The 57042-nt window shown below is 66.2% G+C and carries 57 protein-coding genes and 1 tRNA gene (2 of these 58 cut by a window edge); 37 read left to right on the top strand and 21 right to left on the bottom strand.

All coding sequences use genetic code 11. From position 1 onward, the window contains the following. Positions 1-87 carry the beginning of a hypothetical protein gene (locus EGT50_RS09850; RefSeq protein ID WP_127953637.1) on the bottom strand. Its footprint begins 588 nt before the window's first position, so the window shows 87 of its 675 coding nt (coding positions 1-87); its start codon is at positions 85-87; the stop codon falls past the left edge of the window. A 165-nt stretch (positions 88-252) separates the two neighbouring features. Between EGT50_RS09850 and EGT50_RS09845 the strand changes: the two genes are divergently transcribed. The 25 genes from EGT50_RS09845 to EGT50_RS09715 all read left to right on the top strand — a co-directional run bounded on the left by EGT50_RS09845 (position 253) and on the right by EGT50_RS09715 (position 21129). Continuing rightward, complete coding sequence (locus tag EGT50_RS09845; RefSeq protein WP_127953634.1) at positions 253-456, top strand: hypothetical protein; 204 nt, start codon at positions 253-255, stop codon at positions 454-456. Positions 457-921: 465 nt separating this feature from the next. Next, positions 922-1389: a hypothetical protein gene (locus EGT50_RS09835; RefSeq protein WP_127953628.1), complete on the top strand. Its 468-nt coding sequence runs from the start codon at positions 922-924 to the stop codon at positions 1387-1389. Beyond that, complete coding sequence (locus tag EGT50_RS09830; RefSeq protein WP_127953625.1) at positions 1376-2458, top strand: terminase; 1083 nt, start codon at positions 1376-1378, stop codon at positions 2456-2458. Before EGT50_RS09835 ends, EGT50_RS09830 begins: the two co-directional genes overlap by 14 nt. A gap of 61 nt (positions 2459-2519) precedes the next feature. Beyond that, the gene (locus EGT50_RS09825; protein WP_235870665.1) at positions 2520-3041 is read left to right on the top strand and encodes a phage terminase family protein; all 522 of its coding nucleotides are present in this window, start codon (positions 2520-2522) and stop codon (positions 3039-3041) included. Between the two features lie 16 nt (positions 3042-3057). Next, positions 3058-4476, top strand: a complete 1419-nt coding sequence (locus tag EGT50_RS09820; RefSeq protein ID WP_235870664.1) for a phage portal protein — start codon at positions 3058-3060, stop codon at positions 4474-4476. Beyond that, the gene (locus EGT50_RS09815) at positions 4473-4865 is read left to right on the top strand and encodes a hypothetical protein (RefSeq protein ID WP_127953618.1); all 393 of its coding nucleotides are present in this window, start codon (positions 4473-4475) and stop codon (positions 4863-4865) included. Before EGT50_RS09820 ends, EGT50_RS09815 begins: the two co-directional genes overlap by 4 nt. Beyond that, complete coding sequence (locus EGT50_RS09810) at positions 4865-5236, top strand: hypothetical protein (RefSeq protein WP_127953614.1); 372 nt, start codon at positions 4865-4867, stop codon at positions 5234-5236. The genes EGT50_RS09815 and EGT50_RS09810 overlap by 1 nt, the downstream gene beginning before the upstream one ends. A 5-nt stretch (positions 5237-5241) precedes the next feature. Further along, positions 5242-5424 (top strand): hypothetical protein, encoded by a 183-nt coding sequence (locus EGT50_RS09805; protein WP_127953611.1) that lies wholly within the window; start codon positions 5242-5244, stop codon positions 5422-5424. A 2-nt stretch (positions 5425-5426) separates the two neighbouring features. Continuing rightward, complete coding sequence (locus tag EGT50_RS09800; RefSeq protein ID WP_127953608.1) at positions 5427-5738, top strand: HK97 gp10 family phage protein; 312 nt, start codon at positions 5427-5429, stop codon at positions 5736-5738. Positions 5739-5741: 3 nt separating this feature from the next. Beyond that, a complete protein-coding gene (locus EGT50_RS09795; RefSeq protein WP_235870663.1) occupies positions 5742-6200 on the top strand; it encodes a hypothetical protein in 459 nt (152 codons plus the stop codon). A 109-nt stretch (positions 6201-6309) separates the two neighbouring features. Next, positions 6310-6870 carry a hypothetical protein gene (locus tag EGT50_RS09790; RefSeq protein WP_127953604.1) on the top strand — a complete coding sequence of 187 codons (561 nt, stop codon included), beginning with the start codon at positions 6310-6312 and terminating at the stop codon, positions 6868-6870. 31 nt (positions 6871-6901) lie between these two features. Next, positions 6902-7357 (top strand): hypothetical protein, encoded by a 456-nt coding sequence (locus EGT50_RS09785; RefSeq protein WP_127953601.1) that lies wholly within the window; start codon positions 6902-6904, stop codon positions 7355-7357. 65 nt (positions 7358-7422) lie between these two features. Further along, positions 7423-7776 (top strand): hypothetical protein, encoded by a 354-nt coding sequence (locus EGT50_RS09780; RefSeq protein WP_127953597.1) that lies wholly within the window; start codon positions 7423-7425, stop codon positions 7774-7776. A gap of 83 nt (positions 7777-7859) precedes the next feature. Beyond that, positions 7860-12167, top strand: coding sequence for a phage tail tape measure protein (locus EGT50_RS09775; RefSeq protein WP_127953594.1), 4308 nt, complete (start codon positions 7860-7862; stop codon positions 12165-12167). Positions 12168-12169: 2 nt separating this feature from the next. Next, positions 12170-13138 carry a hypothetical protein gene (locus EGT50_RS09770; protein ID WP_127953591.1) on the top strand — a complete coding sequence of 323 codons (969 nt, stop codon included), beginning with the start codon at positions 12170-12172 and terminating at the stop codon, positions 13136-13138. A gap of 4 nt (positions 13139-13142) precedes the next feature. Further along, positions 13143-14849, top strand: a complete 1707-nt coding sequence (locus tag EGT50_RS09765) for a Gp37-like protein (RefSeq protein WP_127953588.1) — start codon at positions 13143-13145, stop codon at positions 14847-14849. 22 nt (positions 14850-14871) lie between these two features. Further along, complete coding sequence (locus EGT50_RS09760; protein ID WP_127953585.1) at positions 14872-15480, top strand: translation initiation factor IF-2 N-terminal domain-containing protein; 609 nt, start codon at positions 14872-14874, stop codon at positions 15478-15480. Next, positions 15477-16556 (top strand): glycine-rich domain-containing protein, encoded by a 1080-nt coding sequence (locus tag EGT50_RS17010; RefSeq protein WP_164873374.1) that lies wholly within the window; start codon positions 15477-15479, stop codon positions 16554-16556. Before EGT50_RS09760 ends, EGT50_RS17010 begins: the two co-directional genes overlap by 4 nt. 3 nt (positions 16557-16559) lie before the next feature. Beyond that, the gene (locus EGT50_RS09745) at positions 16560-17324 is read left to right on the top strand and encodes a glycine-rich domain-containing protein (protein ID WP_127953575.1); all 765 of its coding nucleotides are present in this window, start codon (positions 16560-16562) and stop codon (positions 17322-17324) included. A gap of 15 nt (positions 17325-17339) precedes the next feature. Beyond that, entirely contained in the window at positions 17340-17690 is a 351-nt protein-coding gene (locus EGT50_RS09740) for a hypothetical protein (protein ID WP_127953572.1), read from the top strand. Positions 17691-17782: 92 nt separating this feature from the next. Next, a complete protein-coding gene (locus EGT50_RS09735; protein ID WP_127953569.1) occupies positions 17783-18457 on the top strand; it encodes a M15 family metallopeptidase in 675 nt (224 codons plus the stop codon). Position 18458: 1 nt separating this feature from the next. Beyond that, positions 18459-18680 (top strand): holin, encoded by a 222-nt coding sequence (locus tag EGT50_RS09730; protein ID WP_127953566.1) that lies wholly within the window; start codon positions 18459-18461, stop codon positions 18678-18680. Between the two features lie 2 nt (positions 18681-18682). Continuing rightward, on the top strand, positions 18683-19015 hold the full coding sequence (locus EGT50_RS09725) for a hypothetical protein (RefSeq protein ID WP_127953563.1): 333 nt from the start codon (positions 18683-18685) through the stop codon (positions 19013-19015). Positions 19016-19096: 81 nt separating this feature from the next. Beyond that, positions 19097-20602 (top strand): hypothetical protein, encoded by a 1506-nt coding sequence (locus tag EGT50_RS17005; protein ID WP_164873373.1) that lies wholly within the window; start codon positions 19097-19099, stop codon positions 20600-20602. A gap of 5 nt (positions 20603-20607) precedes the next feature. Further along, on the top strand, positions 20608-21129 hold the full coding sequence (locus EGT50_RS09715) for a hypothetical protein (RefSeq protein WP_127953559.1): 522 nt from the start codon (positions 20608-20610) through the stop codon (positions 21127-21129). 268 nt (positions 21130-21397) lie between these two features. On the opposite strand, the gene EGT50_RS09710 is transcribed toward EGT50_RS09715, so the two are convergent. The 6 genes from EGT50_RS09710 to EGT50_RS09685 form a co-directional block, all read right to left on the bottom strand. Next, the gene (locus tag EGT50_RS09710) at positions 21398-21808 is read right to left on the bottom strand and encodes a DUF2510 domain-containing protein (protein WP_127953557.1); all 411 of its coding nucleotides are present in this window, start codon (positions 21806-21808) and stop codon (positions 21398-21400) included. Positions 21809-22318: 510 nt separating this feature from the next. Further along, positions 22319-22391: transfer RNA gene (locus EGT50_RS09705), tRNA-Arg, on the bottom strand. Positions 22392-22553: 162 nt separating this feature from the next. After that, on the bottom strand, positions 22554-23351 hold the full coding sequence (locus tag EGT50_RS09700; RefSeq protein ID WP_127953554.1) for a family 1 encapsulin nanocompartment shell protein: 798 nt from the start codon (positions 23349-23351) through the stop codon (positions 22554-22556). Further along, positions 23348-24370 (bottom strand): Dyp-type peroxidase, encoded by a 1023-nt coding sequence (locus EGT50_RS09695; protein ID WP_127953551.1) that lies wholly within the window; start codon positions 24368-24370, stop codon positions 23348-23350. The genes EGT50_RS09700 and EGT50_RS09695 overlap by 4 nt, the downstream gene beginning before the upstream one ends. An 86-nt stretch (positions 24371-24456) precedes the next feature. After that, positions 24457-25680 (bottom strand): globin domain-containing protein, encoded by a 1224-nt coding sequence (locus tag EGT50_RS09690; RefSeq protein ID WP_127953548.1) that lies wholly within the window; start codon positions 25678-25680, stop codon positions 24457-24459. A 41-nt stretch (positions 25681-25721) separates the two neighbouring features. Beyond that, positions 25722-26186 carry an RrF2 family transcriptional regulator gene (locus EGT50_RS09685; RefSeq protein ID WP_127953545.1) on the bottom strand — a complete coding sequence of 155 codons (465 nt, stop codon included), beginning with the start codon at positions 26184-26186 and terminating at the stop codon, positions 25722-25724. A 247-nt stretch (positions 26187-26433) separates the two neighbouring features. Here EGT50_RS09685 and EGT50_RS09680 point away from each other — a divergent pair, with 247 nt between their 5' ends. From EGT50_RS09680 to EGT50_RS09660, 5 genes are all read left to right on the top strand, one after another. Next, positions 26434-27360, top strand: a complete 927-nt coding sequence (locus tag EGT50_RS09680) for a universal stress protein (RefSeq protein WP_127953542.1) — start codon at positions 26434-26436, stop codon at positions 27358-27360. 53 nt (positions 27361-27413) lie between these two features. Next, complete coding sequence (locus EGT50_RS09675; RefSeq protein ID WP_127953538.1) at positions 27414-28454, top strand: LLM class F420-dependent oxidoreductase; 1041 nt, start codon at positions 27414-27416, stop codon at positions 28452-28454. A 36-nt stretch (positions 28455-28490) separates the two neighbouring features. Then, a complete protein-coding gene (locus EGT50_RS09670) occupies positions 28491-29387 on the top strand; it encodes a universal stress protein (RefSeq protein ID WP_127953535.1) in 897 nt (298 codons plus the stop codon). Between the two features lie 386 nt (positions 29388-29773). After that, positions 29774-30991 (top strand): hypothetical protein, encoded by a 1218-nt coding sequence (locus EGT50_RS09665; protein ID WP_127953531.1) that lies wholly within the window; start codon positions 29774-29776, stop codon positions 30989-30991. Further along, on the top strand, positions 30991-33846 hold the full coding sequence (locus EGT50_RS09660; RefSeq protein WP_127953528.1) for an FtsW/RodA/SpoVE family cell cycle protein: 2856 nt from the start codon (positions 30991-30993) through the stop codon (positions 33844-33846). Before EGT50_RS09665 ends, EGT50_RS09660 begins: the two co-directional genes overlap by 1 nt. A 104-nt stretch (positions 33847-33950) precedes the next feature. Here EGT50_RS09660 and mreB read toward each other — a convergent pair whose 3' ends face one another. The 3 genes from mreB to EGT50_RS09645 form a co-directional block, all read right to left on the bottom strand. After that, the gene (gene mreB / locus EGT50_RS09655; RefSeq protein WP_127953525.1) at positions 33951-34940 is read right to left on the bottom strand and encodes a rod shape-determining protein; all 990 of its coding nucleotides are present in this window, start codon (positions 34938-34940) and stop codon (positions 33951-33953) included. 331 nt (positions 34941-35271) lie between these two features. After that, entirely contained in the window at positions 35272-36423 is a 1152-nt protein-coding gene (locus EGT50_RS09650) for a sensor histidine kinase (protein WP_127953522.1), read from the bottom strand. After that, a complete protein-coding gene (locus EGT50_RS09645; protein ID WP_127953957.1) occupies positions 36420-37199 on the bottom strand; it encodes a response regulator transcription factor in 780 nt (259 codons plus the stop codon). Before EGT50_RS09645 ends, EGT50_RS09650 begins: the two co-directional genes overlap by 4 nt. 161 nt (positions 37200-37360) lie before the next feature. On the opposite strand from EGT50_RS09645, the gene EGT50_RS09640 reads away from it, so the two are divergent. Next, entirely contained in the window at positions 37361-37633 is a 273-nt protein-coding gene (locus tag EGT50_RS09640; RefSeq protein WP_127953519.1) for an SHOCT domain-containing protein, read from the top strand. Between the two features lie 422 nt (positions 37634-38055). On the opposite strand, the gene htpG is transcribed toward EGT50_RS09640, so the two are convergent. Then, positions 38056-40002, bottom strand: coding sequence for a molecular chaperone HtpG (htpG, locus tag EGT50_RS09635; RefSeq protein WP_127953516.1), 1947 nt, complete (start codon positions 40000-40002; stop codon positions 38056-38058). A gap of 157 nt (positions 40003-40159) precedes the next feature. Here htpG and EGT50_RS09630 point away from each other — a divergent pair, with 157 nt between their 5' ends. Beyond that, positions 40160-40798, top strand: coding sequence for a response regulator (locus EGT50_RS09630; RefSeq protein ID WP_127953514.1), 639 nt, complete (start codon positions 40160-40162; stop codon positions 40796-40798). Between the two features lie 3 nt (positions 40799-40801). On the opposite strand, the gene EGT50_RS09625 is transcribed toward EGT50_RS09630, so the two are convergent. From EGT50_RS09625 to EGT50_RS09610, 4 genes are all read right to left on the bottom strand, one after another. Then, entirely contained in the window at positions 40802-42484 is a 1683-nt protein-coding gene (locus tag EGT50_RS09625; protein ID WP_127953511.1) for a GAF domain-containing sensor histidine kinase, read from the bottom strand. A 30-nt stretch (positions 42485-42514) separates the two neighbouring features. Next, positions 42515-42841 (bottom strand): cupin domain-containing protein, encoded by a 327-nt coding sequence (locus EGT50_RS09620; protein ID WP_127953508.1) that lies wholly within the window; start codon positions 42839-42841, stop codon positions 42515-42517. Positions 42842-42959: 118 nt separating this feature from the next. Next, on the bottom strand, positions 42960-43442 hold the full coding sequence (locus tag EGT50_RS09615; RefSeq protein ID WP_127953505.1) for a dihydrofolate reductase: 483 nt from the start codon (positions 43440-43442) through the stop codon (positions 42960-42962). Continuing rightward, positions 43442-44200 (bottom strand): thymidylate synthase, encoded by a 759-nt coding sequence (locus EGT50_RS09610; protein ID WP_235870683.1) that lies wholly within the window; start codon positions 44198-44200, stop codon positions 43442-43444. Before EGT50_RS09610 ends, EGT50_RS09615 begins: the two co-directional genes overlap by 1 nt. 107 nt (positions 44201-44307) lie before the next feature. Between EGT50_RS09610 and cobF the strand changes: the two genes are divergently transcribed. Together cobF and EGT50_RS09600 are read left to right on the top strand one after the other, a co-directional pair. Continuing rightward, positions 44308-45048: a precorrin-6A synthase (deacetylating) gene (gene cobF / locus EGT50_RS09605; protein ID WP_127953500.1), complete on the top strand. Its 741-nt coding sequence runs from the start codon at positions 44308-44310 to the stop codon at positions 45046-45048. A 40-nt stretch (positions 45049-45088) separates the two neighbouring features. Then, positions 45089-45955 carry an Fpg/Nei family DNA glycosylase gene (locus EGT50_RS09600; protein WP_127953497.1) on the top strand — a complete coding sequence of 289 codons (867 nt, stop codon included), beginning with the start codon at positions 45089-45091 and terminating at the stop codon, positions 45953-45955. A gap of 68 nt (positions 45956-46023) precedes the next feature. Here the strand turns inward: EGT50_RS09600 and EGT50_RS09595 are convergent, their stop codons facing one another. The 5 genes from EGT50_RS09595 to EGT50_RS09575 all read right to left on the bottom strand — a co-directional run bounded on the left by EGT50_RS09595 (position 46024) and on the right by EGT50_RS09575 (position 52784). Next, positions 46024-47502: a carboxylesterase/lipase family protein gene (locus tag EGT50_RS09595; RefSeq protein WP_127953494.1), complete on the bottom strand. Its 1479-nt coding sequence runs from the start codon at positions 47500-47502 to the stop codon at positions 46024-46026. Continuing rightward, positions 47499-49046, bottom strand: a complete 1548-nt coding sequence (locus EGT50_RS09590) for a carboxylesterase/lipase family protein (RefSeq protein WP_127953491.1) — start codon at positions 49044-49046, stop codon at positions 47499-47501. Before EGT50_RS09590 ends, EGT50_RS09595 begins: the two co-directional genes overlap by 4 nt. A 68-nt stretch (positions 49047-49114) precedes the next feature. Then, positions 49115-50569, bottom strand: coding sequence for a dihydrolipoyl dehydrogenase family protein (locus EGT50_RS09585; RefSeq protein WP_127953488.1), 1455 nt, complete (start codon positions 50567-50569; stop codon positions 49115-49117). A gap of 131 nt (positions 50570-50700) precedes the next feature. Then, a complete protein-coding gene (locus EGT50_RS09580) occupies positions 50701-51999 on the bottom strand; it encodes a hypothetical protein (RefSeq protein ID WP_127953485.1) in 1299 nt (432 codons plus the stop codon). A 20-nt stretch (positions 52000-52019) separates the two neighbouring features. Beyond that, positions 52020-52784 carry a crotonase/enoyl-CoA hydratase family protein gene (locus tag EGT50_RS09575; RefSeq protein ID WP_127953482.1) on the bottom strand — a complete coding sequence of 255 codons (765 nt, stop codon included), beginning with the start codon at positions 52782-52784 and terminating at the stop codon, positions 52020-52022. 78 nt (positions 52785-52862) lie between these two features. On the opposite strand from EGT50_RS09575, the gene EGT50_RS09570 reads away from it, so the two are divergent. Then, positions 52863-53465 (top strand): TetR/AcrR family transcriptional regulator, encoded by a 603-nt coding sequence (locus EGT50_RS09570; RefSeq protein WP_127953478.1) that lies wholly within the window; start codon positions 52863-52865, stop codon positions 53463-53465. A gap of 66 nt (positions 53466-53531) precedes the next feature. Then, positions 53532-54332 carry an FAD:protein FMN transferase gene (locus EGT50_RS09565; protein WP_127953476.1) on the top strand — a complete coding sequence of 267 codons (801 nt, stop codon included), beginning with the start codon at positions 53532-53534 and terminating at the stop codon, positions 54330-54332. 31 nt (positions 54333-54363) lie between these two features. Here the strand turns inward: EGT50_RS09565 and pgi are convergent, their stop codons facing one another. Further along, positions 54364-56013 (bottom strand): glucose-6-phosphate isomerase, encoded by a 1650-nt coding sequence (gene pgi / locus EGT50_RS09560; protein ID WP_127953473.1) that lies wholly within the window; start codon positions 56011-56013, stop codon positions 54364-54366. 67 nt (positions 56014-56080) lie between these two features. Here pgi and EGT50_RS09555 point away from each other — a divergent pair, with 67 nt between their 5' ends. Further along, positions 56081-57042: the 5' portion of an NAD-dependent succinate-semialdehyde dehydrogenase gene (locus EGT50_RS09555; protein ID WP_127953470.1), read on the top strand. Its footprint extends 502 nt past the window's final position; only the first 962 of its 1464 coding nucleotides appear in the window; its start codon is at positions 56081-56083; the stop codon falls past the right edge of the window.

Genomic DNA, 57042 nt, shown 5'->3' with positions numbered 1-57042 from the left:
GACAGTCGCTGAGTCTTCGGTGGACGGGCTCCCGCACGCGGTGGCAACCACGCCTGCTGCCACAAGAACTACAACACGTTTCATCATGCGCATACCGTAGTCGGTAGACCCTGTCAGGTATCGACCTGGTTCCGGCACAAGTGAGGCTGCACACTCGAGGGCTTTCGCGCATTCGGTGTCGAATGCGAACCCGAGTATCGGCCGTTGATCGAAGCCACATCGCCCGCAACAACCGACCGCCGAGGAGGCGCCGTGAATCCCGTCGACGCGATCACCGGCATTACCGGTCACGTCCTCATCCGCATCGGTAGCGCAATCTTGGGCAACCAGCCCGGCAGCGACTTAGCTGCGCCCTTCCACATCGGCGAACTCCACATCCACTGCGCGCAGCCAGCAGACACCGACAGGCAGGAAGCCAAGCCCCGGACTTGGATGCGCAGAGCCAGGGAAGATTGATGCCGCGCTCAGGCAAGCGCGTCTGCCGGATACCCGGATGCCCAGCCATCCAGGGCGACTCCCTGTGCGGAGACCACAGACGCGAACACGACAGACACCAACACGCCACTACCCCTACCAAGACCACCCGCGACTGGCAAGAACGGCAACGCCGGGCACGTGCCGTCCGTGACCATGTCGCCCAGCACGGCAACTGGTGCCCAGGCGTCGGCCGGCCACCTCACGCCGCCGCGGACTTGACCGCTAACCACGTGGTACCGATCGCTCGCGGAGGCGACCCGCGTGGTCCGCTCACTGTGGTCTGTCGGCCGTGCAACTCCCGTCAGGCCGACCGATTCTGACTCCCGCAGTTCGGGGAGGGCGGAAGACCGCGCGGAGGGTTCAGAACCTCCGAAGATCCACGCTGCCGGCGCATTGCCGAGGGCCTGTCTGCGGTGGCGTAACGCTGTTCGAGGAGTGATGGAAATGGCGCGTGGAGGTTCGCGCAATCGTTCCGGTCCGCAGGCTGACCCGAACTCGGGCCGATCGGATCTGCGGGGGCTGAGTTTCACCGATCTGCCAAGCGAGGGGTACGCCGGGAAGCCACCGGCGTGGCCGTTCCCGAAGGGCTCGACCCGGGAGCGCGCTGTGTGGCGGAAGGTGTGGACGTACCCGCAGGCCGCGCAGTGGATCAGGGAGCCGTGGCGGTGGGAGACGATCGCGATGTGGGTGCGGCGGAAGGTACTCGCCGAGATCCCTGAGGCGACAGCTGCCGATGTCACCGCGCTGCATCGCCTCGCTGACCAGATCGGTCTGACCCCGGCTGGTCTGCGGGAGAACGGTTGGCAGATCGCAGCCGACGAGGTCACGTCGAAGCGCGCGGAGAAGCCGGTGCAGCCTTCGAAGTCGGCTCCGGCACGTAGGCTTCGGGCGGTGTCCGATGGCGGCAGCTGATGGGTTCGTTGTCGATTTTCCCACCCTCGGAGACATCGGTGACGCCTGGGTTCGGCAGCATTGCCGTATCCCCGACGGCTACCGGCGCGGCGCGGAGTTCGTGTGGTCGGACTGGCAGTTCTGGTGTGCCGCTAAGTACTACCAAGTCCGCCCAGGTGTGCGGTGGCAGATCGGCGAGTCCGGTTCCCCGGAGCCATTGTTCAACCAGGCGTTCGTGTATCGGCGAGCGCAGATCGTGGCTCCGCAGAAGACGGGCAAAGGCCCGTGGGCTGCGTCGATGGCCTGCCTAGAGGCGGTGGGGCCCTCGCAGTTCTACGGTTGGGCCGACTCTGGTGACGGGTACGCGTGCTCGGACTGGAGTTGCGGCTGCGGTTGGGAATACGAGTATCAGCCGGGTGAGCCCATGGGGATGCGTCATGCGTCGCCGGTGATCCAGTTGACGGCGAACAACGAGGACCAGGTCGGCAACGTGTACCGGCCGCTGACGGCGATGATCAAGCTCGGTCCGCTGTCGGATCTGTTGTTCCCTCGCGAGGGGTTCATTCGCGTCGCCGGCGAAACCGGTGGTGACGATTTCGATCGGATCGACGCCGTCACCTCGAGTGCGCGAGGCCGTCTCGGTAACCCGATCTCGTGGGCGTTGCAGGACGAGTCGGGGCTGTACACCAAAGGGAACAAGATGGTGGCTGTCGCCGAAACGCAGCGCCGCGGTGCCGCAGGTATGAATGGACGCACGATCGAAACCACGAATGCGTGGGACCCTTCCGAGAACTCGACTGCACAGCGGACCTGGGAGTCGCAAGCCCCGGACATCTTCAAGTTCTTTCGGATTCCCCCGAAGGGCCTGTCGTGGGGCAGCAAGCGAGACCGGCGCAAGATCCTCGAGTACGTCTACGACGGATCCCCTTGGGTGAACCTCGATTCGATCGAGGCCGAGGCGACGGAGCTGAACGAGACCGATCCCGCGCAGGCCGAACGCTTCTTCGGAAACCGCCTGGTCTACGGGCGAGGTTCGTGGCTGCGGGATGGGTTGTGGGAGGACCGCTATGCCGCCGATCTGGCTTCCTAGCCCCGACCCGGGCACCAGAGTTTGCCTCGGGTTCGACGGGTCGGAGAACAACGACTGGACCGTGATTCGTGCCGAAACCCTGGACGGGCAACAGTTCACGCCCCGCTACGGGCCGGATCGACGGCCGACGATCTGGAACCCTGCCGAGTGGGGTGGCCAGATCCCGCGTGGGGAGGTAGACGCGGCCGTCGACGAGCTCTTCTCGACGTTCGCTGTCGCTCGCATGTACTGCGATCCGCAAGACTGGTACTCGGAAATCGGCGACTGGTCGCTCAGGCACGGCGACGAGCACGTGCTCGAGTGGCCCACGAACCGGATCGGATCGATGTACGACGCGATCAGACGATTCGAGATGGACCTGGCGACGGGCCGCATCAGCCAGGACGGCTGCCCGCTGACCGCAACGGCAATGGCGAACTGCCGGAAGGTCGCCAAGCCGGGACAGAAGTACATCCTCGGCAAGCCGGCCGATCACCAGAAGATCGACCCGGCGATGGCATCGATCCTCGCCCACGAGGCCGCTGCCGACGCCCGAGAGTCCGGCTGGATCGAAGACTCCGACACCCGCATGTTCTGCTTCTGAAAAGGAGGGGCACCTGTTGACTGCTCCACTGTTGCGTTCCGCCCTGTCCGACGACGAGCGGGACATGATCGCCCAGATGAGCGCGAAGCTGCGCCGGAGCGCCCCACTCGACAAGCTGAACGACGCCTATTTCGAGGGCGATCAGCGGCTCGAGCACATCGGCATCGCGGTCCCGCCCGAGTTGCAAGTATTCGAGACGGTGGTGAACTGGCCCCGCACCTACGTCACCGAGGTGGCACGGCGGCAGAAGCCGAAATCGATCATCATGCGCGGACAGTCGTCGAAGAAGAAGGCACTCGAGGCTGCCGCGGCGCTGCAGGAGGGGTTCGATGCGAACAACCTCACCTCGGAGATCCGGCTGCTGAACACCGAGAAGATGGTGTACGGGCGTTGCTTCATGACCGTGGGGGCCAACGAGGACGACGATGAGCATCCGCTGATGTCGGTGGAATCGCCCACCCAGATGTCGTGTCTGATCGACCAGCGCCGTCGGCGGATGGATGCCGCGTTCCGGCAGTACCACACCGAGGACGGGACCCGAGTCGGCACACTTTTTTTGCCGGACAAGACTGTTCAGGTCGTCGCGGGACGCAAGGGCTGGGAGGTCGACACAGTCGGGGGAGACAACGGCGTCGACGAGCACGGTCTCGGTCGGGTTCCGGTTGTGCTGTTCCTGAACCGTCGCCGCCTCGCCCGATGGGATGGCGTGTCCGAACTCAAGGACCTGATTCCGCTGACGGATGCGGCCGCCCGCGCGCTGACGAACCTACAGGTTGCGCTGGAAACCCATTCGGTGCCACAGAAGTGGGTTCTGGGCATGTCCCGGGGTGACTTCGTCGACAAGGACGGCAGCCCGATCCCCGTGTGGCAGTCCTACTACACAGCGATCTGGGCGAACCAGGCCTCACCGGACAAGGTGAAGGTCGGCCAGTTCACCCCCTCGGATCTGAAGAACTTCCACGACACCACGAACCACTATGCGACGCTCGCCTCGTCGGTGACCGGGCTGCCGTTCCGCTACTTCGGCCAGAACACCGCGAACCCGGCCGCCGAGGGTGCGATCCGCGCGGACGAGTCACGGCTGATCGAGAACGCCGAAGAGAAGAACGACGAGGTCGGGGTCGGGCTCGGCTGGGTGCTCGCCCTGTATGAGCGGGTGCGGACCGGGCAGTGGCCGGAGGCCGGCAAGGCCATCGCGTTCGAGTGGCGCGACCCGGCGACCCCGACGAAGGCCGAGGAGGCCGACGCGATCGTCAAACTCAACGGCAACACCCCGGTCCTCTCTCGAGAGGGCTCGTGGGATGAGCTCGGCTGGGACGAAGCTCGAAAGGACCGTGAGCGTAGGTACTTCGAGCAAGAGTCTGTAGATCCGATGCTCTCGTCTGCGGCCGAGGAGCTTCGCGAAGGCGTCGATCTGAAGGGAGACCAGGAATGAGCGCACTGTTGCCGCTTGTCGAGATCGACGACATCGAAGCGATCTCCGGGGAGACCTACAGCGTCGCGGAGACCGACCAGATCCAGCGGTTCATCGGCATCGCGCAAGCGAAACTGCGCAACAAGGTGCCGCGTCTGGACGAGCGCGTGGACTCGCAGGAGTTGTCGAAGGAACTGGTGGTCGGGACGGCCGCGTTCGCGGTCATTCGCGCCTTGGATACGTTCCGGACCGGGATCAGGGTACGGCGGCAGCAGTATCCGGAGGTCTCGACGGACTATGAGGCCGCGGCGAGCCCGTCCCTGGTCTACTTCACCGACGACGAGATCGACGAGTTGATCGATCGCACAGATGTGGCCTCGTCGGACGCGTTCACGATCAGGATCGGATGATGAAGCCGCTTCCAGAGGCGTGGACGCTGCTGGTCGAGAACGAAACGGTGCAAGACCCGTCGACCGGCAACTTGTTTCCCTCCCCTCCGACGGAGGTTCCGTGGACGGGACTGCTGCAGCAGCGTCAACTGTCACCGGCTTCGGCTGTCGGCAACACCGAGTTCACCGCGGGTCACGTCGTCAGCTCCTACGTACTGCTGCTCGATCCCGGCATCGAACCGTTGCCCACATCGAAGGATGCTTTCCGGGACGCCGACGGGGCGATCTACCGGATCCAGGGCCGACCCAGGCAGCGGCGCATGGCCAGTGGCTCTCGTCGTCCCGCCTATATCGCCGCAAACGTGCGGATGGTTTCCGACATGAAGGAGTAACCAACATGGCTAGGAAAGCCGGCCACGACAACGATGGCGTCGAGTACACCGAAGGCGGGCGCAACCATTGGGCTGCACGCGGATCCCGCGCCTACCAGAACCACAAGCAGGACAAGCCCACGGCAGGCAGGGCGGTCCCGGCGGGTGGTGGCATCGCCCGTGCGAAGACCGCCACCCTGAAGGACTGACCGTGCCGGCACGGGCACGGGTCTTCCGTGACATCGCTGCCCGTGAAGCCCGCCGTGCCTCCGCCAAGGCGCGACGGGAGATCGCCGAGCAGATCGCCGAGGGCGCGCGCGCCGCGGCCCTCGTCCACGCGGGTGACGACCGGGACGGGATCGCGGTCGAAGTGGACCATGATCGGGTGTTCGTCGTCGACGGCGACCCGGACGCAATGGTCAACGAATTCGGCACCAGCGAGACATCAGCCCACGCGGCCCTGACCGACGCTGCGCGTCAGTACGGTCGCTACGACGGGCGGCGATCGAAAGGCAGGAGATAGCGGATGACTTCGTCGATGACAACGTCGATCCCGTTCGCGCCGGGCGCTGTTCGGCAGTTCCTGCTGTCGAGACCGGAGTTCACCGATCTGGTTCCCGGCACATCGATCTCGACGCGGAACGTGCCGGACCCGATCAGCGGGCCTTACGTGACCCTCGCGGCTCCCGGCAATGTCGGTGTCGATCCGATGCTCCGTAAACCCCTCGTCCAGATCAACGCCTGGGCACCGAAGATCGAGATCCTGGGCGGCACAACCGATCCGGAAGAACTCGCCTGGGATATCGCGGCGATGGCGGGTCAACTCGTCGGCCGCGCCCGAGCGATCGAGTTCCGCGGGTCGGCTTGGTCGGGCCGGTGGGTGGACGGGCCGATCACGATGGTCGACACCCAGCGCGGTATTGACTTCCCCTTGTTCCGCGCGGTCGCTCGCGTGGAGTTGAAGATGCGCGCCCCCCGCCAATAGGAGCAGCGCGCCCCAGAATGTCCCACCCCGGGTGCCTGCCTGGCGTGCCCGGGGTGGGGCTCCCCATGCGCTCACTACTTTCGTGAGCCCAGATCAGGAGGAACTAATTGTGAGCACTCACGCAGATCCCAACAAGGCCTACGTCTGGCTCGACGGCGACGTCTACCGCGCGGCGGCCGGCACGGCGATGCCCGAGGACCCTTTCGCCATCGCACCGGTAACCGGCTCCGATCCTGTGGTCGCCTGGGATGCGTTCGGCGGCATCGAGGCCGGATTCGAGGTCAACCCCAGCCGTGATCTGAAGACATTGCCGGTGTGGAACCGGCGTGCGGCCCCGTACAAGGCGGTCAAGGGCACCCTCGAGGAGCGGATCAAGCTGCGCGCCACTGACTACTCGAAGGCCACCGTGCTGACCGCCCTGCAGGGCGGTGACATCGCCGAAACGGCCACCGGCGTCTTCCAGTGGAACCCGGGCGACGACGAGGACTTCGCAGCGATGTTCATCCTCCGTGACGACGAGGGCTCCGCAGGCTTCTACTGCAGCAGGGTCACCCTGACGACCCCGCCGCCGCGTGTTTTCGGCGGGGAATCTCTCGACGGCTTCGAGTTCGAACTCCTCGCCCTCGACAAGGTCATCCCGCTGACCAGCTTCGACCCCCTCGCCAACTAACCCGATCCGCATACGAACGGAGTAGCACCACATGCCAGGCACCCGAAAGACGGCGGCGAAGAAGGCCGCCCCGCGAAAGGCCGCCTCCCGCACGGCTCATCCGGCCCCGGATGCGCCTGCGGGGGGTCCGGCCGCCACCCCCGAGGCCGAGGCCAACCGATTCGACCTACTGTCCGTGCTCGATACCGAGAGTCTCGAGCCGATCCAGGCGACCTTCCGCGGGATCGACGTCGATATCCGGCGCTCGTTCACCGGCGAGGAGGCGGTCCGCTTCATGGCGCACGTCGCTGCGACCCGGTTGGACGCCGCTCTCGAGATCATCGTCGGTGAAGTCGCTTCGGAGTTGTTGCAGGCCTTGGCCGAACTCTCGGTCACCCACTGCTCTGCGCTGCTCAACAAGGTGTTCGAAATGAGCGGTCTCACCGAGGGGGAAATTGTCGCGCCCTTGCCTGCCTCCTACACCGGGATGGCTGGGGCGCAGCCCTGACCGGCTTCCGCCGGTACTACCAGCTGGACTTGCGCGTCGCGCTACGGGAACTTCCCTGGCGCGATGTGGCGCAGCTCGCCGCAGGGGTAGTCGAGTACGACGCACGCGATGTTCGGGGTGCCGAGAACCTGGCCATGCTGGTCGATCGTGACGACTACTGGCTCGGCTCCGAGTACCGGCAGTGGACTACGGACCCGGACGACCCCGAGGTCAAGGCCGCGCGGGCACGGTGGAAGGCGTCCGGCCGCAAGCCGCCGCCCCACCCACTGCTCGCACCCGTTGCGCTCCGTCCGCCCCAGACGCACGCGAAGCTGGTCGAGAAGTACCTCGCCGATGTCGCCAAGCATTCCACCCCACCCTCACTGCAGGCGGGGCTGAGCCCCTCGCGCAAGCTCGCCGCACTTCTCGGCCGGGACTGATCGGTCGTTCGCCCGAACCGAGACCGACCGTCCGACCGCACGCCCTCACCGCTCCTTGCGGCACACACACCTTGGAGGCCCTGATGGCCGGTGGCCAGATTGACATCGAGGTCGTCCCCGACACTCGCCGCTTCTTGTCGACGATGGAAGGCGGCCTGCGCGGTGCCGTGGACAAGGCCGCGCAGCTAGGTGACGCCTTCGGTGTCGAATTCAGCGTCGCCGCCGGCGCGAAGGCCGTAATCGATATCGGCAACGAGTTCACCAACAGCATGAACTCGATGCAGGCCGTCTCCGGCGCGACGGCCGAGGAGTTGGCCCGGGCTTCCAAGCTGAGCAAGGAACTCGGCAAGGACATCCAGCTGCCTGGAGTGTCCGCCAAGGGGGCGGCCGACGCCATGACCGCCCTGGTCAAGGCGGGGTTCACGGTCGACGAGGCGATGTCCGCTGCCAAGGGGACGCTGCAGCTGGCCACGGCCGCTCAGATCGATGCCGCCGACGCCGCGCAGTACCAGTCCGCCGCACTGCAGGCGTTTGGCCTGGATGCTGGGAACGCCGCAGAGGTGTCCGACATCCTTGCTAGCGCGGCGAACTCCAGCTCGGCTTCGATTCCTGATGTGGCAGAAGCGCTTCAGCAGGTAGGTACCGTAGCGAACCAGTTCGGCGTGGACGTCGCCGACACCACCACGGCGTTGGCCATGTTCGCCAACGCGGGCATCGTCGGTTCCGACTCCGGAGCCCTGCTCGAGAGCGCCCTGCTCGCGCTCGCCGACCAGGGCAAGCCGGCCAAGGCGGCGATCGAAGAACTCGGTCTGACGGTCTACGACGCCGAAGAGAAATTCGTCGGCCTGCCCTCGCTGTTCGCGCAGCTCGAGACAGCTTCCAAGAGAATGTCTCCGGAGATGTATCAGGCCGCCGCGGCGACCTTGTTCGGCTCCGAGGCCATGCTCCTGGCCGAGTTGGCTGCCGAGCAAGCCCTATCCGGGTTTGACGCCATGTCGACCGCAATCGACAAGGAAGGCACCGCTGCCGAGGTGGCAGCCGCCAGGTGGCAGGGTCTGCCGGGCGCCATGGAAGCGGTCTCCAACTCCGCCGAAACTCTCGGGCTCGAGATCTACCAACTCGTCGACGGCCCGCTCGAGTTCTTCGCCCGCGGTGCTGCGGAGGTAATCTCCGGTGTGAGTGAGGTCGTCGACCTCTTCCAGGATCTACCCGCCCCGGTCCAGATCGCGACCGCCGCACTGGTCGCCCTCCGGGTGACCGGATTCAGTTCCGCGCTCACTACATCGATCTCCAGTGCCGGCGGGGCATTTCAGCGGCTCGGCCAACAGATGGCCGTTCAGTCGACCCTGGCTGCCGCGAGTGGTCAGTCGATCTCCCGACTCGGGGCCTCTGTCGCCGTGCTCGAGGCGCGCTCACCGGCGATCGGTCAAATGGGCTCGGCCTTCCGCACCACGTCCGATCGGATGAAGGCCTTTGCCGCCAACCAGCGGAGCCTCGCCACCACATCCAGTGGCCTTGTTGCGCCCCTGCGGAACGCCACCTCGAGCGCGGCCAACTTCGGCGCGGTCGCCGGTGGCACGGCCGCCGCAGGCATCTCCGGGATGAAGCTCGCAGCCGGTGGTCTACTGACCGCGCTCGGCGGGCCCTGGATGATCGGCATCGCAGCCGCCGCGGTTGCGGTGACCAGCATCATAGGTGCCGCTAACTCCGTCAAGGAGGCCGAGGAGGCCGCGCGAAAGACGGCTCTCGAATTCGCTGCCGCGCAACGTGATGTCGGTGCTGCCTTCCAGGAATCCGGGGGCCAGATCGACGGCGACGTGATGACCGCCCAGGTCGCCGCCCTCGACGTGGCTCTCAACGGCCTGAAATCGACCGCCGAGAACGCCCCCTCATGGTGGGACGAGCAGTGGGCTTTCCGCTGGGACAAAGAGGAGGTCCGGAACGCGCGCGAGATGGGCGAGGCGGCCGAGCGCACCTCGACGGCGCTCGAGCATCTCAAGGTCGACTCCGAGGTGCTCGCCGAGGCTGTGGCCGGTTCGGACGCCGAGTTCGCCAAGTTCCTGGAAACTCTGGAAACCGCCCCCGAGGGCGGGGAAGACGCCATCGCCTTCGCCAGGGAGCAGCGTGAAGAATTCGATCGGATGCGGGAGTCGGCGAAGAACCTGACGCCCGGCATCTTTGACATCGTCGAGTCCATCGAAACCCTGGCCGACTCCTCTTCCAACGCGGAGTCGAAGGCTTCGGCCCTGCTGACCGTGCTCGACACGATCGCCGGCCGCGACGTCTCGCTCGCCGAGGCGGTGGCCGACTACGAGGAGAAGATCGACGAGCTGTCCGAGGTCCCCACAGAGGAGAACCCGATCAACCAGTCTCTGGGTTACGGCACGGAGGGCCCGAACTCGCTGGTCGTAGGTGACAACAACGCCCTCAACCTGGACCTCGAGAACGGTCGCAGGTTGCAGGAGGACCTCCTCGCTCTACGTGAGGCGATGGTTACCGCGGCCCTCAAGGGCGAGGACATTGACCGGCTGTTCGCGAAGAACGAGGAAGCATTCGCGGCACGAGCCCTTACGTACGGCGTCGATACAGGTCAGGTCCGCGAGTGGGCTACCGGGCTCGGGTTCGACAAAGAGGCGATCAAGCTCCATGTCGCGCTCGAAGGCGGCGACAAGGTGGCCCAGGATCTGGTCGCGGTAAAGAACGCGTTCGATTCCCAGCCTGGAAAGAAAGAGATCGAGGTCCTCGCCATCGACGAGCAGGCCGAGAACATGCTCCGCGCAGTCGGCTTCGAGGTGGAAGACATCCCCGACAGCAAGGATGTGAAGATCACTGCCGACAACAGCCTGTCGATGGCCAGCATGGATGCCGTGCTGGCCCGGATCACAGAACTCGACCTCCAGGACGCGACACCGGAGATCTCGGCGGACGACACCAAGTTTCGGCTGACGAACCAGGAAGCCATCGACGCACTCAAGAGCATCGACGAATCCAAGATCACCCCGGAGATCGAACTGATCCTTAACAAGCTGAAAGAAGGCACGGAGGTCAGCCTCAAGGAGCTGCAGGAGATCGACGAAGCCAAGGTCCACCCTGACGTCAAGGTTGCCATCCAGGATGCCCTCGGCGATGCCGAGCTGCTCAGCGAGAAGCTTGACAAGGCTGCCGAACAGAGGACCGCGGAAGTCAAGGTCGTGGTTACCGGCGACACGAACGGCTCCGGCGACACGAACGGCTCCGGCGACAGCCGATCCAGCGGGAGCACCGTCGGGAGGGACGGCAGGGGGTATGTACCCGGCGGCAAGGCCGCGGGCGGCAGGTTGCCGACGACCGGGCCGGGGACGGCCACCGTCGACGGCATCCTGGGTGTCGCCGCGAGCGGCATGCCCATCGCCCGCGTCGATGCCGGGGAGTGGATCATCAATCGCGGCTCCTCGGAGCGCTACGACCGGGAGCTCGCCGCGATCAACGCGGGCACGTTCCCGAAGCTTCCGGGCTACGCCGAGGGCGGCCGGGTCAACCGCACCCAGTCGTTCCCGGGTGCGGAATCGGACCGGGAATGCCCGTTCTGCTGCGATGGCGACCGGTCATGCGATTGCTCAGGGTCTGCCTCTGCCGCGAACGCGATGCCCCAGGGGCAAGCGAAGAGGGATCTCACCGAGTCCCAGGCAAAGTTCGACAAGAGCAAGCCAGAGAGTCCGGCGCCGCAGGCCCCCAGTCTCACAATGAGTTACACCGAAGAGGAACTCGATCAGCGCAAGCTCGAACGTGCGGTAGAGAGGGCGAACCTGCGCCGCAACGAGGTGTATGCAGATCCCGAGTCGACCCAGCTCGATCGAGACGATGCCGACGATGCGCTGCAGATCGCTCACAACAACCTGACCGAGCCGAGGGGTAAGGGTTCGTCCGACTCGATGTTCACGGCGGCTGATCCGGTGGACCTCGTGGGAAACGTGGCGAAGTCGTTCGTCACCGGCTACCTCGATGACACCCTCGGTGTCATCGGGCTGGACTCGGGGCTCGGCGCGGTCGGCGCCGCCATCACCAGCGGTGCCAGTCTGGCCCGGTACATGCAGGAGCAGCAGCAGAAGCCGGCCACGCCGGGCAGCCCCTTCCAGCCTGGGATGGCGGCACAGCACCCCTTTGGTGACGTCGAACAGGTCTGGGCGGCAGCTAAAGAGGCGGACTACCGGCGGGTGATGGCCGGCAGCGGTTCAGGCCCCGGTGGCGCCTCGGCCTGGCCAGCCTTCGACGAGCTCGCCGAAGAGGTTCGCCGGCTCGCCTCACGCCCGAGTGCCACCTACGTGTTCCACACCCGGGACGTCGAAGAGAACGAGCGCCGCGTGCGCCAGATCAACAACCTGAATGCACTCGGTGCGGGATCGAGGTTCTGACAGTGGCGGACACCAATGGCGCGAAGGTCGAGATCTTCGGGGCCGACGGCAGCTACTTCTGCATTTCTGGTGAAGGGCAGGGCGAGGAGGGTGTCCTGCTCGGCACCGACATGCAGGGCTTCTACGACGCGCCGACGAAGGTGATTATCAAAGAGGGTGCGTTCCAGATCGGAGGGAGCCTGCAGGGCACGAAACACCCGGTGCGCAGTGTGCAGTTCGGGTTGCACGTGTTCGGGGAGAAGACCAGCCCGTGGGAGGTTCGGGACTCGGCGATCCGCAAAGCGTTCAGCTACCAACGCGACCCATGGAATGCGGCCGCCGAGCTGGCGAAGATGCAGATCACGACGGAGCTGTCCGGGTCACGGAGCCTGCGGCTGATCCTCGGCGAATCCATCGGATTCCAACCGGAATTCGACCCGATCTCTGAAGGCAACGGGCTCATCCCGATGTCCACGGTCGCACTCGACCCGATGTGGTTCGAGGACGACTTTCTCGGCAATGAACAGTTCCCGTCGCATTGGGAGTTGACCTCGGGCACTTCGGGTGAGGGCAAGGTGTGGATTTCGAATCCCACCGATCAGCCGATGATGCACACCTGGGTTGTCAACGGTCCCGCGGGCGCCGTCTTCGGTCTTCCGGATTTCTCTTGGACCGGTCCGGAGTACGCGCGTGTTCCCGGCGTCGATTTCGCTACCGGCCGCGATGATTCCGAACGCATCTACACCCTGCCCGCACTCGTCCCGGAAGACGGCGGCGGTGCCACGGTCGAGGTGGACCGGATGAAACTTCCTGTTCGTGCGTTCGCGGACACGAACATGGTGGGCCGCACCAACGGTAGACGACTGCTGTACAAGGTGCCGCCGTACACGCCGCCCACCGAGGTACCCGTCTACGTCACCAACGCGGCACCCGGTGCCGGTGTCCTGCTTCGTCAACCGCGACGGTGGTCGCGGCCATGGGGATTGGAGTAAACGCATGACGACACCCGTCCTCGAGGGTGACACCCTCCTCGAACGGTGCGAGGCCATCTGGCAGGAGACCCGCGAACACGAGAAACGCGAGGCCCTGCGCCGCCTCGAGCCGCCCCTGACTCGTCTGTGGGACGGCGAAGGGAACTGGCAGGGCGAGGTCGCCGCCGAATACCTAGGCCGGTTCGAGTGGGTCAGTAACGACACCGGCTCGGGCCTGCTCGAGATCCCGTTCGACCACTACACCGCACGGTGGATCTGGGACGAGCAGGGACGCATGGATCGCGGCGAGAAGCGCACCGTCCTCGTCACCGTCGATAAGGACGGCGCCCGCTGGTCCGGACTGATGGAGGACGCCTCGGTCGAGAAACGCGAGGACGGCACGGTCGTGCTGGTGGTGCGGTTTCTCCATGACTACGAGTTCGTCAAGTGGTACACGGTCTGGTCCAATCCGTTCCTTCCTGCCGCGCTGCAGTTTCCGCGGATCTTCATGCTTGCCGGCGGTGCCCGGTGGGCGCTGCTGCTGACTTTGTTCCTGCAGGTCATGCGGGAGCAAACGTCCCTGTGGTCGCTGCCCGACGATCCCCTCGATCCGGCGTCGTGGACCTCGGGACTGGACATGTCGAACTGGTCGGTCGTCGTCGCCCCGCACAGCTTCATGTCCGATCTCGAGGACGGGATTCTGTGGGGGTTTGTCGCCTCCCGGTGGCAGAACTGGCACGACGTCGCCAAACCCATCCTCGAAGACGCCGAACTGTCCGTGGTGTGCCGCAGGTGGCTCGACGGCGACGACCCCCCGTGGGAGGGCGCGAACCTGCGTAACGGCTGTCTGGTCATCGACATCGTCGATAAGTCGGGCTACTACACGGGTACCGCGAAGGGGGGCACCCTGTGGGACGGCCTGGCCCGGACGATCGCGAACTTCACCGACGGTGGCCCCGACGGTCACGACCACATCGACACGGTCGAATCGCCGATCGACGACACCGACATGCCGTCGGACTATTCGGTACCCGGCAAGAAGAGCACCGACAAGCGCGCCCCCTACGTCTTCTTCCCGGAGGGTGAGGAAACCGGGGTGCAGACAGCGAGATTCACTCGTATCCAGGGCAAGGGCGTCCAGGTCAACTGCGGTGGACACTCGATGCCCGGGGTGAACGAGGCGATTCGCGCCACGATCCAGATGGTCGGTGACCTGTCGGCGATGGTCCCCCTCGTACCCCCGCTCGGCGGGGTCGCCGACGCGGTCATCTCACCGATGTTCATGGACACCGTCGGCGCCTGGGTCTCGGCCAAGAGCGCCCGGCGAGCACAGGAATCGGGGTGGATCCGATACTTCGAGTCCTTCCAGGACGGCGCAGACCGCGCATACACGCTCAGCTCGCTCATGGTGCTGCGGGCCGGCTTCTGGGCCACACGACCCCGGTTCACGCACGAACTCTCGATCGCGGACGCCAGTCCTTGGCTCGTTGGCGACCAGGGTCTTGGCCACTTCTTCCTCGACGACCGCATCAGTGCGCAGGCGCCCGGTGATTGGACTGGAACGGTGCACGTCGACCGCGTGAGATCGCTGACGCTCGCGTGGGACCGCGACAGCCCGGCCGAGTGGATGCCGATCATCGGCGACAGCTCCGCACTGAAAGACCCCGCCCAGCGCGCCATGGAGAAGCTCGAGGGCGTGCTCGCGTCCATCCACGCCCTCGGTGTGTTCTGACCTCCCAAAGGAGAACCTGCACATGGCCCTACGTGAGGGGGAGTTTCCCACCTCGGAGAACTGCGATATCACCGTCCCCGAAGAGGCGTGGCTCCCGGCGTTGATGGCCATCCCCGGCATCAAGGGTGCGCCGATGCCGTTTCCGGTCGAATACCTCAAGGTCCTGTCGAAGCGCTTGTACGAGTACGGCGGGCCGCCGAATGTCGAGGTACGGACGACGTGGTACCACCCACCGCGGTCCGGTGACCTGTCCCCGATGTTCGCCGCAGGGGAGTGGAAGGACCACCCGCCGGACCCGAACGAGGCACAGGGGATCGACCTCAAGTCTCTGTCGAAAGTGATGCAGGACGAGGTGCGGCGTCAGGCACTCGAACTCGACGGAGAATCGACGCCACCTAGGGAACCGGCACCGGCGACGGTGACCGAGCCACCGAAGTGGCCCGAGAAGATCCGTGTCCATTTCCTCGCGAAGAAGGTCGGTCACACCAGCAGTGAGGTACTCGCCATCTGCCGTGAGATGGGCGTCCCCGCCAAGTCGGCGCAGTCGTCCATCCCCGGAAGTCGGTGTGCGGCCATCCGCGACCAACTGCGCATCAAGGCCGCGCTCGCACGCCGAGGAGGTGCATCGTGACCGCACCCGACGGCGGGTCCCATGACGACGCGCTGGCCCCCGGCGGCTTCGCGGCCTGGCAGGCGATGACCGAGGACGACGTTCGCGCGAAACAACGCGAACTGTTGGACGGATACATCGGTGCCCAGGACAACTTGATGGGGCAAGGCGGGATCCTGCGCGGCTTCGAGAACATCCGCGCAGCCATCGAGAACCTTGTCTCCAGCGACTACGTCGGAGACCTGTCGATCATCAGGGACCACTCCGGCCGTGTCGAGAATATGGAGGCGCTGATCGACCAGATGATCCTGCAAGGCAACGCCACCAAGTATGAGGGCAATAACGAGTTCACCCCCTCGCCCGGGGTGGTCTCCCTCGAGCTGATCCTCATCGGTGGGGGCGGAGGCGGCGGGGCGGGAAAGGGGGCCACACTTGGGCCCGGCCGTGTCGGCGGTGGTGGCGGCGGTGGCGGCGGTGAGGTGCACGCCACGATCCCCGCCGTGCTGCTCGAAAAGAACGCCGATGGTGTGTACGACCCGATCCGCGTGGAAATAGGTGTGGGAGGCGAGGGCGGCCAGTCCGCAGGAGACCACGGCCACGGCGGCGGCGACACCGTGTTCGGGGACTACTTGACCGCAGGCGGCGGTGGCGGCGGTATCGGCGGAAGCACAAGCATCTTGCCCGCGGGCGGTGATTCCGGGGCGGGCATGATCCCCGGCGGCGTCGGCGGATACGGTGCGGTGTACGGAGAGGGACCCGCGTTCCCGGGCGGCCACTCGACCAGCCCATATGCTCTCTACGGCGGGGGTGGCGGGGGCGGCGGCGGCGCGACCGACGACCCGGGCAACAACGTTCCCCAGTCCGGCGGTATCGGCGGTATCTCCGCCGGCGGCGCCGGAGGTGGCGGGGACGGCGCGAAACCGAACAAAATCATCGCCACCGGTGGCGGCGGAGGAGGGGGCGGCACCTACTCGGCGCGCGGCGGTCACGGGGGATTCCCGGCCGGGGCGGGCGGCGGTGGCGGCACCCACAGCTCCTACGTGCGCGGTGGCAATGGGGCCAACGGCCTGGTGTTTGTCATCGAGAGGATGGCCTAACCCATGGGCCGGTCGAACCTGGTGGTATTCACCGCATCTGACACCTGGTACAAACCCCCACGCTTGTATGCGATCGATGTCGTGGTGCGCGGCGCCGGTGGTGGCGGAGCCTCCGGTGGTGGTGGGGATTGGGAGCGAGGCGGCCCCGGCGGCGGTGGCGGCGGGGCTGTGCGCGGTCCGCGAATGGTGGCGTCGCAGCTGCCGGATTCGGTACCGGTCACCGTCGGTGCCGGCGGTGACCCTAGTCCAACTCCCCCGGAACAGGATGGGTATTGGTACCGAGGCCAGGACGGTGGACCGTCCACCTTCGGAGACTTCGTGACCGCGGCGGGTGGTCGCGGCGGCGGGCTCGCCTTCGACGACGTGGCTGTGCCAGGCCGCGGCGGCCTCGGCGGGTTCTCCGTGATGCGCGGCGGAGCAGGCGGCGATGCCACCTCGGAGGGTGTCGGGAATCCCGGTGTGGCCACTTCCTCAGGCGTCGTCGACGTCATGGCCGGTGGCGGCGGAGGCGGCGGGGGCGGCACGAACGTCTCCGGCGCGGGAGGCCGGTCGGGGTTTGCGAGCAGCGGCCACCCAGTGTGGTGGGAAGTATCCCAGTCCGGAGCCGGAGGCGGCGGCGGTAAGACACGACAATCTCCGCAAGCAGGAGGATTCCCCGCCGGCGGCGGTGGAGGCGGCGGTGGCGGAGCGGGCACCGGTTCGGTGTACGGCGCGGGCGCAGCAGGCGCCAGTGGCGCAGTCACGATCATCGAATACCTACACGACTGAGAGGAAGTTCCGACTATGCCCACTGCCACGCTCGTGGTTGTAGAAGTGCCCGGCTTCGCGGGCCCGGCACAGTGCTACAAGCTGTCGGCGCCACTGAGGGACCGGACACAGAACCGGTCACACGACTACGTAACCGTGTTCACCACCAACGGTTTCGGTGCCCCCGAGACGATCATCGTCCCCGCCCGCCCATCCGGAGCCGCAGTGGTGATGAATCGACTGGCCGGGTCCATGGTCGGCATCGCAGATCCCGCAGGAGCGCTCTGGGCGGCGGGAGGATTCGAGCACGGGCAGCCGTACGAGGTCGTCACTGCCGAACCCGAACCAGAACCAGAAGCAGAGTTCGAACCAGAACCGGACGCCTGAACCGTTCACAACCCTTAGGCGACAGGGGCATCACCGTGCAGGAAATCAACCACCTCGGCATCGCGAATGCAACGAGCTAGAGAGGCCGGACAATGAGCTTCCGAACCGCCTACGGTAACGACTACTCCGAGAACGGGTGGCGCATGGTCGACCGCGACATGTGTGTGGTCGCGAACGTGCTGCCGTACACAAACACCGCACCAGTGCGGGTCGGCGATGCTGCGACGATCCTCAACGCGTGGCTGTTGTGGTACCACCACAACGTCGAGCTACTGTCATCTCCGGTGTGGGGCTGGTCAGCGACGAACGATGTGCGTACCTCAAATCACCTGTCCGGCACCGCTCTCGACATCAACGCGCCGCGGTACCCGTGGGGTCTGCGGACCATGCCCGCGGCCCGCATCGCGAAGGTCCGCGAAGGCCTTCGGCTGTTCGAGGGGTCCATCTTCTGGGGCCGGGATTGGAACAGGCCGGATGAGATGCACTACCAGATCGGCTGGCGTGAAGGCGATCCCCGGGTCGCCGAGTTCGCCGCGAAGTTGAACAACAACCACCTCGGGATCTACGGGCCCGCACCGGCGCCCGCTCCCGCCCCGACTCTTGGAGAATCCGTGACCCCCGAGCAGTACCACGAGATAGACCGCAAGCTCGACCTGATCCTTGACCAGCTCGGCCCGTGGCCGCAGCTCGGGAAAAACGGCAAGGGCGAGAACCTGACGCTCGTCGACGCCGTATCGGCGATCAAGAATTTCCAGGAGGGCAACTGACATGTGGACCATCACCTTCTGGAGCGACGCCGCTGAGCGCGCCATCAAAACCGCCGTTCAAGCGTTCGCCGCGCTGCTCGTTGTCGGCACCACCGTCTTAGACCTGGACTGGGGCAACGCCCTCGCTGTCGTGGGCACCGCGGCGTTGGCATCGTTGCTGTCCTCGCTGGCGTCGGGCGGTGTCGGTGACCGTGAGACGGCTTCCCTGCTTCGCCGGGGGTAGGTGTGTCGACGCTGGTGCAGCTCGTGCTGGCCATGCTGACCGGCGGTGCATTCTCGACGATCGTGCACGCGGTGATGAATCGTCGCCGATCGAACGCCGAGGCCGCACAGATCATCGCCGAAGCCGCGGCGTCACTCGTCGGCCCGCTCAACGAACGACTAGGCCAGCACGAGCAACGTATTCAGGTTCTCGAAGCTGAGAACGCCCACAAAACAACGCTCTTGGATGAAGCGATCGGTTTCATTCGCGACCTGCTGGCCTGGGCAGGCCGTCTCCTCCCAGGTGAGAGAACGCCCGATATCCCCGACACGCTGCGAGATGAGTTGCAGCTATGACCGAACCACTGGTTTTCGTATCGAGACTGCGATGGATCCCGTTCGACGACCACGGCTTGTACAAGAAAGACGGAGGCCAACATGACTGATGTTGTCGGTGATCTCTTCGACATCGCCGGACGGCGCGGCAACGGAACGGCGACCGTCAGATCGACGGCGATCCGGCCGTCGGTGGATCGCACCGGCACGGTGACCCCGGTCGAGCACCGCTTCGACATCGTCGACGGGGTGCTGTCCATGCCGGGCTTGGAGCCGGGGCCAGCGAAGTTGCGGATTCAGTTGGGCTCCTGGGTATTCCGACAAGATGTGAACATCCCCGAGTCTGACGATGCCGTGGATGTGATCGATCTTGTAGAACAGGTTACGGAGCTTCCGGAACCGCTTGTGTCGAAGGCGTGGGCGGCTGCGACCGCGGCGGAGTCGAGTGCGTCGCAGGCCGAGTCAGCTCGCGGCGCGGCCGAGACCGCCAAGGTGAAGGCGGAGACCGCGAAGACGGATGCGCAGTCTGCCCGCCAGGTTGCGAGCGCCGCCGAGGCTGGAGCGGAAACCGCGAGGGCGGGAGCCGAAGCATCCCAGACCGCTGCCGCAGACTCCGCAACAGCGGCAGCGTCGAGCGCATCGGCGGCGAGCACGAAGGCTGACGACGCGGCGAACTCTGCCACGACCGCCCAGGACGCCAAGGCCGCCCTGGAGGCTGCCCGCGACGCCGCGTCAGCATCGGCTTCCCAGGCCGCGTCGAGTGCGGATCGTGCCCAGGCGTCCGAGGCGCTGGTGCAGAGCGTGGTCGAGGAGGGGGCCGCCGTGGTGCGCGCCGAGGTGGAGGCGCACGCGGACGCGGCGCAAGCGCACGCGGACGCGGCGCAGGCGTCGTCGGAGGTGGCGGCGGATGAGCGCGCGGCGGCAGAGCAGGCGGCGGACGATGCGGCTGAGTCGGCACGACAGGCGGCGGAAGTTATCCCGGCAGCCACGGCGAGCACGCTCGGGAAGATCAAGTTGGCCGGGGACCTGAGCGGAACCGCGGATGCGCCCACGATCCCGGCAGTGCGGTCGGCGACTCCGGACGCCACGGCTGGGGCGCTTGCGAAGCGTGACGATGTCGGTGCCTTGTCGGTGGGCGCTCCGACCGCGACCGGACACGCGACCACCAAGGAGTACGTGGACGAACGGGTCGACACCCGGCTCACCGAGGCTCAGGTGGATGCCCGCGTGGATCTCGGGATTGCCGATCTGGTCGGCCAGGCGCCAGAGGCTTTGGACACCGTCTACGAGCTGGCGGATGCTCTTACCGATAACGCCGACACTGTCGGCGAGCTCACGAGCTTGATCGGAACCAAGGTCGCCTCTACGTCCAATACGAACCAGGTCTACACCACTGGTGACACAGGCTCGGACACGACTGTGTCCTACACCGATGGGAACACCGCGAACACGATCATGTACCGCGACAACAACGGGCGAGTCAAAGTCGCCGACCCGAACAACAACAGCCACGCGGCGACCAAAAGGTACGTCGACGACAAGATCGTGCTTACTACTTCGCTGCCGTCGAGCCCGTCGACGAACGTCCTCTACTGCATCCCGGACTGAGCGCCATGCCTATGCATTTCGGGAGCGAGTACGTCAACCACCTGTATGTCGGGGATCGACGGATTGACTCCGCCTATCTGTGGGACGGGTCGAAGTGGAATGTGGTCCACAAGTATCTTCGGTCCGCGTCCTGGGGGGAACAGTCCAGTGTCCTCGTTGCGGACTCCGATGCCAGCTCGGGCGGATGGCTTCTCACGAAGCTTGCCTCGTTCACCGTCTCCGGCAACGGGTCCGGAGTTTTCGCGGTTGCTCATAGCTGGAACTCGACTCCGATTCATATTTCGTGGGCCGAGCGACGGCTTTACATACGGGTTTACGACTCGCGCGGCAACTACAAGTACGACGCAGGCTACGAAAGTCAGGATCACCGAGCCATCGGGTGGGACGCCGTGATGACGCGGACGCTCGAAGGCCTTCGGGACGGGGACGAAATCAGGATCTCCGGCGCTGCCACCTCCCCCAATACCAATATCCGCACCGCCAGGATCTTGGAGGCCAGTCTCGTGCCACACCCGGCCCCGGACTAGCCTCACGTGCACAAGGAACTCATGCCGACGACACCACGAGCAACAAACGTGGCGATCCGGATCTTCAAGGACGGACCGGAGATTAGCTTCGTATGAATATACGCAGGCAGCTCCTCAGCCAAGAAGACAGTAGCGGCTTTCATCACCGATGGCGATGAGGTCGAGCTTCGTGCCCTGGCCGGCGATCTGTTCTCGAGTTTGACCTAGACACGACCAACGCCCTCACCCTTCGCTGGGTGGGGGCGTTTCGTCGTCTCGGCGCCGCTGGCTACGGCTCCGACTTCGATAGCTTTTGTCGCTGAACTGTCGCGACGATCGTCAACGCGATCAGAACCAGCATCACCACGACAGCGATACCGGCCTGGTCGGCTCTATCGTTCAATGCCTTGGCACACTCAAGGTTGTCGTACTGGGAGTTCATGAGCGTTCCGCAGTTCCTGTACCCGGCGTCTACTCCCATACTGAACATCACGATCGTGACGATGACGCTGATGCCCGCCAGGATCGCGAGGACCCACTGGAGCATCGCAAACCCCGCCCGGGCGCCCTCGGTAGCAGTGGCCGGCGGCGCTGCACCTTTCGTGGTGACTGGTGGACGCGGGCGAGTGGCGGATGTCCAGTTCGCCCCGTCCCAGAACCGCTGGTCTGGATACCAACCAGTTGTGATCTGTTCAGGCATGGCGTTGATCATGTCAGGTGTCTCCGAGTCGCGCAGTCGATGCGCGTCCCGAGCGATCGAATCCGTCTGAGGTGGTCGCTACTTGGGGTCGCTCTCGTGGTCACGAAGCGGAGCGCGCGCCGCCTCGGGGTCGGCTGCGGCAACGGAGAACTCCAGTTCAGTCGCAGAGCGCTCAGCGTCGGGCTGCTCCTTCGTCCTGGGGGTGCATACGACGGCAGCGCCGAGGGCGGCGGTGGTACGAGAAATTCTCACCCCCAACGTCAAGGAGCAGAAGTTGCGCCCGGAAGCGGATAACAGTGCCTCGGACTCAACCACCCAGACGGGTCGAACTCGATTTACCACCTGGACGCCTGGGCTTCCAAGTCGTGGAGCGTCGAGGAGCTGTCACTCTCCGATTACTCTCCACTTTGAGTCCCAGAAGGCCCGATCGCTCGCCATATCGGGACAGATCTCAATCTGGATTTCAGCTGGTCAGGCCGGTCCTCAAGAGGTGGGATGTTATGGGATATGTGCCCCCGGCAGGATTCGAACCTGCGACACCGGCTTTAGGAGAGCCGTGCTCTATCCCCTGAGCTACGAGGGCGGAGCGGACCGAACTCGGTTTCGCCGAACCGCAGTTAGGGAGTGTAGCCGCCGGGGGGCCTACGCGCTGAACCGGTCGTGTCGTCGCACGATAGACGGGCTGAAGGTCCGGCGGGCGGTTGTTCGGCGAGCGGAGTACGGGCGGCGTGGGCCACGACTCCCGTCACCGAGTCAGAGCAACCGATGCCTCGCCGGTGTAGGAGAGGAAAGTCAACGACTCCTGGAAATACAGTTCGACGCTCTCGGCGTCGTGCGACAGGTAGCCGATCGACAGATCCTGGCCGATCTGCAGGTCGAAGTCGCCGCCGCGAGTAGTCAGCACGAACGCCCCGTCGATCGCAGGGGCCCAGATGATGTCGCCGTCGACGAGACGCCGGATGTGCTCGCGGATCGGGTAGCCGTGGTCGGACGTCTCACTGACCTGTGTGTACGCCTCGGCGCTCAGCAGCACCGAGTACGGTCCGTCGACGCCGGCCAGACGGAGCCCGGACAGGGCCTGGCTGATCGCCTCGGGTACGTCGCGAACGTCCTCGGGCAGACGCAGCGGCGGATTCGACGAACTCGCACGAATTCCCTCGATACCCGCGGCGGCGTAGCCCTCGAAGATCGTGCGGTCCTCGGCGAATGCGATCCTCTTCGCGGCCTCCTTCACGGCGTCCCAGTCGGCGTCCTGTGCGCCACGCTCGACGTTGTCGATCTCCTCGCGTGACAGCGTGAACGGCACCCGCAACTCCACGAGCGGGGCCACCCTACGTTGGCGCGCCTGCACGCCGGCCGCTGGAGCATCGATTGCGGTGGTCCGCCCCAGCCCTACCGCGGAGAAGTCGTCGCCGTGCGGACCCGAGACGTCGACGACGGTGCGTCCGGCGATGTGCCGCTTGAAGGTTCGGGTCGCCTCCTCCTCGATCGACGTCCAGGCGGCGTCAGTGATGGGGGCGAGACCGCGATAGAGGTTGTTCATCGTGTGGAACTCCTTCTCAGACTGCCAATTCCGAGCGATCCGTCGGCGGCAAGGGACGGGCTCGTGTCTTCGGTACCCACGTGTCGGGCATCCGGCGCAGGTGGGAGGTCGTCGAGGAACTCGACGGCGGGGGTGAAGAACAGACCGCCGGTGACGGCCGTGGAGAAGTCAAGGATGCGGTCGGTGTTGCCCTCGGGTTTGCCGATGAACATGTTGCGCAGCATCTCCTCGGTGACCGAGGGCGTGGCCGCGTACCCGATGAAGTAGGTGCCGAATTCGCCGGCGCCGAGGCTGCCGAACGGCATGTTGACGCGCACGATCTGGCGCCCGGCTCCGTCGTCGCCGGTCACGGTGTTCAGGGCGACATGCGAATTCGACGGCTTGACGTCGTCGTCCAGCTCGATGTCGTCGAGCTTGGTGCGGCCGATGACGCTCTCCTGCTCCTCGGTGGAGATCGCGTTCCACGAGTCCAAGTCGTGCAGGTACTTCTGCACGATGACGTAGCTGCCGCCGACGAACGCAGGGTCCTCGTCGCCGACCAGCACAGCCTCGGCCGCCTCGACGCCCTCGGGATTCTCGGTGCCGTCGACGAACCCGAGCAGGTCACGCTGTTCGAAATACCGGAACCCGTGCGTCTCGTCCACGACGGTCGCCGCGCCGCGCAGCCGTCCGACGATCTTCGAGGCCAGCTCGAAGCACAGGTCCATCGATACCGCGCGAATGTGGAACAGGAGATCACCGTCGGTCGCCGGGGCTCGATGCCGACCACCGTCCAGTTCGACGAAGGCGTGCAGCTCGGCGGGCCGGGGGCCGTCGAACAATCGGTCCCACGCGGACGAACCGACGGAGGTCACACACACCAGTCCCGAGCCGGGCACCCGGAATCCGACGGCCTTACGCAGACCGTCGATGTCGGCCAGCAGCTCTCGGGTGGTGTTCTCTCCACCCTCGTCGATGGTGAGCACGAGGAAGATCGCCGCGGGAGACAGCGGGGTCAGAATCAACTGCGGTCGGGCCACACCTCACGCTAGAACACTCTCGCCCCGCTCGCCCAGAACCCGGGTCGTCGACGACGTGAGGTCGCCGACAACCCGGGTTCGGGCGTCTACGCGGCCGCGCCGGACCAACTGTCCGGGCCGAACACCTCGTAGTGGATGTTCTCGGCAGGCACGTCACGCGCGATCAGGGATTTCTTCATCGCGAGCATGAACGGCAGCGGACCGCACAGGAAGGCGCGGGTGCCAGGTTCGAGGGTGATGTCGGTGAGATCGACTCGGCCCAGCTGGGTTCTGGCGAAGGACTCGCGCGCTCCCAGATCCTCGTACCAGCGGTGCATAACGCCGGACGGCAGTCTTTCCACCAGTTCGGTGAGTTCGGCGCGGTGTGCATGGTGTGCGGCGGAGCGGTCCGCGTGTAGCACCGAAACGTTGCGCTTGTCGTCGGTCGCGGCGAGGTGCTCGAGCATGCCGATCATTGGTGTGCAACCGATTCCGGCCGAGATCAGTACCAGCGGTGCGTCATCATCCGGCAGGACCAGATCGCCGAACGGTAGCGATACGGTCAACTCGTCTCCCTCGAAGACGTTGTAGTACAGGAAGTTCGATACTTCACCGGCGGGGGCGGTGGAGCCGTCGGGCAGGGAGTGGGGAGTGATCCGCTTGACGGTGATTCGCCACTCGTCCTCGGTGGGACCACATGCGAGGCTGTATTGGCGGATCTGCCGGGCGCCGTCTGGCAGATGCACGGCGACCGAAATGTACTGGCCCGGTGTGAACGTCGGTAGCGCGGATCCGTCCGTCGCGGCGAGCGTGAACGAGGCGGTGTCGGCCGATTCGAGGGTTCGGCGCGTCACCCGAACGGAGTGCCACACGTCACCGGCCTCGACGCCGGCCTGCTGGTACAGGCGGGCCTCCATCGAGATGAGGCTGTCGGCCATCAGCCAGTAGACGTCGTCCCAGGCAGACGCGACCTCCGGCGTCACGGCCTCGCCGAGGACCTCGACGATCGCCTCGAACAGGTACTTGTGCACGATCTCGTACTGGTCTGCGGTGATGCCCAGGGAGGCGTGCTTGTGCGCGATGCGCGACAGGATCATCTCGACGCGCGCTGGGTCGGGTTCCAGTTGCAATGTCGCGAACGCGGCGATGGCCCCGGCGAGCGCCTTCTGCTGCTCGCCCTGACGCTGGTTGCCGCGGTTGAACAGATCGCGCTCGAGTTCCGGGTGGGCTGCGAACATCTTGCGGTAGAACAGCGGCGTGATGTCGCCGATCGCGGCTCCCACAACGGGCAACGTCGCACGGACGATTTCCTTCGAGGCCTCGGTGAGCATCGGATTCTCCTGTCGGTCGGGTTCTACGGTCTTTCGGGTACTCAGGGCTTGTTCGCTGTCGGCGCGGTGAGCGTCAGCAGCAGGTTCTCGGGGGCAGATCCAGCGGTGGTGAGGTCGTGGACCGTCAGTGCGTCCAGGGCGTCGTAGAAGGCGTTCTGAGCGTCACGCAGGGCGGAGCGGAGGCGGCATCCGTGGCGTAGGGGGCAGGGGCTGTCGCCCTCGCACGTGACGACCTCGGCATCGCCCTCGAGCTGTCGCGTCAGCCAGCCGAGTGCCGCCGTCTGGCCCAGCTCCGTGATCGCCAGTCCGCCGCCGCGGCCCCGGCGGGTGGTGACGATGCCGAGTTCGCTCAGTCGCGCAACCACTTTCGCAGCGTGGGTATACGACACGGCGAGCTGATGCGCGATCGCCCGAGTGCTGGGTGCAGATCCCGCGTCGGTGGCGGACCCGGCCGCCAGGCGCATGACGATCCGCAGGCCTAGGTCGGTGAACTGCGTCAGCTGCATGGGCTCGACGGTAAAAACTGGTAAATGCGATTCCAATTAAATGTGACGGGGCTCGCGCCCACCGCCCGGAGGTCCCGACCTTTGGCCTGAACGGCAGGGACTTTGGTCCTGAGCAGTGCGGGACTGACTGACCCCCGCGTACCCCCGCGCGAGTGACTAACGTCGAGGGTGGCAGTGCGATCGGCTCGATCAAGGGATCGACCACGACTGCCGCACCGCTTCAGGTACACGGGAGAGGGTGAGCGAGATGACCTCAGAGGGCATGGAGTACAGGGTCAAGGAATCGTCGGCCGCACGGGACGCGAACGCCGTTGTGGTCGGGGTCGACGGGTCGGACGCCGCGCAGGCGGCGGTTGTCTGGGCCGCACGGATGTGCGCAGACCGCAATCTGTCGCTGCGGATCATCCATGCCCTGAACTTCTCGGCCTATACGTACGGAGCGCCCTATCTCGACGTCGCCGGCATCTTCGACTGGATGGAGGACGAGGGCAAGGAGATCCTGGCCCGCGCGGCCGCCGCGGCGCGCGAGGTGTCGCCCGATCTCGACATCTCCACCGAGATCTCCAGCCTCGGCGGTGCGCGTTGGCTCGTATCGCTGTCCGAGGATTCACGGGCGCTCGTACTCGGCGCGTCGGGAAGTGGCGCGGCCGGTGGCATCGGCTCGACCGCGGTGAACGCGGCCAGCCACGGCGTGTGCCCGGTGGTCGTGGTCCACCAGCGCAACGGCGAGGTTCCCAGCGACGGCCCCGTCGTCGTCGGAATCGACGGCAGCCCCACCAGTGAGCGCGCTACCGCGGTGGCCTTCGATGAAGCAGCGCAGCGGGGTGTACCGCTGGTGGCGATCCACGCCTGGAGCGACACCCCTCACGGCACCCTCGCCGGCGGGCGCAGCGCGATCCGTGACCCGAGGGCCTTCGAGGATGCAGAACAGGTGGTGCTCTCCGAGCGTCTCGCCGGATGGAGTGAGCGGTACCCGGACGTCAAGGTCAAGCGCGAGCTCTACATCGACGGCCCGCGCACCCACCTGCTCGCATGGTCGCAGAAGGCGCAGCTCGTGGTCGTCGGCAGCCGTGGTCGGGGCGGGTTCCGTGGCCTGCTGCTCGGGTCGACGAGCAACGACCTGGTGCAGAAGGCGCACTGCCCTGTGATGGTGGTTCGACCGGAGCGGTCGTAGAGTCCACTGTGTCGTAACGTCCGTTACTTGTATCACGGAATGGGGTCGTAGCAGTGCGCATCGGAATGGGCTTGAACTACAGCGGAGGATTCGCGGAGGTCGTCGATGAAGTCGCGGATCTCGAACGGGCGGGCCTGGACATCGTCTTCGTCCCCGAGGCATATACGTTCGATGCGGTCAGCCAACTCGGCTACCTAGCAGCGAAGACCTCGACGATTCAACTGGCCTCCGGCATCTTCCAGATCTACACCCGCACCCCGAGCCTGACGGCGATGACGGCGGCGGGCCTGGACTACGTCTCCGACGGGCGATTCGTGATGGGCATCGGGGCATCGGGTCCGCAGGTGATAGAGGGGTTCCACGGCGTCAAGTACGACGCCCCTCTCGGCCGTACCCGCGAATTGGTCGAGATCTGCCGCCAGGTGTGGCGCCGTGAGAAGGTCCAGTACCAGGGCAAGTACTACCAGATCCCGCTGCCCGCCGATCAGGGCACTGGATTGGGCAAGCCGCTGAAGCTGATCAATCGTCCTGTGCGCGAACGGATCCCGGTCGTCATCGCGTCGTTGGGACCCAAGAACGTCGCGCTCACCGCCGAGATTGCCGAGGGCTGGGAGCCGATCTTCTTCTACCCGGAGAAGGCGGAGTCGGTGTGGGGTGAGGCGCTCGCGGCGGGCAAGGCCAAGCGCGATCCGAGCCTCGGTGAGCTGAACATCTACGCCGGTCCAGCGCTGGCGATCGGTGACGATGTCGAGCCGATGCTGCAGTGGGTCAAGCCCCATCTCGCGCTGTACATCGGCGGAATGGGTGCCAAAGGCAAGAACTTCTACAACGACCTCGCCTGCCGCTACGGCTACGAGGAGGACGCCGAGAAGATCCAGGATCTCTACCTCGCCGGAAAGAAAGAGGAGGCGACTGCGGCGGTTCCCGACGAACTCGTGCGGGCGGTGTCGCTCATCGGCACCGAAAGCTTCGTCAAGGAGCGCGTCGCGGCGTTCGACGCGGCTGGAGTGACGACTCTGACCGTGGCCCCGCTGGCGGCAGACCGGGCCGGTCGGCTCGCGCAGGTCGAGAAGCTGCGCGCGATCGTTGACTGACGAGTACCGGGCGCGTGTGAAGGAGGATCCGAATCCATGAGCGCAACCGAAGCGATCGTCGTTGCCGTCGACGGATCCGAAGCGGCCTCGAACGCGGTGGTGTGGGCGTCCCGCGCCGCCGCGGTTCACCAGCGTCGCCTGCACATCGTCACCGCCGTGCACATCCCGGCGTTCTACTACTCCGAGCCGTACCTGGCGCGGAGTTTTCAGGACGAACTACGCGACACCGCACGCTCGCGTCTCGACAGCGCGCACGTGCTCGCTCGGCAGACCGCCGAGGACATTGGTTCCATCGACATCACCACCGAACAAATCGACGGCCGCCCCGCCCCCACCCTGATCGAACTGTCGAAGCAGGCCTGGATGGTGGTTCTCGGATCGCACGGACACGGAGAGATCGCCGGGCTGGTCGTCGGTTCCGTCACTGCCGCGGTCGCTGCGCACGCCGAGTGCCGCGTCACGGTGGTCCGCGGCCGGACCCTCGACGGCCTCCCGCCGACGGAGGGCCCGATCGTGGTGGGTGTCGACGGCTCCGAGTCGTGCAAGCCGGCGGTCGCGGCCGCCTTCGAGGAGGCAGCGATTCGGGGCGCAACTCTCGTCGCGGTCAACGTGTGGAGCGATGTGAGCGTGCAGCCGTCCCTCGGTGCCACTCCCGACGACCCGCAATGGAGCCGGATACAGACCGGCGAGGAAGTGGTGCTGGCCGAGCGGGTCGCCGGATGGAAGGAGCGGTACCCGGATGTCACTGTCGAACGGGTCGTCGCACGGGACCGGCCTGTGCGCGTTCTCAGCGAATACGCCGAGCAGGCCCAGTTGATCGTCGTCGGCACCCGCGGACGCGGTGGCTTCAGGGGGATGCTGTTGGGCTCGACCAGCCGGGCGATGCTGCACACGGCAGATTGCCCGGTGCTGATCGTGCCTTCCGGCACCTAGGTTCGGCACTTTCCGGGACCGCGCGGCTAACCGCGCGGTCCCGGCGTCGTTGCGGTCAGGTGTCGACTCGATCTCGACCTCTCGATCGAGTCTGACAGAACGGGAAATGCTGCGAGGGTGGGGCGGAAGAACTTTCGGAGACACTTTCGGAGGCACTTTCGGAGGAACTTTGGGGGGCAATGTGTCCGGTTCCTCCCCTGCTCGCCGGTCGTGTCCCCGAGCCTTTTTCGCCTTCGCGTTTCCTCTTCTCCGGGGACGGGATCGGAGTTAGACGGATTCGCGCAAACGCAACGGATTTCGACAGGAGCAAGCACAGCCCAGTCCACCGCCCACCCGCTCCGGTTCGGTGTCACCCTGCGGGAGGCCGATCGTTTCGGGGATGCGCGATGAACGAAGCAGCCTTGGGAGTCCACGCCAGCACCAGCGAGCCCACCGCTCGATCGGAACCGCCTGAACCGATCGATGACGACTCGGGTGGTGACTCTGCCGGCGTCCCACTTCCGACGCTGCTCGCCTTCACGAGGCTGACGCCGGAGCAAGCTGCGCAACTGGTTACGGACATGGCCGGCCAGCTCGAAGTGGCAGGCGGCGGGGGTCACAGTCAGATCACCCTTCGGGATGACGCCGTGATGGTGTCCGACGGTGGACGGCTCACGATCGACGGCGTCGGGAACGCCTCGTCCTCGATCGAAATGAACGATGCGATCGCGAGTCTGCTCCGCGACATCGCGACGAACTGTCGAGGACCGGAGTTCGGCGATCTTGTAATCGAATCGGTATCAGAGACAACAGATCTGAAAAATCTGGTACGCCGGGTTCGTTTGGCAATTGCTCCCGAGCTCGACCCGGACGACGAATCCCGGCGGAGGAGCCAGATCGGCGAACTCGTCAGAGCGACGATGGAACGGCCCGTTCCGGATAGTCGGGCGGTGGAGGATCCGACCAACGTGCCGGCCGGGTCGCTCGCGCCGAACACTGGCTGGTATCCGCCGGTCCGAAGCGCTTGGCACCGCCGTCGGAGACGGCCGTCCCGGAATCAGGTTGCGTTCACTCTGGTCGCGATCGCCGTTCTCGTCACGGCGACAGTGACGGGTCCCCGCGCGTGGACAGAGCTCAAAAAGGGCTGGGACACCGTCGTCAATCCGGTGGACCTCTCGGAGGAAAGTACCCTTCGGCCGGTCTCGCCGCCGCCGGTCGTACCGGCGGACCCGGCCATGGCCGCGCCGGGCGTCGTCGAGCCGGCCGTCGTCCAGACTGGTGCCCCGGCAAGCGCGGGCCAGATCACCAGCGTCACAGCGAGTTTCGCTGACGGATCGTGTAGCGCCGGACAGCCGTGTGCTGTACGAGTGGACGTTGGTCTCGATCCGTCGGCGACCGTTGACACGGTCACCTGGAAGCTGAACGTGTACGACCGCTGCTCCGGTGAAGTGCACGCGGGTGGTGACGTCACCATGCGCGTCGAACCGGGTCGGGACGAGGTGTACGGCCTGAGCAAGACGTTCCTGCCGCCCGGCTTCGCCCTGGCTGTCGCTGCGGTCACGAGTGCCCCGGCAGTTGCTGCTTCGGAGCCCTTGTACGTGCCGGCCGAGAAAGCGACCTGCTGATGAGTGGGGACGGTGGTCGTGTGCAGGGACACGACCGGGAGTCCGATCCCTGGATTGTCACGGCGGCGGTCGTTCTCACGATCTTCGGCCTTCTCAACTTGGTGTCTATCGGACTCACATCGCAAGCGGTCCGTCACGCGGGTTTTGCCGTCGTCGGCATCGGGGTGATGTTCCTCGTCTCGCGTATGCGGGTGAGCAACCTGCGACGATTCGGATTAGTGACCCTCGGGGCGTCAGTCGCGATGCTGGTGGCCGTGCCGCTTGTCGGGGTATCGGTCAAGGGCGCGCAACGCTGGCTGGATTTCGGTGTGTTCACCATTCAGCCGGCCGAAGTCACCAAGCTCGGTCTGGTCATGGTGGCGGCGACCGTACTGGCCGGCGGATACACGATCGGTCGATTGGCGGCGACGTTGGCGATTGCGGGTGGCGTAGTCGCACTGGTCGCCCTGCAGCCCGACCTGTCGAGTGCCGTGGTCCTGGCAGCGGTAGCGGCGCTGATGCTGGTCCTCGCGAGGGTGCCGATGTTGCCGCTGCTGCCGCTGTTCGCGCTGGGACTCGCCGCACTCCCCATTGCCGCGCTGTTCCTCCGCCCGTACCAACTCGAACGGATCCAGGTGTTCGTGTCCAGCGATGCCGACCCGAGTGGGTCGGGTTGGGCATCGCTTCAGGCCGACATCGCGATAGGCAGCGGTGGGCTGTGGGGGCTGGCGCGAGACCCCGTGTATGAGCTGAGGGCTCAGTACCTCCCCGAAGCGGAGCACGACCTCGCGTTCGCGAGCGTCGTGTACGGGTGGGGGCTGTTCGCCGGCATCGCAGTCGTGGCGGCCAGCTTGGTGATCACCTGGCGCGCCGCGCTCGCCGCACGACGGGCACGAACCAAAGAAGCTGCCCTTGTGGCCGCGGGCATCGGCGGGCTGTTCGGGATCCACGCAGTGCTGTCGATCGGTGCGAGCCTGTCGCTGTTGCCCCATACCGGAATGCCGCTCCCGATGTTCAGCTACGGGGGCACGGTCGCACTCGTCGGGTTCGTGGCGATCGGGCTGGTGCTCGCTGTGCGCCGGGACGGTGTCGCTCGGCCACTGTGGGTTGAGCCGTCCGTGCGCCGGCGCCGGCCCCGGGGCATGACGGCGGGTACTGCCGCGGTCACCGCGCTCCTCGTCGCGATGTCGGTGTTCGCCTGGCAGTTGCAGAGCGATCGCGGCCCGGAGTTGCGTGCGTTGAGCGATTCCCAGATGAATCGCTGCATCCGCCTGCCCGCCGAGCGTGGTCAGATCGTCGACCGCAACGGCGTGCCATTGGCGGTCAACGTTCCCGAGTACGCCATTTCGGTGGTCACCGGAATGTTCGACGAGAACGACTCCGGTTCGCGCGGAGCGCTCGTCGCGTTGCTCGGGACTTCCAATGACGAGCTGACGAACACCTTGGGTGAACGCGGTGTAGGGGAGATGCAGACCGTCGTCGGCAGGGTCGCGCCCGATCAGGCTCGGCAGATCATCGATGCACAGATCCCCGGCGTGCTCGTCGTTCCCTCCGGCCGTCGGCACTACCCGTACGGGGATGCGCTCGCATCCGTCCTCGGATACGTCAGCATCGGCGATCCGGACGACATGGAACGCTGGCCGGAGCTCGCACTCGGGTCGCGGGTCGGGAGTGCCGGGCTCGAGAAGCAATACGACGCGCTGCTGCGCGGTACCGATGGCAAGCAGTGTGTGTACGTAGACCCGAACGGACGTCCGGTCGGTCCGGGAGAGCGCGTGGATCCGGTGCCGGGCCACGACCTGCGGCTGCACCTGGACATCGGATTGCACAACCTCGCGACGGAGAGACTGGCCCAGGCGGTCCGCGGCAGCGGGGGCGACCTGGGCGCGGCGCTCGTGATGGACGCGCGCACCGGCGCGGTGCTGGCGCTCGCCAGCGTCCCCGGGTACGACAACAACGTCTACGGTCCTCCCGTCGACGCCGTCGCGCTGGCAGCCCAAACAGAGGGCCCCGGGCCCAGCCGCATGCTCAACAACGCCTTCCAGACCGCCGCGCCACCCGGCTCGACCTTCAAGATCGTTGTCGCCTCGGCGAACGCGGAGGATCAGGTACTGGATCCTGACCTGGCGATACCGACCGGTGGCGCTTTCACCTACGGAGGGCACACGTTCGCGAACTGGCAGCCGATGGGTCCGAACAACCTGTTGCGGGCGATCCAATGGTCGGACAACGTGTACTTCTACAAGCTCGCCCTAATGCTCGGTCCCGAGCAGATCGCTTCGGTCGCCAACGAGCTAGGTGTGGGCCGGCGCTCGGGGATCGATCTGCCGGGTGAGTCTGCGGGTTTCCTAGGGACCCCGGAGACGGTGGGGGACATCGGGGCCACCTGGTATCCGGGCTCGACGGTGCTGATGGGCATCGGGCAGGGCACAGTGACGGCGACCCCGCTGCAAGTGGCAGGGTGGACGTCCGGTATCGCCACCGGGGCGATGGTCACTCCGCAACTCGCCGCCGCCTACGGAACCGGGGAGGGCGCGCCGATTCCGACGGCGGAGCCTAATCCGCTTCCCTTCGCCGATCGGCTCGATCCGGTCCGCGCCGGGATGCGGGCTTCGGCCGCTGCCGGTACGGGCGGGCAGCTCGCCAGTCTGCCGGTGACGGCCGGCTCCAAGACCGGAACGGCGGAGGATCCGTCCGCGCCGGGCGATGGTCTCGACGCCTGGTTCTCCGCGGTGGTGCCCTTCGAGTCTCCCGAAATCGTCGTCACGGTAATGGTCCGTGGCGGGGGCTTCGGATCGGCGACGTCCGGCCCCGTGGCCATGTCGATCCTCGAGCGCTACCTCGCGGAACGTCCGGTCGGTGCGCCGCCGCGGTGATTCAGAGCGAGGCGCCGCCTCGGTGACCAAAGGCGAGGCGCCGCCTCGGTGACCAAAGGCGAGGCGCCGCCTCGGTGGCTTCCGTCGAGGCGTCGCCTCGGTGATCAGCCGCTGTAGGCGGCAACGAGCTCCGGGTGATCCAAACAGGCCGTGGCGCCCTCGGCGACACAGGTCAGCGGCCGTTCGGCCGTCTTCACCGGGAGGCCGAACGACTCTTCGAAAAGGTGAGCCAGTCCGCGGAGCATTGCGCCGCCCCCGATCACCAGGACCCCTTCGGACATCACGTCACTGATCGCCTGCGGGGGAAGGTCGTCCAGGCAGGCGGTCAACGTCTGCACTATTCCGGTCGTGGTCGGCCGCAGCGCCTCGACTACCTCCTCGACGTCGAGGGAAATCATCCGCGCGCGGCCCGTGACGCCGTCGAGGCCCTCCACCACGAGCGACTGTCCCTCGGCGGTATCGGCTGCGCCCATCTTGGCGCGTTCGGCGGTGAGCTCGCCGACGATGATGTGATGCTCTTCGCGTACGTAGTGGTGCAATGCCTCGTCCAGATCCTCCCCCGCCAGTTGGCAAGTGCGGTGCGAGATCACGCCACCGAAAGAGACGGCGGTGACCTCCGAAGTGCCGCCGCCGATGTTCACGACGAGATGGGCGCGAGCCTCGAGTGGATTGATGCCACACCCGATTGCACCCGCCACCGGTTCCGGTATCAAACCGACCTTTCGCAGGCCTGCCTCATGCCCGACCTCGAGCAGCGCGCGGCGCTCGAGTGGGGTGGCCCCTGCGGGAGCCGAGAAGATGGCCTTCGGTCGACGGCGGTACCACCTGCGCGGAGCAGCCCGCTCGATGACGGCCGTGACGAATGCTCTGGCCGAGTCCAGATCCACGACGACGCCGTCGCGCATGGGGCGAACCTGCGTGATTCCTGCAGGCGTGCGGCCGATAAGGGCCCGCGCATCGTGGCCGATCGCGAGGGCGCGGTGCGGATCTTTGTTCCGAACCAGCATGAAAGACGGTTCGTTCAGGACGATCCCGTCTTCGAGGGTCCCGACGACAGTGTTCGTGGTTCCGAGATCAATGCCAAGTCCGCGCACGCCGGCCTCCCGAAGGGAATCGAACGAGATGGTCTGGACAAGATGGTCTAGATGCTACGCACACCAGGGAGATTCATGGCCGGTTTCGCGAGGTAGCGCTCGGTAGGAGGTGTCGTACGCGGCGGTTTCGGCGGTATGCTGCCGAGTTTGTCGGGAATGCGGCGGTTCGCAAGCAGATTCGCGAAGTGCGCCGGATCCTCCAGCTCCCGGCCGTCGGCAAGAAGCGCCGGCCGTAGAGCCGATCGCCCATCTCGGCGAGACCCGGAATGTCGCCGCGCTCGGGGTGCATCAAGCCGCGCCAACGTCGGGTGATCGCGGTCGGGGTACTCCCTCATCCCTGATCCGGGTGTAGTGGGAAAGTGATGGTGAAGGTGCTTCCCAATCCACGACCTTGGCTGCTCGCAGTGATGTGACCCTGCTGCGCCTCGACGAGCGCCTTGGCGATCGCGAGACCAATCCCTGCTCCTCCATGCTCTCTGTCACGAGCCGCATCGACCCGATAGAACCGCTCGAACAGGTACGGGAGATGTTCTGCCGAGATTCCGTCGCCGTTGTCGGTCACCGCGATCGTGAGCTCGTGGTGTTTCTGCTGCGCGGTCACACTCACTCGGCCACCCCTAGCTGTGTGGCGCAGAGCGTTGTCGAGCAAGTTCCCCAGTACCTGCCCGAGCCTTACTGGGTCGGCCCACAGTCTTGGGACGTTCGCGGGAACGTGGGAGGTGAGCGCCACTTCCTTTGCTGCGTAGCGGTCGGCTGCGGCAGTGATTGCAGTGGATATCACTGCTTCGGGGGCCACCCACGCCGGCTCGATCGACTTCAGGCCCCCTTCAGCATGGGAAAGCGCGCTGACGTCATCCGAGAACCGGGCGAGTCTGTGGATCTGAGCACGGAGCATCGTCATCGTGTCGGCGTCGAGTGTCTCGATACCGTCCTCGACAGCCTCCATGTACGCCTCGAGCACCGATACGGGAGTGCGAATCTCGTGTGCGAGGTCGGCGAGCAGCTGACGGCGGGTGGATTCCGCGGACTCGAGCCGTGCAGCCATTCGGTTGAACGCATGGGCGAGTGCGCTGAAGTCCTCACCCAGGTGCGGTGGTGAGACCCGAATGCCATAGCGACCGTCGGCCACTGCGGTGGCAGCGGAGGAGACCTCGGTCACCGAGTGCTGCACGCGTCGACTGAAGTACCAGGTCACGACAAGCACAACCAGGACAGCCGCCCCGATGGCCACTGCCAGGGAAATTGCCGTGGCGGAGCGATACGCCTGCTCAGCATGGAACTGCTCATTGGACGTGTCCGGTAGACCAGTGCGCTCCAAGTGCTCACGGAACAGCGAGGGGCCGACCAAACCTGCGACCAACCACGAGGTCGCACCACCGGCCACGACCACCATCGATTGCGCCAACAGCAGACGCAGACCTATGCCTGGGCCTCCACTCACCCGACGGGAAGTGAGAGAGCGCGCTGAGTGCGGCGCCTTCATTGCCCGGTACCCATCCGGTATCCGATCCCGCGGATGGTGGTGACATACCGGGGCGAGACCGGGTCGTCGCCGAGCTTGCGGCGCAGATTCCCGACGTGCACGTCTACGAGGTGTTCGTTGCCCACCCAGGATTCCCCCCACACCGAGTCGATCAACTGCCGCCGACTGAAGGCCATACCCGGCCGAGACGACAACGCCGCCAGCACATCGAACTCGGTGCGGGTCAACATCACCGGACGCTCGCCGAGACGAACCTCCCGACCCGCGACATCTATCTGTAGCGCCCCGAACACCCGGGGTGGAGCCTCGCTCCGACGCGGGTCGAGTGACCCGGGCACCGGCGACCGCGACTCGTCTGCAGGCGCATTCCGGGGTCGACGCAACATCGCTCGAATGCGGGCAACCAATTCACGCGGGCTGAACGGCTTGGTGACGTAGTCGTCGGCGCCGACCGACAGACCGATGATCTTGTCCATTTCCGCAATCCGAGCGGTCAACATCACCACATAGGCATCGGAAAACGTGCGTAGCTCGCGGCACACCTCGATTCCGTCCATGCCTGGCAGCCCCAGATCGAGGATCACGACGTCCGGGTCGAACTCCCGGGCACGCGCAAGTGCATCCACCCCGTCGTAGGACACTGCTACCTCGAAGTTCTCCCGTTCGAGGTAGCTCACGACGACCGCAACCAACGGGCGCTCGTCGTCCACCACCAACGCCCGATGTTTGGCGGCGTCCGTGAGTGGTTGCGGGGGCGTGTCGTCCATGCTCTCCATCGTCACCCTCGATCGTCGGTTGTGCCCTCTCGATCCTGTGCTGACCACCCTGGACCGGCATTTCTTCAGCGAAACTTCACAGAACCCTCATCGATTCATCGGGTTCGAAATCCACGCTGGACGGCTAGAAGCACGAACTCCGGCAGACAAGGTGAACGAGCATGATGTGGAACGACGGGATCGGCTACGGATGGAGCTGGGGTGGCTGGGTACTGATGGTCCTGGCGATGGTCGCGTTCTGGACATTGGTCATCGTCGCGGTGATGGCACTCTTCCGCAGTATCCGTACGGACCGCTCTCCGTACGGGACCAACGACACCACCAACAGGCGCAGCGCAGACGAGATCCTCGACGAGCGCTTCGCACGCGGGGAGATCGACGTCGACGAGTACCGCATCCGCCGAGACCATCTTCGTGCCGCGCAGGAACACTGACAGGTGACACCGCAGTGGGAGGAGCGGTGCCACCCGGCCGTGTCGGTGCCTGCCGAACATGCACCCGGTAGGGCAGTGCCAGAAGGAATCTCATGACCAGCTCATCCGATCCCGATTTCGGAGCGATCTACTACCTCAGTTGAGAAGAGCAGTTCACGGAGAGGAGGTGAGGATTGTGGATATGGACATGATGGGGATGGACATGGACATGATGGAAATGGGGCAGATGTGGATGATGCATCTGCAGCAGATGGGATTGATTCCACCCATGGACATGTCGTCGCCTTGACTCGTGGATCGTCCCCCACTGGCAATCATCGACCCCGGCCCACTCGCGGGATGGCACCTGTTGCAACGGAAGTGCAGGAAGCCACCGCGAGTGGGCCGCGCCGAACGTGCGCGGAGCCGCCTGTGGGCGGTGTCTAGAGGGTGCGCGCCAGGCGGTTCGCAAGCAGTTTCGCGAAGTGTGCGGGATCCTCCAGCTCGCCACCCTCGGCGAGAAGTGCTGTGCCGTAGAGCAACTCGGCCGTCTCGGCGAGACCCGGATCGTCGCCTCGTTCGGCGTGCGCACTGCGCAGACCCTCCACCAGCGGGTGAGTGGGGTTGAGTTCGAGGATGCGCTTGAAGTGCGGCACCTGCTGGCCGGACGCCCGGTACATCCGCTCGAGGGCGGGCGTCATGCCGAACTCGTCGCCGACGATGCACGCGGGGGAGTCGGTGAGGCGCGTCGACAGACGCACCTGCTTGACCTGTTCCTCCAGTGTCGTGGTCAGCCAAGACAGGACGCCGGCGAACTCCTTGTCCTGTTCCTCCCGTTTGGCCTCGGCATCCTTCTTCTCCTCCTCGGTATCGAGGTCCACCTCTCCCTTCGCGATCGACTGCAACGGCTTGCCGTCGAACTCGGGGACCGACGTCACCCACATCTCGTCGACCGGGTCGGTGAGCAACAGCACTTCGAGACCGCGGGCACGGAACGCCTCCATGTGCGGGGACGCCTCGAGTTGCTGGCGGGACTCGCCGGTGAGGTAGAAGATCTGCTCCTGACCGTCCTGCATGCGCTCGACGTACTGCGCCAGCGTGGTCTGCTCGTCATCGCTGTTCGTGGACTGGAAGGACGAGATCTCGAGCAGGGTCTCCCGGTTGTCGAAGTCCGAGAGCAGGCCCTCTTTGAGCACCCGACCGAACTGTGACCACACCGTCCGGTACTTCTCCTGATCGGCGGACATGATGTCCTTGATCGTGGTGAGCACCTTCTTGGTGAGGCGACGGCGGATCGCGCGGATCTGCCGGTCCTGCTGAAGGATTTCACGAGAGACGTTGAGCGACAGATCCTGTGCATCGACCACGCCCTTGACGAAGCGCAGGTACTCGGGCATGAGTTCCTCGCAGTCGTCCATGATGAACACGCGCTTGACGTACAGATGGATACCGGCGCGATGTTCGCGCGAGAACAGGTCGAACGGCGCGTGCGACGGAATGAACAGCAGCGCCTGGTATTCGAACGTGCCCTCGGCCTTCATCGGGATGACCTCGAGCGGGTCGTCCCAGGAATGGCTGACGTGCTTGTAGAACTCGTTGTACTCGTCCTCGGTGACGTCGTCCTTCGGGCGGGCCCACAGCGCCTTCATCGAGTTGAGCGTGTCGGTCTCGATGACCGTCTTCGGTGTGTCGGTTTCCGTCTCGGTTTCATCCTCGCTCTTCGGAGCGGGACGCTCGATGTCCATCCGGATCGGGTACGCGATGAAGTCCGAGTAGCGCTTGACGACCTCGCGCAGTTTCTGTTCGGCCGCGTAATCGTAGAGGTGGTCCTCGACGTCCTCCGGCTTGAGGTGCAGCATCACCGTCGTGCCCTGGGGGGCGTCGTCGATGGTCTCGATCGTGTAGGTGGATTCGCCGCTCGACTCCCACCGTGTTCCATGCTTCTCGCCGGCCTTGCGCGTCAGCAGTGTGACCTTGTCGGCGACCATGAACGTCGAATAGAAGCCGATGCCGAACTGTCCGATCAGCTCCTCCGACGCCGCGGCGTCCTTGGCCTCTCGCAGTTTGCGACGCAGCTCGGCTGTTCCGGACTTGGCGAGCGTGCCGATCAGGTCGATCACCTCGTCATGGGACATGCCGATGCCGTTGTCACGCACCGTGAGCGTGCGTGTGGCCTTGTCGACCGCCAGCTCGATGTGCAGGTCCGACGTGTCGGCCTCGAGGTCCTTGTCGCGGAACGCCTCGAGCTTGAGTTTGTCGAGCGCGTCGGACGAGTTCGAGATGAGCTCGCGGAGGAAGGTGTCCTTGTTGGAATACACCGAATGGATCATCAGATCCAGAATCTGGCGAGTCTCCGTCTGGAACTCGCGCTGTTCGATACCCGTGGTCATTCGTGGTTCCCTTCGGCAGCACAACTGTCGACAAAAATGTTAGGACGGTTGACTCGGCCTCCGCGAGTTAGGTCGTAGCGGATGTGCCCAGACCACCGTCCGGGCCCGTTGGGTCCGCGCGGTAGCGTTCTTCCGACAAGTAAGGAAGGTGGCACCGATGACGCGAGTCTTCCTGGTCGATGATCACGAAATCGTGCGACGGGGGCTGGTCGATCTCCTCGGCAGCGCCCCCGACCTGACCGTGGTGGGTGAGGCTGCCTCGGTCGGTGAGGCGCTGGCACGAATTCCGTCCAGCGGCGCCGACGTCGCGGTCCTCGACGTGCGACTTCCCGACGGCAACGGCGTCGAATTGTGTCGCGAACTGCGAGTCGTACTGCCCGACCTGCGCTGTCTCATGCTCACGTCGTACGCCGACGACGAGGCCCTGTTCGACGCCGTCATGGCGGGTGCCTCCGGATTCGTCCTCAAGCAGATCCTCGGTACCGATCTGATCTCGGCGGTACGGACGGTCGGTGCGGGTGGGTCGCTGCTCGACAGTCGCGCAACGGCCGCGCTGATGCAGCGGATCCGGTCCGAACGCACCACCGACCCACTCGCCGAGCTTTCCGACCAGGAGCGAGCCGTCTTCGACCTCATCGGCGAGGGCCTGACGAACCGCGAGATCGCCGAGCGGCTGTTCCTGGCCGAGAAGACGATCAAGAACTACGTCTCCAGGTTGCTCGCCAAGCTCGGCATGCAGCGCCGCACCCAGGCAGCGGTGTTGGCGACCGAACTGCGGAACAACCGGCGGGACTGAGCCTCACTTCAGCGGCACCCGCCAGATCAGTTCGGTTCCGTGATCGACGCCCGGCAGCACCGAGCAGGAGCCGCCGCACTGCTCGGCCCGTCGGACCAGGTTGTCCAGGCCACTGCGCCTTGGGTTGTCGGGCACGCCGACGCCATCGTCACGGATGCGGATCGTCAACTGGTCGGCGGCATCGATCGCGACGTTGATTGTCGACGCCCCAGCATGACGGAGTGCATTGCTCAAACCCTCGCGCAGCACGGCCTCGGCGTGGGGATGAATCCGCGCCGGCACCAGCGTGTCGATCGCGCCCGTGAACTGCACGTTCGGCGTCAAGGCCGACCGGGTGGTCAGGTCGCCGATCGCGTCGAGCAGCCGTCGGCGCAGACTCGTCGGAGCCTGCTCGCCCGCGGTGTGCAGGTCGAAGATCGTCGTGCGGATCTCTCGGATCGTGCGGTCGAGTTGGGCCACCGTCTCCGCGAGCGTGGCTGCCGCCGGCTCCGAGACGGGGTGGGTCTCGTCGAGCAGCAGACTCTGCAAGCTCATGCCGGTCGCGAACAACTGTTGGATGACGTTGTCGTGCAGGTCCCGAGCGATGCGATCCCGGTCGGCCAGCACGTCGAGCTGTCGCCGTTGATGCTGCTGATCGGCGAACTCCACCGCCAGTGCCGCTGAGTCCGCCATCGAGATCAGGCGGGTGATCTCGTCCGGCGTCCAGCCCTGCGCCTCCCGGGTGACCACCAGCAGGCCCGCGACCCCCGACGTCGTGGACAGCGGCAGCGCGGCTACCCGGACGTCGTCGGCCGCGGCGAACGGGGCCATCCGATCCCGTGCGGTGAGCAGGGCTGGCCGACGCCCACGGACGACCGCGAGCAGGTCCGACTCCGACAGGTCGAGGTGGTTACCCGCTCGGGGACCGTCATTCGACGAGGCCGCCTCGATGGTTGCGCCGTCGTCGTTGAGAACCATCACGTACGCGCCGGATGCGCCGCACAGGTCGCGGGTACGCGTCACAAGCAGGTCGAGAGCCTCGTCGATCGAACCTCCGGAGAGCAGCCGGGAATTGAACGACGCGAGCGCGATGAGCCAGCGTTCGCGGGTGCGAGACTCCTCGAACAGGTGCGCGTTGTCGATCGCGACTCCCGCCGATGTGGCGAGCGCGTCGAGGATGGTCTCGTCCTCGTCGGTGAACTCCGGGCCGGACCGCTTCTCGGTGAGGTAGATGCTGCCGAACACCGTGCCCCGCACGATGATCGGCATGCCGAGAAAGCTGTCCATCGGCGGGTGGTTCGGCGGGAAGCCGACCGACGCGGGGTGCTGACCCAGGTGCGCGACACGCACCGGCCGCGGATGCTCGATCAGCAGCCCCAGCAGTCCCCGGCCCTCCGGTTGGTGACCCATCCGGGATCGCTCGTCCGGGCTGATGCCCTCGTACACGAACTCGAGTAGTCCGCCGCCGTCGGGATCACGCACCCCGAGTGCGCCGTAGCGCGCATCGAGCAGGGTCGTCGCGGCCTGCACGATCCGCTGCAGGGTCGAATCGAGTTCCAGCCCGGCCCCGACCACCAGGGTGGCCTCGATGAGCTCGCGCAACCGGGCGGGCGTCGCGACGCTGGCAACGAGCCGACTGCGCATGTCGGCGAGGACCTCCTCGAAGTTCTCGAAATCCTCGAGGTCCCAATTTGCGCCGTCGACCATGCAGGCAGCATAGGCCGCCGTGCAGCGCCTCTACTTCGCGACGGTCAGCAGGAAGGCGACGTCCTCGAGCGCGTCGACGCTGTGCCGGGCCGCCGGGATTATCAGCATGTCACCGGTGGAGCCCTTCCAGGAGTCCTCACCGCAGATCAGCGCAAGCTTGCCGCTGAGCACCAGGATGGTTGCCTCACCGGGGCTGTCGTGTTCGGCGAGGCTGTGCCCGGAGGTCAGCGCGATCACGGTCTGGCGCAGGTGACGTTGGTGGCCACCGAAGACGGTCTGCGAGCTGCGTCCGCTCGACATTGTGGCGGCCAGCTTCAGCTGCTGGCGGGCCAGGGCCGTCAATGAGGTCTTGTCCATCACATGCTGCTCCGATACCTCTGGGACGAAGGGGACGCTCCTCACGAAGTATGACCCACGACGACGGCCGAGGCCCGGCAATCGGGCTAACGGTTCGGCCACCGTCGGAGCCTGACGGTCAGGCGCGCACGTACGTCAGGAAGCGGTACCGCAGGCCGGACGGATCGGAGATGCGCCAGTCGCCCTCGTCGCCGACGACCCACTCACCCCCGATCTTTGGAGCGAACGCGTCGCCGTCGATGTCGGCGTCGATCTCGGTCACCGAAAGCAGGTCCGCGAACGGCATTGCCGCCGTATAGATCTGGGAACCACCCATGACCCAGGCGGTGTCCCCCGCGAGTGTGAGAGCCTCCTCGATCCCGTGTGCGGTCAGCGCGCCGTCAGCCGCCCACTCTTCCTGCCGGGTGATGACGATGTTCCGACGTCCCGGCAGCGGGCGGAACCGGGACGGGAGCGAATCCCACGTGAGCCGGCCCATCACCACAGGGTGTCCAAGGGTGGTCTCCTTGAAGTGGGCCATGTCCTCGGGAATCTGCCACGGTATCGCGTTGTCCTTGCCGATCACCCCGGCGAGGGTCTGGCCCCAGATCAGTCCGATCATCAAACGGCCACCGGCGCTTTGATCGCCGGATGGTGCCGGTAGTCGACGATCTCGACGTCCTCGAAGGTGTAGTCGAAGATCGAGTCGCGCTTGTTCAGCTTCAGCGTGGGGTAGGGGTACGGCTCTCGAGAGAGCTGCTCGGTGACCTGCTCGACGTGGTTGTCGTAGATGTGGCAGTCGCCGCCGGTCCAGATGAACTCGCCCACCTCGAGCCCGGTCTGCTGGGCCATCATGTGGGTGAGCAGAGCGTAGCTGGCGATGTTGAACGGTACGCCGAGGAACAGGTCTGCGCTCCGCTGATACAGCTGGCAGCTGAGTCGACCATCGGCGACGTAGAACTGGAAGAACGCGTGGCACGGCTGCAGAGCCATGTCGTCGAGGTCGGCGACGTTCCACGCCGAGACGATGATCCGACGCGAATCCGGGTTGGTCCGCAACGTCTCGATTGCCTTGGTGATCTGGTCGATGTGCTCGCCCGACGGTGTCGGCCACGACCGCCACTGCACGCCGTACACCGGACCGAGTTCGCCATTGGCGTCGGCCCACTCGTCCCAGATGGTGACCCCGTGCTCCTGAAGCCACTTGACGTTGGACTCGCCGCGCAGGAACCACAGCAACTCGTACACCACTGACCTCAGATGCACCTTCTTGGTGGTGATCAGCGGGAAGCCCTCGGCCAGATTCCAACGCATCTGGTGCCCGAAGACACTGCGCGTCCCGGTTCCGGTGCGGTCCGCCTTCGCGGTGCCGGTGTCCATGACCACGCGCAGAAGATCCTCGTAGGGGGTGTGCACGATGGTCAGTCTAGACGGGACAGTCTGCTCCGCGGTCCCGACATCCGACCCGTGCCGGTAGCGTCCCACGCATGCGTGAGCTTCTCGTGATCGGGATCGGAGCCGGCGACCCCGACCAGGTGACCATCCAGGCCGTCAAGGCCATGAACAGGGCCGATGTGTTCTTCGTCATCGGCAAGGGTGAGGAGAAGCGGGAACTGGTCGACCTGCGCGCCACCATCCTCGCCGAGCACATGGACCACGAGTACCGGGTCGTCGAGATCGTCGATCCGCCGCGCAACCGGACCCCGTCGGATTATGCAGGCGTCGTCGACGATTGGCATGACCGCCGCGCACAGGTGTTCGAGGAGAAGTTCGCCGGCGTGGAGGGGATCGGCGCGATCCTCGTGTGGGGTGACCCGTCGCTGTACGACAGCACGCTTCGGATCGTCGAACGCGTTCTCGCCCGTGGCAACCTGTCGTTCGAGTACACGGTGATCCCCGGTGTGACCAGTGCGCAGTCATTGGCGGCGCAGCACCGGATCGTGCTCAACAGGGTCGGCGAACCCGTCCACATCACGACCGGTCGGCGGCTCCGGGAGGGCCTGCCCGACGGCGTCGACACCGCGCTGGTGATGCTCGACGCCGAGTGCAGCTTCACCCACGTGCCCGGTGACCAGGTGCAGATTTGGTGGGGCGCCTACCTGGGGCTGCCCGACGAGATCCTGATCTCCGGCAACCTACGCGAGGTCGAGGACGACATCGTCCGGGTGCGTGCAGAACTGCGGGAACACAAGGGCTGGATCATGGACATCTATCTGATCCGCCGCTGAACACCTGCCGAGCGTCGGTGCCCGTGCATACGCTGAGCGCATGCCCGAACTTCCCGAGGTGGAGGCCCTGGCACAGTTCCTGCGCGACGACGCCGTCGGCGCGGTGGTCGGCCGTGTCGACCTCGCCGCGCTGAGCGTCCTCAAGACGGTCGATCCGCCGATCACCGCGCTGCAAGGGAGGAATCTGACGGGCGCGCGGCGGTTCGGCAAGCACCTGGCGATCGATTGCGACGGGCTCTGGTTGATCACCCACCTGTCTCGTGGTGGATGGCTGCGCTGGACTGACAACCCGAGCGCCACGCCGCCGAAGCCGGGAAGGGGCCCGCTCGCGCTGCGCGTACACCTGTTCACCCCCGATGCGCAAACGCCCGCGTTCGACCTGACCGAGGCCGGGACCAAGAAGCGGCTCGCGGTGTGGGTGGTGGCGGACCCACAGGACGTGCCGGGGATCGCCCGGCTCGGTCCCGACGCTCTCGAGGTGACCCGCCCAGAGTTCGGCGAGATACTTGCCGGGACCACCGCCCGGATCAAGACCGCACTGGTGGATCAGTCGCTGCTCGCCGGGATCGGCAACGCGTACTCCGACGAAATTCTGCACGCAGCCCGGTTGTCACCGTTCGCGACGGCGTCGAGGCTGACACCCGCTGAGGTGGACGCGCTCTATGAAGCGATGCGTGCGGAGCTGGCGGACGCGATCGAACGATCGGTCGGTCAGGAGGCGGCGCGGCTCAAGGGCGAGAAGCGTGCGGGGATGACAGTGCACGCGCGCACTGGGCTGCCGTGCCCGGTGTGTGGGGACACAGTACGGGAGGTGGCGTACGCCGAGCGATCGTTCCAGTACTGCCCGACGTGCCAGACAGGCGGGAAGGTCCTCGCCGACCGGCGGATGTCACGTCTGTTGAAGTGATCGCATCCACGCTCAGTGTCTCAAGTGATCGCATCCGCGCTCAGTGTCTCAAGTGATCGCATCCGCGCTCAGTGGCGGTGTCGGAACCCAAGCCATGCCTCTCGTCGGCGCCGCCGGGGATCGAACTCGATACGGCAGATCTCGTCGATGATCAAGGTCTCGCGGCGTTCGGGCGAGTAGCGCGGCCACCCGTCGAGGGGGCGCCCGGTACGGGCGAAGGCGAGCCAGTGCTCCTGCATCGTGTCGGTGACCGCACGCATACCCCGCCGACCGCCGAGGGCGGTGAGCGCACGGGCCAGGGGAGTGCGCGTACCGAACACCGGAACCAGGTCGGTCGCGTGGGTGGCGCCCAAGCCCGTTAGTCGTAGCAGCCGCGGCGTGAAATCGTAGCGATACATGAAGGTGTCGCCGTGGCGGGCGTGCGCCTGCGCGAACCGCAGCGTCGGGACCCAGAGCACCACGTCGCCGCCGAGGTCCGCCGCGCCGCGCCGCCCCGGGTATCCGGGGTAGGCGTTGATCACGCGAGTCTTGACTTCCGGATGATCCGTTCCCGCGAACATCTTCTCGATCCGATGCCGGTTCGTCGGCAGGATGTCCAGAAACCGCTGGTAGTGCCGGCCCTCGTACGCGGTGGTGCCCACGAGGAGCGGCACCCGGTGTTCGGTTCCGGCCTCGAATGCCTCCAGCGGGCACTGGGGGAGCAGGTCACCGTCGGCAACGGGCGCAAATACCCGGACGCCGGGGGCCTCGTCGGCGCCACGGGCACTGAGCCTCGTGGCGGTGCGGACGAGCAGTTGAGGATCTGCTGCCGCGAGGAAGGCGGCCGCCTCGGGCGTCGTCACTCCCGCGATGTCCAGAAATTCGCGTGCCCACTTCGAGGCGAGTTCCGGACCGTTGCAGGCCGCCGAGGGCGGACTCTGCGCGATGGCGCGTGCGAACAGTCCTTCGGCGGCCGGGGTACTCATCAGCGTCAGAGCGGCGTTCGCACCGGCGGATTGGCCGACCACTGTGACGTTCGCTGGGTCGCCACCGAATTGGGCGATGTTGCGCTGAATCCATTCGAGGGCGGCGATCTGATCCCGCAGACCCACGTTGACCTCGAAAGGGTAATCGGACGTGGAGAATTCTCGGAAGTCGAGGTAGCCGAGAGCGCCGAGCCGATAGTTCAGCGAAACGAACACCACGTCGCCGCGACGCACGAGGGAAGCTCCGCTGTAGGCCGGCGATGACGCCGAACCGGCCATGTAGGCGCCGCCGTGGATCCAGACCATGACAGGGCGTGGGGCCACGCTCGGGGCCGCGGGGCGAAGAACGTTCAGTGTCAGGCAGTTCTCATCACCATTCCGGTTCTGCTGTGGGGCAACGGGACCGAATGCGGTGGCGTCGAGGACGCCGGTCCACGGGATGACAGGTTCGGGGGCGCGCAGCCGAAGCCGTCCGACGGGAGGTTTCGCATACGGAATCCCGCGCCACGACAACAGATCCGGTAGACGTCGACCGCGAACGACTCCCTCGACGAGAGTCACGTCGATGTCGTTGCTGCTCACGGACGCCGTCCGCTGTCCGGTGAAGCCATACCGCGGTAACCGTGGTACCCGGACCACGCCAGACGACGCTCCCGGTAAGGGTCCCGCTCGATTCGGGTGGACGCATCGAAGATGAGAGTCTTGCGATGGCGGGTCTCGTACCTTGGCCACCAAGGTGCAGGAACTCCGTTGTGGGCAAAAGAGATCCAGTTCTCCTGCACTCTGTCGGTGACGGCGCGCAACCCGCGGCGCCCTCCGGGAGCGGTGAGTGCGCGCCCAGCGGCGGACTCGCCGTACGCGAACACTGCGAACAGCTCGAAGGCGTGGGTGGCGCCGAGATCCAGCCTGTGCATCAGTCGTGGCGCAAAGTCGAAGCGGTAGCTGTAGGTGGCGGCATGGACCGCGTGGGCCTCGGCGATGTCGACCGACGGCTTCCAGAACGTCGCATCGCCACCAAGGTCGACCGCCGCAGTTGTGTCCGGGTACCCCGGATACGCGGCGATGACACGGTCCCGCGCCTGTGGATCGGTGACTTCGAACATCGTCTCTATGCCAGCCGAGTTGGTGGGCAGGCCGCCGATGAAGTTGTGGAACAGTGTGCCCTCGCGGGCGTTGGTGCCGATGATCAGCGGCACCGGGTGCGCGCGTCCGGACTCGAACGCGTCCAGTGGGAACTCGGGCAGGAACTCGCCGTCGATGACGGGACCGAACGGATGCAGTCCGGGCGTTTCGGCGACCACCATTGCGTTCAAACGGTTTCCGGCCCTGCCGAGCTGAGCGGGAGTAGCGGTCTCGAGCGCTCGGGCCACGGCGGACGGATCAGACGGATCGCTGCCGAGGACCGTCACGAACTCGCGCGCCCACTGTGCCGCACGGTACGCGTCGTACACCATTGCGGGCGCCGGACTCTCGGCGATGGCGCGGGCGAACAAGTCGCGCGCGGACGGGGTGGCCATGAGTGTCGTCACCGATGTGCCGCCTGCAGATTCGCCGAAGATCGTGACATTGGACGGATCGCCGCCGAAAGCGGCGATGTTGCGCCGAATCCAGTGCAGTGCAGCGACCTGGTCCCGCAGCCCCAGATTGGAGTCGAACCGTCGATCCGGTGTCGAGAACTCGGTGAAGTCGAAGTATCCAAGCGCCCCGAGGCGGTAGTTCGCGGAGACGTAGACGACGTCGCCGCGCCGGACGAGGCGATCGCCGCGGTAGATCCCCAAAGCGGTGGTGCCCATTGTGAACGACCCGCCGTGGAGGAACACCATCACCGGCCGCGGGGTCGAACTGGGCGAGGCGGGGGCGACAACGTTGAGCGTGAGGCAGTCCTCCGAGGTCGGCTGGTACTTGCCCGGCCGTAGGGTGGTGCCCGCTCGACGTTGCGGGGCGGCATCGCCGAACATTGTGGCGTCGCGGACTCCGGTCCACGGCTGCACAGGCAGCGGTGCCTGCAGGCGACGCGGCCCCACTGGTGGCGCCGCATAGGGAATGCCGCGCCAGGTCAGCAGATCGCCGATCCGCCGGCCCCGGACGAGGCCTTCCGCTGTGCTCACTTCCAGGTTGGGGGCCATGATCGCGACTATACGACGACCGGGCCTCTAGCGGACGATGGTCGGCAGGCCCGATCAGCGAGCCAAGTTCACGACGGTTTCCTTCGTTCCTCGAGCAGTCGCAACCACACTTCGCTCACCGTCGGGAAACTCGGGACCGCGTGCCACAGGCTCTCGAGTGGAACTCGGCCCACCACCGCGACGGTTGCGGCATGGACGAGTTCAGCGACGCCCGATCCGACGAACGTGGCACCGACGATCGTGTCGGTGGGGCGGTCGATCACCAGGGACGCTCGGCCGGAGTAGTCGTCGCGGGACAACGCCGATCCGGCTACGTTGATGTCCACGGTCACGACCTCGACGTCGAGTCCATCTGCACGGCACTGGCTTTCGGTGCGTCCCACCGCGGCAACTTCGGGCATCGTGAACACCACCTGCGGCACCTGACCGAGGTCGGCGGACGCGACGAATCGGGGCTCGTCGAGCGCTCGGCCCTGCGCGCGTGCCGCGATCACGTCTCCGCACACTCGGCCCTGATACTTGCCCATGTGCGTCAGCAGTGCCCGTCCGTTCACGTCCCCCACGGCATAGAGCCAGTTGCCGTCCATCCCCGTGACTGTCAGGTGATCATCGACGGTGACGTAGCCGTGGTCCGATAGACCGACGTGCTCGAGCCCGAGACCGCCGGTGGCGGGGGTTCGGCCGGTCGCGACGAGCACCTCGTCGACCGTCAGGTCGGGATCACCGGCCTCGCCACCGAGCGTCAGCGTGACCGGGCCTCCGTGGACGCGCCCGATGCCGGTGGCGGCGGGTGTCTGGCGGGTGACGGACTGCACCGACGTCGCGAACTGCACGTTCACTCCGTGCTTGCGCAGTTTCTCGGCGACAAGTTCCCCAGCGAACGGTTCGTTGCGCTCGAGCAGCCCCGACCCGCGCACTACGAGCGTGACCTCCTCGGCGCCGAGTTCGTGGAGCCATGTCGCGGCCTCGCACGCGACGACACCGCCGCCGATGATCGCGAGACGTTTCGGCACCTCACGGACGTTCGTCGCATCCCGAGACGTCCAGGGCAGCGCATCGCGCAGGCCAGGGAGGTCGGGCACGCTCGCGGTGGTGCCGGTCGCCAACACCACCGCATGGCGGGCGCGGAGCACGCGCCCGCCGACCGTGACCTCCCGGACGCCGGTGAGCGCGGCGCTGCCCCGGATCACGTCGATGCCGGCCGCATCGGCCCACAACACCTGCGACGAGTCGTCACGGTCGTGGGTGAAATCGTCCCGGCGTGCGAGGACGGCCTCGACGTCCAACCCGTAAGCGTTGACCTTCTCCTCGACACCCGGCATGTGCCGAGCCGTACCGAGCACCTCACCCGGCCGCAGCAGCGCCTTCGAGGGAATGCACGCCCAGTACGAGCACTCGCCGCCCACCAGCTCGTGTTCCACCAGGGCCGCGGTGCGGTCGCTTCCGGCGATGGCGTAGGCCGCCGCATTCTCTCCCGCCGGGCCGCCTCCGATCACGATGACATCGAACTCTTCGGGAGCCATGAATCAACGGTAGGCCGGGGCGAACGGTTTCGCGCCCAGACCGCCGGGACCGAGACGACCTAGCGACCCACGCGCCGGTGGCACTGAGCGCACCGCGCTCCTATGACACGGTGCCATTCGTGTTCGCTTGGTCACCACGGCCGCGCCGACAGCCCCCACTTCCCGAGTTGTGCGATCGCGAGATCACGCAACCGCTCGGGGGCGTCGAAGAACTGCTGATCCATCCCGACCAGCGACAACGTGTACTTGTCGCCGTAGGAGCAGAGGTAGGCCGATAGCCGCGTCGTCGTCGTTGCGGTCCGCTCCGCAGATAGTCGCGGATGCATCGCGCGGGTGGCGACGCCGGTGGTCGGGTACGGCCCGAGCGACGTGAGCGTGTCCGGAAGGTGGCCGATGTTCGAGCAGAGAGCGTCGCGTTCCCCGGCGCCGGAGGTCAGTCGGTGGGCAACCCGGTCGGTGAGGATCTGCAAGGTCTCCGCCGGGAATCCGGGCGGAGCGCCCATCGGCGGGCGGGCGAACGCGTCCCGGTTCAGCCGACGGATGTCGGCGAGGGAATCATCCGGTGTCGCAACCACTTCCGTCATGACCACTGCATTGTCCGCAGCGCCGTGGTCCACAGCGCTCCTGTCAACCGTGTCGATGTTGCGTGTATCGACCGGCACGCTGATGCGCAGCGGCATCGGGACACCGGCTGCACCCGCGATCCCGGTGACGACTGCGATGAACAGCCCGTTCGCGGTGCCATCCTCGGCGGTCGCGGCCGCTTTCCATTCGGCCGCGTCCACGTCGAGGATCGCGGTGCACGTGCCGGTCACGACGTGGGTACGGCCAGGTTGCGGCCTCGGGTTGGCGTCGGCGTGTTCGCGAAGTTCGCGACGCCGCTTCGCGCTGAAAGCGAGCCTCGAGGACGCCCTTGCGCCACCGATGAGGACAGTCCCGACGGTGCGTACCGCGTCCGCGACGTCCGAGGTCCGCGGGGGAGTGGGGGCAGGTGGGCGACCGCTGAGGGCAGTCTCGACCGCCGACACCAGTCCACGAGCGTCGGCGACGACGTGCGAGCACACCAGCGAGATCACGGTCCCGCCGCCCGTCACCGGCGCGGCGGACAGCGCCCACGCCGGGCCGACCTCCGGATCGACGTCGACATCGGACTGGTTGTCAGCCCACCGCACGACGTCGTCCACCGGATCCGTCTCATAGCGCAGGGGGTGGGCCGTCGTGCTCGCCTCCCATCGGAGCCGTGCACCCGGAACCCTGGGACGCACGACGCGGCGACCCAGCGCGCCGAGAGTAAGTTCCTCGTGCACCGACCCGAGGACTGCGGCGTCGACGGCGTCAGCGGTGCGCCAAATGCCCTGCATCACGATCGGGACGCCGTAGCCGTGATGCCTGCGTAGGAAGATCTCGTCCACCGTGGTCAACCGGTCCATGCGGACGGACGCTACTGGTCTCACTGATCGAATCGTCCGTGTCGTCCCTCGCCGGCCGTGAACCGGGCTGCGCCTGTGAGCGCATCGACCGTCACAGCAACCATTCCGTGCCGGAACTCCGACGCCAAGGCCTCGTCCTCGCACATGCCCTCCTGTTCGAGGAGGGACATCCGGTCCTCCCGCAGGCACGTCTGCGGGAAGCGAGCAAGTTCAGCGGCCAACTCCTCGGAAGCCGTTCGGGCCTCCCCGGTCGGAACCACACGATTTACGAGGCCGATCGCGAGGGCTTCGTCAGCGCCCACCGCGCGCCCTGTCAAGACCATGTCCATTGCCCGTCCGGCGCCGACGATCCGCGGTAGTCGAACGGTCCCACCGTCGATCAGCGGAACGCCCCACCGTCGACAAAACACTCCGAACACACTGTCGGACTCTGCGATTCGCAGATCTGCCCACAACGCGAGCTCGAGCCCACCGGCGACCGCGTGACCGGAGACAGCGGCGATCACGGGTTTCGACAACCGCATCCGGGTAGGACCCATCGGACCCTCGCCGTCCGGGGTGACCTCGTTGGAGCGGTCCGTGCCGAGTGCTTTGAGGTCGGCACCTGCACAGAACGTGCCACCTTCACCCCACAGGACCGCGACGGCCGCGCTGGAATCGGCGTCGAACGCGCGGAAAGCGTCGACCAGCGCCGCGGCGGTGGGGCCGTCGACCGCGTTGCGCGCCTCGGGCCGTGACAACACGATCGTCGTCACCGGCCCAGACCGTTCGCTGCGCACCGGCATGTTCTCGACGCTACCCGCGCTCGCGGGTCGGGCTGGGTGGAATCGCGAGTTCGCTGCTCGTGCTGGTTCACTACTTACATGGCCTACCGTCGAACGCCCGCCGTCGAGGCGCGACTCGCGGCTCAGCGGGAAGCAATCTTCCAGGCAACGGTCGCGCTGCTGTCGGAGTCGGGCTATCAGGGGCTGACGATCGCCGCCGTCGCCGCGCGCGCTGGCGTGGCGACAGGCAGCGTGTACTCGCACTTCTCCGGTAAGTCGGATCTGGTCGTCGCGGTATTCCGGGAGATCGTCGGTCGGGAGGTGGCGGCGGTGAACGCCGCGGCGGGGCCCGGACAGTCAGCAGCTCAGCGGATCACCGCGGTCATCGAGACATTCGGCAGACGCGCGATGCGGAACCCGAAACTGGCGTACACGTTGCTGGCGGAGCCAGTCGACGCGGCCGTCGACACCGAGCGGCTGATCTTCCGGAAAACGTTCGCCGACGCCTTCGAGGCTGCCGTCGTCGACGGGATGGCAGATGGCGAACTCGAGCCGCAGAACGCGCCGCTCGTCGCGGCGTCGTTGGTCGGCGCCACCGCTGAGGTGCTGGCCGGCCCGCTCGCCTCCGGTCGGGACGATCCTGGCGTGATCGACGACTTAGTACGATTCGCCCTCACGGCGGTCGGCGACAGAATGACCTGACCAGGACATTTGTGACGTAAGCGCATACTGGGTGCAGCACAGTTCCGATAGGTACGGAGCACGGCCATGCTGGTCACCACCCGATGGAGCGCCTGGAACGAGGAGATCGAAGTCCAGGTGACCGAGGGTGCTGCACTGGGACCCGCGGAGGGTCTTGTGGTGACGGTGCTTACCGAGGCGGAGTCCGCGTGCAGTCTGCAACGAGGCGACGCCGAGATCCACGCGGTCAACCTGGCGCAGGGATCACCTGTACGGGTGAGCGTGCGGTTGGCCCGGTTGTTGCGGTCTGCCCTGTGGGTGGCCCGGATGACCGATGGTGCCGTGAACCCACTCGCGGTCGAGGATTCGCCTTCGGGCGTCCCGCCGATTCACCCCGAACCCACGTTCGCCGACGTTCAGGTCGATGAGGCCACCGTCCTCGCGCCGTGGGGAGTGTCCTTCGACATCGCCGACACCGCCAGGGCGGACACCGCGGACCGGGCGGCCGCGCTGGTCGCCAGTGACCTCGAATGCGGTGTCATGGTGCGGATCGGATCCGTCGTCGCCACAGCGGGGCACCCCCCGGCCGGCGGCTGGCAGATGCCCGTCCCCGGAGACGGAGCCGTGGAGTTGCCCGCCGGGACCGCCATGGCGACGGTCCGCTCGGATGACGGCGACGGGCGGGACGAATCGGTCGGCGGGGAATGGCAGCAGGTGTCGGTGATCGCCGAAGACGCGCTGTGGGCGTACGGGGCGGCAGCAGCGGCGATCCAACGCGGTGTAGGTGCCGTGAACTGGCTCGAGGAGCAGGAACTCGCCGCCCGCCTGGTCGATCGCCACGGGCGGGTCTACACGACCGATGGATGGAGCCGCCCGTACGCGGCGTAGCTGTGCGATTCGGCGGACCGGCCGGGGCGATTCAGACGGCCCGGCCGCGCTGCGCGCGGTACCAGCGCACCAGGGCATCGGTCGACGAATCGTATTGTGGACGAGGCGCCTGCGTCGACGTCAGCACCGGACCGAGCTCGAGCGCCTGAGCCTTGCCGAGTTCCACACCCCATTGGTCGAACGAGTCGATACCCCAGACCGTGCCGGCCACGAACACCTGGTGCTCGTACAGCGCGATGAGTTGGCCGATCGTCGACGGTGCGAGCTGCGAGGCCAGGATCGTCGTCGACGGACGGTTGCCCGGCATTACCTTGTGCGGCACCAGTTCCGCAGCGGTGCCCTCGGCCGCGATCTCCTCGGCGGTCTTCCCGAACGCGAGCACCCTGGTCTGCGCGAAGAGGTTACTCATCAATAGGTCGTGCATGCTGCCGGTGCCATCGGACGTGGCCAGGTCGTCGGTCGGCTCGGCGAAACCGATGAAGTCCGCCGGCGCCAGGCGGGTGCCCTGATGGAGCAGTTGGTAGAACGCATGCTGGCCGTTGGTGCCCGGCTCGCCCCAGAAGATTTCACCGGTCTTGGTGGTGACCGGGGTGCCGTCCGCGCGCACCGACTTACCGTTGGACTCCATCGTCAGCTGCTGCAGGTACGCGGCAAACCGCGCCAGATCGTTCGAATATGGGAGCACGGCACGGGATTCGGCGTCGAAGAAACTCGAGTACCAGACCCCGATCATGCCTAGGAGCACCGGCGCGTTCTGCTCGAGCGGCGCCGTCCGGAAGTGCTCGTCGATCGCGTGGAAGCCGCCCAGGAACTCCGCGAACCGCTCCTTGCCGATCACCGCCATCACTGACAGGCCGATCGCCGAGTCCACCGAGTAGCGCCCGCCGACCCAGTCCCAGAAGCCGAACATGTTGGCGGTGTCGATGCCGAACTCGGCGACCCGATCCGCGTGTGTGGAAACCGCGACGAAGTGTTTGGGCACGGCTTCCTCGCCAAGTTCGTCGACGAGCCATCGTCGGGCCGCCGACGCGTTCGTCAGCGTCTCGAGCGTGGAGAAGGTCTTCGATGCGACGACGAACAACGTCGTGGCCGGATCGAGGTCCGCGAGTGTGGCCACCAGGTCCGCTGGGTCGACATTCGAAACGAACCGGGCCGAGATGCCGCCGTCGGCGTAGTGGCGCAGTGCGCCGCACACCATGGCCGGTCCGAGATCGGAACCGCCGATCCCGATGTTGACGACCGTGCGGATTCGCTCGCCGGTCGCACCGCGCCATTCGCCAGACCGCAGCCGGTCGGTGAACTCGCCCATGCGCCGGAGCACCGTGTGCACGTCGGTGACGACGTCCTGGCCGTCGACGGTCAACTCAGCGTCTGCGGGGAGCCGAAGCGCGGTGTGCAGCACCGCGCGGTCCTCGGACGTGTTGATGTGGGCACCGGCGAACATCTCGTCGCGTCTCTGCTCGACCCGTGCAGTGCGCGCCAGATCGACGAGCAGAGCAACGGTTTCGCGGGTCACGCGGTGCTTGCTGTAGTCGATGTACAGGTCGCCCGCGGACACCGTCAGCTCGGTTCCACGCTGGGGATCCTGAGCGAACAGGTCTCGCAGGTGGGCAGATTGGATCACTCGATGATGCGCATCCAGGGTCGTCCAGGCCGCGGTACCGGTGATGTCTGTGCTCATGGAAGAGCAGCCTATCGGCACGACACCCGACATACTCGGCAACTCTCACCGGACCGGGAGCTGGCGCATGATGGGGAATATGGACCCAGCCCAATTGATTCGCGCCGTTCCCACCAAACTCTGGATCGGAGGAACCCCGGTCGATGCCGAGAACGGTGCCACGTTCCCTGTACACGACCCCGCGACCGGACAGGTCCTCACCGAGGTCGCCGACGCCAGCCCCGCTGACGGGGTCAAGGCACTCGATGCGGCCGCGGCCGCGCAGCCTGGCTGGGCTCGGGTCGCGCCTCGTGAGCGCGCCGAACTGCTCCGCTCGGTGTTCGAGAAGATCACCGCCCGCGCTGAGACGTTCGCACAACTGATGACGCTCGAGATGGGCAAGGCCCTGCCCGAGAGCCGAGCCGAGGTGAAGTACGGCGCCGAGTTCTTCCGCTGGTTCGCCGAGGAAGCCGTGCGGATGTCGGGCCGGTACCAGGCGGCCCCGGCAGGCAACGGGCGCATTCTCGTGAGCAAGCAGCCCGTCGGACCCTGCCTGGCGATCACCCCGTGGAACTTCCCCCTCGCCATGGGCACCCGGAAGATTGGGCCGGCTCTCGCCGCCGGTTGCACGATCATCGTCAAGCCCGCGGCGGAGACGCCACTGACAATGCTCGCGCTCGCCGAACTGTTCGTCGAGGCGGGGCTGCCGCAGGGCGTGCTGTCGGTGCTGCCGACGTCGCACTCGGGTGCACTCACCGAGCCGCTGCTCGCGGATCCGCGGCTGCGCAAGCTCACGTTCACCGGATCCACGGCCGTCGGTCGGCTGCTGGTGGAGAAGTCCGCCAAGGGACTGTTGCGCACTTCGATGGAACTCGGCGGCAATGCGCCGTTCGTCGTCTTCGCCGACGCCGATGTCGATGCGGCCGTCGAGGGGGCGCTGCTCGCGAAGCTCCGCAACGGCGGCGAGGCGTGCACCGCGGCGAACCGTTTCCACGTCGCAAACGCCGTACTCGAAGAGTTCACCACGAAGCTCACCGAACGGATGGCGGC

It is taken from the genome of Rhodococcus xishaensis, from assembly GCF_004011825.1.
In the GTDB taxonomy this organism is placed as follows: domain Bacteria; phylum Actinomycetota; class Actinomycetes; order Mycobacteriales; family Mycobacteriaceae; genus Prescottella; species Prescottella xishaensis.
Note: the sequence above shows the minus strand (reverse complement) of the source record. Positions and strands in the feature narration are given on the sequence as shown.

Bases quoted from the DNA above. Each gene is read 5' to 3' on its own strand.
- EGT50_RS09835 (WP_127953628.1), top strand. From the start codon at position 922: ATGGCGCGTGGAGGTTCGCGCAATCGTTCCGGTCCGCAGGCTGACCCG.
- EGT50_RS09830 (WP_127953625.1), top strand. From the start codon at position 1,376: ATGGCGGCAGCTGATGGGTTCGTTGTCGATTTTCCCACCCTCGGAGAC.
- EGT50_RS09815 (WP_127953618.1), top strand. From the start codon at position 4,473: ATGAGCGCACTGTTGCCGCTTGTCGAGATCGACGACATCGAAGCGATC.
- EGT50_RS09810 (WP_127953614.1), top strand. From the start codon at position 4,865: ATGAAGCCGCTTCCAGAGGCGTGGACGCTGCTGGTCGAGAACGAAACG.
- EGT50_RS09805 (WP_127953611.1), top strand. From the start codon at position 5,242: ATGGCTAGGAAAGCCGGCCACGACAACGATGGCGTCGAGTACACCGAA.
- EGT50_RS09795 (WP_235870663.1), top strand. From the start codon at position 5,742: ATGACTTCGTCGATGACAACGTCGATCCCGTTCGCGCCGGGCGCTGTT.
- EGT50_RS09785 (WP_127953601.1), top strand. From the start codon at position 6,902: ATGCCAGGCACCCGAAAGACGGCGGCGAAGAAGGCCGCCCCGCGAAAG.
- EGT50_RS09775 (WP_127953594.1), top strand. From the start codon at position 7,860: ATGGCCGGTGGCCAGATTGACATCGAGGTCGTCCCCGACACTCGCCGC.
- EGT50_RS09765 (WP_127953588.1), top strand. From the start codon at position 13,143: ATGACGACACCCGTCCTCGAGGGTGACACCCTCCTCGAACGGTGCGAG.
- EGT50_RS09760 (WP_127953585.1), top strand. From the start codon at position 14,872: ATGGCCCTACGTGAGGGGGAGTTTCCCACCTCGGAGAACTGCGATATC.
- EGT50_RS09745 (WP_127953575.1), top strand. From the start codon at position 16,560: ATGGGCCGGTCGAACCTGGTGGTATTCACCGCATCTGACACCTGGTAC.
- EGT50_RS09740 (WP_127953572.1), top strand. From the start codon at position 17,340: ATGCCCACTGCCACGCTCGTGGTTGTAGAAGTGCCCGGCTTCGCGGGC.
- EGT50_RS09735 (WP_127953569.1), top strand. From the start codon at position 17,783: ATGAGCTTCCGAACCGCCTACGGTAACGACTACTCCGAGAACGGGTGG.
- EGT50_RS09730 (WP_127953566.1), top strand. From the start codon at position 18,459: ATGTGGACCATCACCTTCTGGAGCGACGCCGCTGAGCGCGCCATCAAA.
- EGT50_RS17005 (WP_164873373.1), top strand. From the start codon at position 19,097: ATGACTGATGTTGTCGGTGATCTCTTCGACATCGCCGGACGGCGCGGC.
- EGT50_RS09715 (WP_127953559.1), top strand. From the start codon at position 20,608: ATGCCTATGCATTTCGGGAGCGAGTACGTCAACCACCTGTATGTCGGG.
- EGT50_RS09710 (WP_127953557.1), bottom strand. From the start codon at position 21,808: ATGCCTGAACAGATCACAACTGGTTGGTATCCAGACCAGCGGTTCTGG.
- EGT50_RS09700 (WP_127953554.1), bottom strand. From the start codon at position 23,351: ATGAACAACCTCTATCGCGGTCTCGCCCCCATCACTGACGCCGCCTGG.
- EGT50_RS09690 (WP_127953548.1), bottom strand. From the start codon at position 25,680: ATGCTCACCGAGGCCTCGAAGGAAATCGTCCGTGCGACGTTGCCCGTT.
- EGT50_RS09685 (WP_127953545.1), bottom strand. From the start codon at position 26,186: ATGCAGCTGACGCAGTTCACCGACCTAGGCCTGCGGATCGTCATGCGC.
- EGT50_RS09680 (WP_127953542.1), top strand. From the start codon at position 26,434: ATGACCTCAGAGGGCATGGAGTACAGGGTCAAGGAATCGTCGGCCGCA.
- EGT50_RS09670 (WP_127953535.1), top strand. From the start codon at position 28,491: ATGAGCGCAACCGAAGCGATCGTCGTTGCCGTCGACGGATCCGAAGCG.
- EGT50_RS09665 (WP_127953531.1), top strand. From the start codon at position 29,774: ATGAACGAAGCAGCCTTGGGAGTCCACGCCAGCACCAGCGAGCCCACC.
- EGT50_RS09660 (WP_127953528.1), top strand. From the start codon at position 30,991: ATGAGTGGGGACGGTGGTCGTGTGCAGGGACACGACCGGGAGTCCGAT.
- EGT50_RS09650 (WP_127953522.1), bottom strand. From the start codon at position 36,423: ATGAAGGCGCCGCACTCAGCGCGCTCTCTCACTTCCCGTCGGGTGAGT.
- EGT50_RS09645 (WP_127953957.1), bottom strand. From the start codon at position 37,199: ATGGAGAGCATGGACGACACGCCCCCGCAACCACTCACGGACGCCGCC.
- EGT50_RS09640 (WP_127953519.1), top strand. From the start codon at position 37,361: ATGATGTGGAACGACGGGATCGGCTACGGATGGAGCTGGGGTGGCTGG.
- htpG (WP_127953516.1), bottom strand. From the start codon at position 40,002: ATGACCACGGGTATCGAACAGCGCGAGTTCCAGACGGAGACTCGCCAG.
- EGT50_RS09630 (WP_127953514.1), top strand. From the start codon at position 40,160: ATGACGCGAGTCTTCCTGGTCGATGATCACGAAATCGTGCGACGGGGG.
- EGT50_RS09625 (WP_127953511.1), bottom strand. From the start codon at position 42,484: ATGGTCGACGGCGCAAATTGGGACCTCGAGGATTTCGAGAACTTCGAG.
- EGT50_RS09620 (WP_127953508.1), bottom strand. From the start codon at position 42,841: ATGGACAAGACCTCATTGACGGCCCTGGCCCGCCAGCAGCTGAAGCTG.
- EGT50_RS09615 (WP_127953505.1), bottom strand. From the start codon at position 43,442: ATGATCGGACTGATCTGGGGCCAGACCCTCGCCGGGGTGATCGGCAAG.
- EGT50_RS09610 (WP_235870683.1), bottom strand. From the start codon at position 44,200: ATGGACACCGGCACCGCGAAGGCGGACCGCACCGGAACCGGGACGCGC.
- cobF (WP_127953500.1), top strand. From the start codon at position 44,308: ATGCGTGAGCTTCTCGTGATCGGGATCGGAGCCGGCGACCCCGACCAG.
- EGT50_RS09600 (WP_127953497.1), top strand. From the start codon at position 45,089: ATGCCCGAACTTCCCGAGGTGGAGGCCCTGGCACAGTTCCTGCGCGAC.
- EGT50_RS09590 (WP_127953491.1), bottom strand. From the start codon at position 49,046: ATGGCCCCCAACCTGGAAGTGAGCACAGCGGAAGGCCTCGTCCGGGGC.
- EGT50_RS09585 (WP_127953488.1), bottom strand. From the start codon at position 50,569: ATGGCTCCCGAAGAGTTCGATGTCATCGTGATCGGAGGCGGCCCGGCG.
- EGT50_RS09580 (WP_127953485.1), bottom strand. From the start codon at position 51,999: ATGGACCGGTTGACCACGGTGGACGAGATCTTCCTACGCAGGCATCAC.
- EGT50_RS09575 (WP_127953482.1), bottom strand. From the start codon at position 52,784: ATGCCGGTGCGCAGCGAACGGTCTGGGCCGGTGACGACGATCGTGTTG.
- EGT50_RS09570 (WP_127953478.1), top strand. From the start codon at position 52,863: ATGGCCTACCGTCGAACGCCCGCCGTCGAGGCGCGACTCGCGGCTCAG.
- EGT50_RS09565 (WP_127953476.1), top strand. From the start codon at position 53,532: ATGCTGGTCACCACCCGATGGAGCGCCTGGAACGAGGAGATCGAAGTC.
- pgi (WP_127953473.1), bottom strand. From the start codon at position 56,013: ATGAGCACAGACATCACCGGTACCGCGGCCTGGACGACCCTGGATGCG.